Source organism: Mucilaginibacter sp. 14171R-50 (assembly GCF_010093045.1).
In the GTDB taxonomy this organism is placed as follows: domain Bacteria; phylum Bacteroidota; class Bacteroidia; order Sphingobacteriales; family Sphingobacteriaceae; genus Mucilaginibacter.
In genome coordinates this window covers 4377112-4433937 of sequence record NZ_CP048115.1, presented here as the reverse complement: position 1 = coordinate 4433937, position 56826 = coordinate 4377112, and the positions used below count along the sequence as shown (strand labels likewise).

General features: G+C 43.7%; 61 protein-coding genes (2 of these 61 cut by a window edge). 23 read left to right on the top strand and 38 right to left on the bottom strand.

Annotation, left to right across the window (positions count from 1 at the left end; genetic code table 11):
- Positions 1–108, top strand: the 3' end of a protein-coding gene (locus GWR56_RS20060) for a hypothetical protein (protein WP_162432972.1). Its footprint begins 402 nt before the window's first position; only the last 108 of its 510 coding nucleotides appear in the window; its start codon lies beyond the left edge, outside the window; the stop codon is at positions 106–108.
- 133 nt (positions 109–241) lie between these two features.
- Positions 242–532: a hypothetical protein gene (locus tag GWR56_RS20055; protein WP_162432971.1), complete on the top strand. Its 291-nt coding sequence runs from the start codon at positions 242–244 to the stop codon at positions 530–532.
- A 357-nt stretch (positions 533–889) separates the two neighbouring features.
- Here GWR56_RS20055 and accD read toward each other — a convergent pair whose 3' ends face one another.
- Positions 890–1762, bottom strand: coding sequence for an acetyl-CoA carboxylase, carboxyltransferase subunit beta (gene accD, locus GWR56_RS20050; protein ID WP_162433271.1), 873 nt, complete (start codon positions 1760–1762; stop codon positions 890–892).
- Between the two features lie 251 nt (positions 1763–2013).
- Here accD and fbaA point away from each other — a divergent pair, with 251 nt between their 5' ends.
- The 3 genes from fbaA to GWR56_RS20035 all read left to right on the top strand — a co-directional run bounded on the left by fbaA (position 2014) and on the right by GWR56_RS20035 (position 4088).
- Positions 2014–3093, top strand: coding sequence for a class II fructose-bisphosphate aldolase (gene fbaA / locus GWR56_RS20045; RefSeq protein WP_162432970.1), 1080 nt, complete (start codon positions 2014–2016; stop codon positions 3091–3093).
- 88 nt (positions 3094–3181) lie between these two features.
- A complete protein-coding gene (locus tag GWR56_RS20040) occupies positions 3182–3688 on the top strand; it encodes a low affinity iron permease family protein (RefSeq protein ID WP_162432969.1) in 507 nt (168 codons plus the stop codon).
- Complete coding sequence (locus GWR56_RS20035) at positions 3654–4088, top strand: GNAT family N-acetyltransferase (RefSeq protein WP_162432968.1); 435 nt, start codon at positions 3654–3656, stop codon at positions 4086–4088. Before GWR56_RS20040 ends, GWR56_RS20035 begins: the two co-directional genes overlap by 35 nt.
- 339 nt (positions 4089–4427) lie before the next feature.
- On the opposite strand, the gene GWR56_RS20030 is transcribed toward GWR56_RS20035, so the two are convergent.
- The 7 genes from GWR56_RS20030 to GWR56_RS20000 all read right to left on the bottom strand — a co-directional run bounded on the left by GWR56_RS20030 (position 4428) and on the right by GWR56_RS20000 (position 11742).
- Positions 4428–5285 (bottom strand): hydroxymethylglutaryl-CoA lyase, encoded by an 858-nt coding sequence (locus tag GWR56_RS20030; protein WP_162432967.1) that lies wholly within the window; start codon positions 5283–5285, stop codon positions 4428–4430.
- Positions 5286–5288: 3 nt separating this feature from the next.
- Positions 5289–6602, bottom strand: coding sequence for an NAD(P)/FAD-dependent oxidoreductase (locus GWR56_RS20025; protein ID WP_162432966.1), 1314 nt, complete (start codon positions 6600–6602; stop codon positions 5289–5291).
- A 146-nt stretch (positions 6603–6748) separates the two neighbouring features.
- Complete coding sequence (gene secDF, locus GWR56_RS20020; protein ID WP_162432965.1) at positions 6749–9727, bottom strand: protein translocase subunit SecDF; 2979 nt, start codon at positions 9725–9727, stop codon at positions 6749–6751.
- A gap of 114 nt (positions 9728–9841) precedes the next feature.
- Positions 9842–10324, bottom strand: coding sequence for a dihydrofolate reductase (locus GWR56_RS20015; protein WP_162432964.1), 483 nt, complete (start codon positions 10322–10324; stop codon positions 9842–9844).
- 154 nt (positions 10325–10478) lie between these two features.
- Positions 10479–10700 (bottom strand): type II toxin-antitoxin system death-on-curing family toxin, encoded by a 222-nt coding sequence (locus tag GWR56_RS20010; RefSeq protein WP_162432963.1) that lies wholly within the window; start codon positions 10698–10700, stop codon positions 10479–10481.
- Positions 10697–10897: a hypothetical protein gene (locus GWR56_RS20005; protein WP_162432962.1), complete on the bottom strand. Its 201-nt coding sequence runs from the start codon at positions 10895–10897 to the stop codon at positions 10697–10699. Before GWR56_RS20005 ends, GWR56_RS20010 begins: the two co-directional genes overlap by 4 nt.
- Positions 10898–10920: 23 nt before the next feature.
- Positions 10921–11742, bottom strand: coding sequence for a thymidylate synthase (locus GWR56_RS20000; RefSeq protein WP_162432961.1), 822 nt, complete (start codon positions 11740–11742; stop codon positions 10921–10923).
- Positions 11743–11921: 179 nt separating this feature from the next.
- Between GWR56_RS20000 and ispE the strand changes: the two genes are divergently transcribed.
- Positions 11922–12725: a 4-(cytidine 5'-diphospho)-2-C-methyl-D-erythritol kinase gene (ispE, locus tag GWR56_RS19995; RefSeq protein WP_162432960.1), complete on the top strand. Its 804-nt coding sequence runs from the start codon at positions 11922–11924 to the stop codon at positions 12723–12725.
- A 51-nt stretch (positions 12726–12776) separates the two neighbouring features.
- On the opposite strand, the gene GWR56_RS19990 is transcribed toward ispE, so the two are convergent.
- From GWR56_RS19990 to tgt, 4 genes are all read right to left on the bottom strand, one after another.
- Entirely contained in the window at positions 12777–13061 is a 285-nt protein-coding gene (locus GWR56_RS19990; RefSeq protein ID WP_162432959.1) for a hypothetical protein, read from the bottom strand.
- Positions 13062–13887: 826 nt separating this feature from the next.
- Positions 13888–14790 carry a DMT family transporter gene (locus tag GWR56_RS19985; protein WP_162432958.1) on the bottom strand — a complete coding sequence of 301 codons (903 nt, stop codon included), beginning with the start codon at positions 14788–14790 and terminating at the stop codon, positions 13888–13890.
- On the bottom strand, positions 14790–15905 hold the full coding sequence (locus GWR56_RS19980) for an LptF/LptG family permease (RefSeq protein ID WP_162432957.1): 1116 nt from the start codon (positions 15903–15905) through the stop codon (positions 14790–14792). Before GWR56_RS19980 ends, GWR56_RS19985 begins: the two co-directional genes overlap by 1 nt.
- A complete protein-coding gene (tgt, locus tag GWR56_RS19975; RefSeq protein ID WP_162432956.1) occupies positions 15906–17036 on the bottom strand; it encodes a tRNA guanosine(34) transglycosylase Tgt in 1131 nt (376 codons plus the stop codon).
- A gap of 221 nt (positions 17037–17257) precedes the next feature.
- Here tgt and GWR56_RS19970 point away from each other — a divergent pair, with 221 nt between their 5' ends.
- From GWR56_RS19970 to rsmG, 4 genes are all read left to right on the top strand, one after another.
- Positions 17258–17620, top strand: coding sequence for an endonuclease domain-containing protein (locus GWR56_RS19970; protein ID WP_162432955.1), 363 nt, complete (start codon positions 17258–17260; stop codon positions 17618–17620).
- A 203-nt stretch (positions 17621–17823) separates the two neighbouring features.
- Complete coding sequence (locus GWR56_RS19965; protein WP_202925352.1) at positions 17824–18942, top strand: glycosyltransferase; 1119 nt, start codon at positions 17824–17826, stop codon at positions 18940–18942.
- Positions 18933–19538 (top strand): RNA polymerase sigma factor, encoded by a 606-nt coding sequence (locus tag GWR56_RS19960; RefSeq protein ID WP_162432954.1) that lies wholly within the window; start codon positions 18933–18935, stop codon positions 19536–19538. Before GWR56_RS19965 ends, GWR56_RS19960 begins: the two co-directional genes overlap by 10 nt.
- Positions 19528–20154 (top strand): 16S rRNA (guanine(527)-N(7))-methyltransferase RsmG, encoded by a 627-nt coding sequence (gene rsmG / locus GWR56_RS19955; RefSeq protein ID WP_162432953.1) that lies wholly within the window; start codon positions 19528–19530, stop codon positions 20152–20154. The genes GWR56_RS19960 and rsmG overlap by 11 nt, the downstream gene beginning before the upstream one ends.
- A gap of 9 nt (positions 20155–20163) precedes the next feature.
- On the opposite strand, the gene GWR56_RS19950 is transcribed toward rsmG, so the two are convergent.
- Together GWR56_RS19950 and GWR56_RS19945 are read right to left on the bottom strand one after the other, a co-directional pair.
- Complete coding sequence (locus GWR56_RS19950; protein WP_162432952.1) at positions 20164–21816, bottom strand: M56 family metallopeptidase; 1653 nt, start codon at positions 21814–21816, stop codon at positions 20164–20166.
- The gene (locus GWR56_RS19945; protein WP_162432951.1) at positions 21813–22190 is read right to left on the bottom strand and encodes a BlaI/MecI/CopY family transcriptional regulator; all 378 of its coding nucleotides are present in this window, start codon (positions 22188–22190) and stop codon (positions 21813–21815) included. The genes GWR56_RS19950 and GWR56_RS19945 overlap by 4 nt, the downstream gene beginning before the upstream one ends.
- Positions 22191–22346: 156 nt before the next feature.
- On the opposite strand from GWR56_RS19945, the gene dprA reads away from it, so the two are divergent.
- Positions 22347–23447 carry a DNA-processing protein DprA gene (gene dprA, locus GWR56_RS19940; protein ID WP_162432950.1) on the top strand — a complete coding sequence of 367 codons (1101 nt, stop codon included), beginning with the start codon at positions 22347–22349 and terminating at the stop codon, positions 23445–23447.
- A 68-nt stretch (positions 23448–23515) separates the two neighbouring features.
- Here the strand turns inward: dprA and GWR56_RS19935 are convergent, their stop codons facing one another.
- From GWR56_RS19935 to sppA, 9 genes are all read right to left on the bottom strand, one after another.
- Positions 23516–23995, bottom strand: a complete 480-nt coding sequence (locus tag GWR56_RS19935; protein ID WP_162432949.1) for a histidine phosphatase family protein — start codon at positions 23993–23995, stop codon at positions 23516–23518.
- A gap of 63 nt (positions 23996–24058) precedes the next feature.
- Positions 24059–24664: a porin family protein gene (locus GWR56_RS19930; RefSeq protein ID WP_162432948.1), complete on the bottom strand. Its 606-nt coding sequence runs from the start codon at positions 24662–24664 to the stop codon at positions 24059–24061.
- 59 nt (positions 24665–24723) lie between these two features.
- Positions 24724–25692, bottom strand: coding sequence for a glycosyltransferase family 9 protein (locus GWR56_RS19925; RefSeq protein ID WP_162432947.1), 969 nt, complete (start codon positions 25690–25692; stop codon positions 24724–24726).
- 106 nt (positions 25693–25798) lie between these two features.
- Positions 25799–26302 (bottom strand): D-glycero-beta-D-manno-heptose 1-phosphate adenylyltransferase, encoded by a 504-nt coding sequence (gene rfaE2 / locus GWR56_RS19920; protein WP_162432946.1) that lies wholly within the window; start codon positions 26300–26302, stop codon positions 25799–25801.
- A gap of 109 nt (positions 26303–26411) precedes the next feature.
- Complete coding sequence (locus GWR56_RS19915) at positions 26412–26966, bottom strand: D-sedoheptulose 7-phosphate isomerase (protein ID WP_162432945.1); 555 nt, start codon at positions 26964–26966, stop codon at positions 26412–26414.
- Positions 26967–27008: 42 nt separating this feature from the next.
- Positions 27009–28001: a D-glycero-beta-D-manno-heptose-7-phosphate kinase gene (gene rfaE1, locus GWR56_RS19910; RefSeq protein ID WP_162432944.1), complete on the bottom strand. Its 993-nt coding sequence runs from the start codon at positions 27999–28001 to the stop codon at positions 27009–27011.
- Between the two features lie 75 nt (positions 28002–28076).
- The gene (locus GWR56_RS19905) at positions 28077–29756 is read right to left on the bottom strand and encodes a DNA polymerase/3'-5' exonuclease PolX (protein WP_162432943.1); all 1680 of its coding nucleotides are present in this window, start codon (positions 29754–29756) and stop codon (positions 28077–28079) included.
- Between the two features lie 73 nt (positions 29757–29829).
- A complete protein-coding gene (locus GWR56_RS19900; protein ID WP_162432942.1) occupies positions 29830–30339 on the bottom strand; it encodes a hypothetical protein in 510 nt (169 codons plus the stop codon).
- Positions 30340–30353: 14 nt separating this feature from the next.
- Positions 30354–32141, bottom strand: coding sequence for a signal peptide peptidase SppA (sppA, locus tag GWR56_RS19895; protein ID WP_162432941.1), 1788 nt, complete (start codon positions 32139–32141; stop codon positions 30354–30356).
- Between the two features lie 82 nt (positions 32142–32223).
- Between sppA and folK the strand changes: the two genes are divergently transcribed.
- Together folK and GWR56_RS19885 are read left to right on the top strand one after the other, a co-directional pair.
- Positions 32224–32703, top strand: a complete 480-nt coding sequence (gene folK / locus GWR56_RS19890) for a 2-amino-4-hydroxy-6-hydroxymethyldihydropteridine diphosphokinase (RefSeq protein WP_162432940.1) — start codon at positions 32224–32226, stop codon at positions 32701–32703.
- 23 nt (positions 32704–32726) lie between these two features.
- A complete protein-coding gene (locus GWR56_RS19885) occupies positions 32727–33104 on the top strand; it encodes an Hpt domain-containing protein (protein ID WP_162432939.1) in 378 nt (125 codons plus the stop codon).
- 125 nt (positions 33105–33229) lie between these two features.
- Here the strand turns inward: GWR56_RS19885 and purS are convergent, their stop codons facing one another.
- From purS to rho, 3 genes are all read right to left on the bottom strand, one after another.
- Positions 33230–33487, bottom strand: coding sequence for a phosphoribosylformylglycinamidine synthase subunit PurS (gene purS / locus GWR56_RS19880; protein ID WP_162432938.1), 258 nt, complete (start codon positions 33485–33487; stop codon positions 33230–33232).
- A 36-nt stretch (positions 33488–33523) separates the two neighbouring features.
- Positions 33524–34264, bottom strand: coding sequence for a CDP-diacylglycerol--serine O-phosphatidyltransferase (gene pssA, locus GWR56_RS19875; protein ID WP_162432937.1), 741 nt, complete (start codon positions 34262–34264; stop codon positions 33524–33526).
- An 89-nt stretch (positions 34265–34353) separates the two neighbouring features.
- Positions 34354–35979: a transcription termination factor Rho gene (gene rho / locus GWR56_RS19870; protein ID WP_162432936.1), complete on the bottom strand. Its 1626-nt coding sequence runs from the start codon at positions 35977–35979 to the stop codon at positions 34354–34356.
- Between the two features lie 259 nt (positions 35980–36238).
- Between rho and pyrF the strand changes: the two genes are divergently transcribed.
- Positions 36239–37069, top strand: coding sequence for an orotidine-5'-phosphate decarboxylase (pyrF, locus tag GWR56_RS19865; protein WP_162433269.1), 831 nt, complete (start codon positions 36239–36241; stop codon positions 37067–37069).
- A gap of 81 nt (positions 37070–37150) precedes the next feature.
- Here the strand turns inward: pyrF and GWR56_RS19860 are convergent, their stop codons facing one another.
- The 7 genes from GWR56_RS19860 to trpS form a co-directional block, all read right to left on the bottom strand.
- Positions 37151–37684 (bottom strand): pyridoxamine 5'-phosphate oxidase family protein, encoded by a 534-nt coding sequence (locus tag GWR56_RS19860; protein ID WP_162432935.1) that lies wholly within the window; start codon positions 37682–37684, stop codon positions 37151–37153.
- A gap of 249 nt (positions 37685–37933) precedes the next feature.
- A complete protein-coding gene (locus tag GWR56_RS19855; protein ID WP_162432934.1) occupies positions 37934–39301 on the bottom strand; it encodes an exonuclease domain-containing protein in 1368 nt (455 codons plus the stop codon).
- Positions 39302–39459: 158 nt separating this feature from the next.
- Positions 39460–41301 (bottom strand): membrane protein insertase YidC, encoded by a 1842-nt coding sequence (gene yidC / locus GWR56_RS19850; RefSeq protein ID WP_162432933.1) that lies wholly within the window; start codon positions 41299–41301, stop codon positions 39460–39462.
- Between the two features lie 21 nt (positions 41302–41322).
- Complete coding sequence (locus GWR56_RS19845; RefSeq protein WP_162432932.1) at positions 41323–42933, bottom strand: CTP synthase; 1611 nt, start codon at positions 42931–42933, stop codon at positions 41323–41325.
- 426 nt (positions 42934–43359) lie between these two features.
- On the bottom strand, positions 43360–44091 hold the full coding sequence (locus GWR56_RS19840) for a hypothetical protein (protein WP_162432931.1): 732 nt from the start codon (positions 44089–44091) through the stop codon (positions 43360–43362).
- A gap of 9 nt (positions 44092–44100) precedes the next feature.
- On the bottom strand, positions 44101–44715 hold the full coding sequence (locus GWR56_RS19835) for a deoxynucleoside kinase (RefSeq protein WP_162432930.1): 615 nt from the start codon (positions 44713–44715) through the stop codon (positions 44101–44103).
- Between the two features lie 128 nt (positions 44716–44843).
- Complete coding sequence (gene trpS, locus GWR56_RS19830; protein ID WP_162432929.1) at positions 44844–45839, bottom strand: tryptophan--tRNA ligase; 996 nt, start codon at positions 45837–45839, stop codon at positions 44844–44846.
- A gap of 140 nt (positions 45840–45979) precedes the next feature.
- On the opposite strand from trpS, the gene GWR56_RS19825 reads away from it, so the two are divergent.
- From GWR56_RS19825 to GWR56_RS19815, 3 genes are all read left to right on the top strand, one after another.
- Positions 45980–46732 (top strand): 1-acyl-sn-glycerol-3-phosphate acyltransferase, encoded by a 753-nt coding sequence (locus GWR56_RS19825; RefSeq protein ID WP_162432928.1) that lies wholly within the window; start codon positions 45980–45982, stop codon positions 46730–46732.
- Entirely contained in the window at positions 46707–46994 is a 288-nt protein-coding gene (gene gatC, locus GWR56_RS19820) for an Asp-tRNA(Asn)/Glu-tRNA(Gln) amidotransferase subunit GatC (RefSeq protein WP_162432927.1), read from the top strand. The genes GWR56_RS19825 and gatC overlap by 26 nt, the downstream gene beginning before the upstream one ends.
- A 138-nt stretch (positions 46995–47132) precedes the next feature.
- Positions 47133–47894: an ABC transporter ATP-binding protein gene (locus GWR56_RS19815; RefSeq protein ID WP_162432926.1), complete on the top strand. Its 762-nt coding sequence runs from the start codon at positions 47133–47135 to the stop codon at positions 47892–47894.
- A gap of 144 nt (positions 47895–48038) precedes the next feature.
- On the opposite strand, the gene GWR56_RS19810 is transcribed toward GWR56_RS19815, so the two are convergent.
- Positions 48039–48662: a hypothetical protein gene (locus GWR56_RS19810; protein WP_162432925.1), complete on the bottom strand. Its 624-nt coding sequence runs from the start codon at positions 48660–48662 to the stop codon at positions 48039–48041.
- Between the two features lie 131 nt (positions 48663–48793).
- Between GWR56_RS19810 and GWR56_RS19805 the strand changes: the two genes are divergently transcribed.
- On the top strand, positions 48794–50008 hold the full coding sequence (locus tag GWR56_RS19805; protein ID WP_162432924.1) for a penicillin-binding protein activator: 1215 nt from the start codon (positions 48794–48796) through the stop codon (positions 50006–50008).
- Between the two features lie 4 nt (positions 50009–50012).
- Positions 50013–50387: a chorismate mutase gene (locus tag GWR56_RS19800; protein WP_162432923.1), complete on the top strand. Its 375-nt coding sequence runs from the start codon at positions 50013–50015 to the stop codon at positions 50385–50387.
- Between the two features lie 55 nt (positions 50388–50442).
- Here GWR56_RS19800 and GWR56_RS19795 read toward each other — a convergent pair whose 3' ends face one another.
- Complete coding sequence (locus tag GWR56_RS19795) at positions 50443–51231, bottom strand: hypothetical protein (RefSeq protein WP_162432922.1); 789 nt, start codon at positions 51229–51231, stop codon at positions 50443–50445.
- Between the two features lie 67 nt (positions 51232–51298).
- A complete protein-coding gene (locus tag GWR56_RS19790; protein ID WP_162432921.1) occupies positions 51299–52306 on the bottom strand; it encodes a chitinase in 1008 nt (335 codons plus the stop codon).
- A 93-nt stretch (positions 52307–52399) separates the two neighbouring features.
- Here GWR56_RS19790 and GWR56_RS19785 point away from each other — a divergent pair, with 93 nt between their 5' ends.
- Together GWR56_RS19785 and GWR56_RS19780 are read left to right on the top strand one after the other, a co-directional pair.
- A complete protein-coding gene (locus GWR56_RS19785) occupies positions 52400–52948 on the top strand; it encodes a cob(I)yrinic acid a,c-diamide adenosyltransferase (RefSeq protein WP_162432920.1) in 549 nt (182 codons plus the stop codon).
- 85 nt (positions 52949–53033) lie between these two features.
- Entirely contained in the window at positions 53034–53255 is a 222-nt protein-coding gene (locus GWR56_RS19780) for a DUF2795 domain-containing protein (protein ID WP_002996718.1), read from the top strand.
- 61 nt (positions 53256–53316) lie between these two features.
- Here the strand turns inward: GWR56_RS19780 and GWR56_RS19775 are convergent, their stop codons facing one another.
- Positions 53317–55905: an ABC transporter permease gene (locus tag GWR56_RS19775; RefSeq protein WP_202925351.1), complete on the bottom strand. Its 2589-nt coding sequence runs from the start codon at positions 55903–55905 to the stop codon at positions 53317–53319.
- Between the two features lie 40 nt (positions 55906–55945).
- On the opposite strand from GWR56_RS19775, the gene GWR56_RS19770 reads away from it, so the two are divergent.
- Positions 55946–56092, top strand: a complete 147-nt coding sequence (locus GWR56_RS19770) for a lmo0937 family membrane protein (RefSeq protein WP_162432919.1) — start codon at positions 55946–55948, stop codon at positions 56090–56092.
- A 125-nt stretch (positions 56093–56217) separates the two neighbouring features.
- Positions 56218–56364: a lmo0937 family membrane protein gene (locus tag GWR56_RS19765; RefSeq protein WP_162432918.1), complete on the top strand. Its 147-nt coding sequence runs from the start codon at positions 56218–56220 to the stop codon at positions 56362–56364.
- 30 nt (positions 56365–56394) lie between these two features.
- Here the strand turns inward: GWR56_RS19765 and GWR56_RS19760 are convergent, their stop codons facing one another.
- Positions 56395–56826 carry the 3' portion of a 2-C-methyl-D-erythritol 4-phosphate cytidylyltransferase gene (locus tag GWR56_RS19760; RefSeq protein WP_162432917.1) on the bottom strand. Its footprint extends 285 nt past the window's final position, so 432 of the gene's 717 nt are visible here — the last part of the coding sequence; its start codon lies off the right edge, out of view — the gene reads right to left on this strand; it ends in the stop codon at positions 56395–56397.

Here is a 56826-nt window from a genome sequence, read left to right as displayed (position 1 = left end):
GAAATGGAAGGTGACGACGAACTTGATACAGACTCGGAAGATATGGGCCTGGATGAAGGAGAAGATTCGGACACTACGGGCGGCGGCGGCAGCCAGGGTTCTTTTTAAGCAAGCGCTTTATTTTGTTTTAGAAGTACGGGTTGCTGCCTCATGTTCTCGTATTTCTAAAACAAAATGCTGTTTTTGCCAAAACTGGCCTCGTTTTTGATTATTTATCAGTGAACAATTAAAAACTACTATTATGGAAAACGACGAAAGAAATCCGGAATACACTCCAGATATTAACCCGAATGAAAACCCTGAAGAAAGCCAGTCGGATAACGAGGGTACAGGATACAGTCAGCAAACAGAGCGCGACCAGCCACGCGAAGGCGCCGATACATCGTTTAGCGAACAAAATGATGTAACGCCACCCGAAAGGCACGAGTTCCCGTCAACAGGTGCTGCAACAAAAACAGATTTTTCCAGCCGTAACCAGGGCCGTACAACGGGCCGTATGTTAGGGCATGAGCCAGGCACAGAGGGGATATAAGAAGCCCCCCAGCCCCCTGAAGGGGGAGCAGAAAAACAAAAAGGCCATTCGTAAAACTAACGAATGGCCTTTTTATGTAGTTTGCTTTTTTATCTTAGCATATGAATCCGATAATAGCAATTGGATATGTAATCATATTTACCGTCATCCATCAATTTACCAAAAAATGGATGGCCAATGGATTGCCAGCTTCAGTATATTATAGTTTGTTTGTTTTGTTTGCCGCGGTTTTTGTTATTTTAACCCTTATTTTGTTAATGATATTTAGCGGTGTACACTGTTAATTTAGCTTATGACAAAAAAACAAAAGGCCATTCGTAAAACTAACGAATGGCCTTTTTTATATCCAAGTTAAGCTTATTCAGCTCCCCCTTCAGGGGGCTGGGGGGCTTTCAACATTTTTAAGAACGATGCCAGTTTTTCTTTCATCTCCCTGCGGTCGACAATAAAATCAAGGAAGCCGTGTTCCTGTACAAACTCCGCGGTCTGGAAACCTTTTGGCAGGTCTTTTTTAATCGTTTCTTTAATAACCCTTGGGCCTGCAAAACCAATTAATGCACCCGGCTCGGCAATATTGATATCGCCCAGCATAGCGTACGATGCGGTTACACCGCCTGTGGTTGGGTCTGTTAGTAAAGATATGTACGGAACCTTTGCCTGGCTCAATAATGCCAGCTTAGCCGATGTTTTGGCCATTTGCATTAACGAGAACGCCGCTTCCATCATCCTTGCGCCACCAGATTTTGATATCATCAGGAACGGGATCTTATTAGCGATGCTGTGGTCGATAGAACGCGCTATCTTTTCGCCCACAACCGAACCCATCGATCCACCAATAAAGTTAAAATCCATACAGGCGATAACCAGTTCCTGTCCGTTCATTTTACCATGCGCGGCGCGTATGGCGTCGGTTAAACCGGTTTTATTTTTGGTTTCTTTAAGCCTGTCGGTATATTTTTTGGTATCGGTAAAGTGCAGGGGGTCGCCCGAATGCAGGTTTGTAAATAGTTCAGTAAACTGGTTATCGTCAAACAATACCGAAAAATATTCTTTCGAACCAATACGTAAATGATAGCCACAATAATGGCAAACGTATTGGTTTTCAACCTGTTCGGAGTAGTGAAGGGGTTTTTTACAGTTTGGGCATTTGTTCCAGATGCCGTCGGGGGCTTCTTTCTTTTCCTCAGTAGTCGTAATTATCCCTTTAATTTCTCGCTTAAACCACGCCATGTTTATATCTAAGTCTTTCAAGTACTGCAAAGAAACAAAAAATATCACAACAAGTTTGTAAATGTTAGCATAAGTTAAGGTTGTGATGAGCCTGGCCGCGCCAGTAAGTGTAAAAATAACACACTGAATATTGCCTTGTGTGCCTTTTAAGGCCGGTTATAGCTTTCTAACGGGTATTTGTACCTAAAACTTTCACAATCATATAGGTAAAACCCATATTTTTTATAACTTCGAGGCCCAAACATAAGCACATGGATTTAAAAAATATAAAAGGTGTTCTGCACGGCGATCAGGTGCAGGAACTATTTGAAGCAGCTAAAAAGCATCAGTTTGCTTTGCCTGCCGTTAACGTTATCGGCACAAACACTATTAACGCGGTAATGGAAACAGCTGCGGCTGTTAAATCACCTGTTATTATTCAGCTATCCAACGGTGGCGCGCAGTTTTACGCGGGTAAATCGTTAGATAACTCAAAGCTGCAAGCCTGCATTTTAGGTGGTGTATCTGCTGCAAAGCATGTGCATTTATTGGCCGAACATTATGGTGTTGCTGTAATTTTGCATACCGACCACGCTGCGAAGAAATTATTACCCTGGATAGATGGTTTGTTGGAGCACGGCGAGAAATTCTTTGCCGAAACAGGCAAGCCGTTATTCTCGTCGCACATGCTCGACCTTTCTGAGGAGCCTATTGAAGAAAATATAGAAATATCCGCCAAATACTTAGAACGCATGGCCAAAATGGGCATGACCGTTGAAATTGAATTAGGTGTTACCGGTGGCGAAGAAGACGGCGTTGATAACTCTGATGTGGATAGCTCGCGCTTGTATACCCAGCCCGAAGAGGTTGCGTACGCCTACGAAGAACTATCAAAAGTTAGTCACCGCTTTACTATTGCAGCTGCATTTGGCAACGTGCATGGTGTATACAAGCCCGGTAACGTTAAGCTTCAGCCGGTTATTTTGCATAACTCACAAGAGTTTTTAAAGAAGAAACACAACCTTACTGCCGAAAAGCCCATCAATTTTGTGTTCCACGGCGGTTCGGGTTCAAGCCAGGAGGAGATCCGCGAAGCGATATCATACGGCGCTATAAAAATGAACATCGATACCGACATGCAGTTCGCATTTTGGGAGGGTATAAGAGATTACTATCAATCAAAAGAAGGGTACCTGCAAACACAGATAGGTAACCCTGAAGGTGAAGATTCGCCTAACAAAAAGTATTACGACCCGCGCGTTTGGCTGCGTAAGGCAGAAGAAAGCTTTGTAAAAAGGCTGACTGTTGCTTTTGCTGATCTTAATTGTATAGATGTGAACAGCAAATTGTAGCCAGGTACAACGTATAAGCATAAAAGCGCCGGTGTTGGTAAACATTTGGCGCTTTTTTTTAGTTGTAGGTTTATTAAATGTACATGCCATGACCAATCATCGTAAAAAGAAAAATTTATTTGAAAGATTTGCCAACTGGGCTACCATTGCAACCGGCAGCTCCGGAGCGTTTATTACTGCCATTACGGTAATTTTAATTTGGATAGTTACAGGCCCTATCTTTCAATATTCAGATACCTGGCAGCTTATTATCAATACAGGTACAACCATTGTAACTTTTCTGATGGTGTTCCTGATCCAGAAATCGCAGAATAAAGATTCGAAAGCGGTGCACCTCAAACTGAACGAACTACTGGCATCGCACGCGGGTGCAAGTAACCGCATGGTAAATATTGAAGATCTTACAGAGCAGGAGCTTGATCATTTGTATAAATTTTATATCAGATTATCTAATTTAGCCGAGGAAGAAGATGATATCACCTGCACGCATTCGATAGATGCTGCCGATGAAAATCACAGTATAAAGTTATCGGGCTATAAATCTAAAAAGCATTACCAGGATGCCATCAAAAACAGAAGTAAGAAAAGTAAGTGACCCTGCCGACCTTGAAAAAGTATTTGCTATACGCCGGGAAGTATTTGTAGGCGAGCAAAATTGCCCGCCTGAACTGGAGTGGGAATTTGAAGATGAATCGACCCACTTTTTGGCTACTGTTGATGGTGAACCTGCCGGGGCATCGCGCTGGCGCAAAACCGATAAGGGTTACAAGCTGGAACGCTTCGCCGTACTGTCTAAGTTTCGTGGCCACGGTGTAGGGCAAGAGCTTGTAAAAGCCGTTCTGGCGGATCTGCCTGCTGATGCCGGCTATATTTACCTGCATGCACAGATACATGCCGTAACCCTTTACGAACGTTTCGGCTTTGAAAAAACCGGCCCCGAGTTTGAAGAGGCGGGTATAAGGCATTATAAGATGGTACGCCCCCCAGCCCCCTGAAGGGGAAAGTATTTGATCGCTACCGCGAGTTTTCAGGCTTTGGTTTGCATAAGCTGAAAGCTTATAAATGCCGCACCACCAGATATGCTGCACCAACCCCCGCGGCAGCAAAAGCAACAGCCAATTAAGGTTAACACGTATTTTTTATAAATTGTTGATAATCAATGTTTTATTCAAGAAAATAGGCTAATTGTGTTAACCATGTTAACCATGATTTGGGTTGTGAAGAGGTAGTCCGCGCCCAATTGCCCTGCCCGGGCAGCATTTGCCTCCATTCTTTGAACAACCGATAGTTGGAACAACCCGTGCCCCCGTCAACGCAGTAATAACAAAGTAAACCTACCCAAAAACTTTTCCCGAGTAATCCATCGCTTCGCTTAGTTTATCTAAATTAAGCCCCAGGTCGAGGTTTTGGTGCAGCAGGTAAGCTACAAGGTTTTCGGTAGCGATGTTGCCTGTAAGGTCATCTTTGGCCATCGGGCAGCCACCATACCCTTTTAGGGCCGCATCAAATTTATTACAGCCACTTTGGTAAGCAGCGGCTATTTTTTCCTGCCAGGTATCAGGTGTAGAGTGCAGATGTACGCCAAACTCTGTTATCTCTGATAACTTTGTGAGCGCAGGGTACAAAGCGGTGATCTGTTCGGGTGTGGCAACCCCTATGGTATCAGACAGCGCAATATAGCCAATACCCTCGTCTATCATTTTTTGCGCCCAATGCTGAACTATTTCCGTGTTCCACTCATCCCCGTAAGGGTTACCAAAACCCATAGACAGGTAGATCAGCAAACTTTTGTTGTTGGCGCCGCACAACTCGTTTATCCGTTTTACATTATCAAATGCCTGCGCAATGGTGGTATTGGTGTTTCGTAGCTGGAAGGTTTCGGATATGGAAAACGGGTAGCCCAGATAATGGATCTCCGGGTATACAACCGCCTCTTCTGCTCCCCGGTAATTAGCTATAATAGCCAGTAATCTCGACCTCGTGCTACCAAGGTCAAGCCGCCTTAAAACCTCGGCCGTATCACTCATTTGCGGTATGGCCTTGGGCGATACAAAGCTCCCGAAATCTATAGTGTCAAAGCCCACCTGTAAAAGCAGGTTTATGTAGTCGGCTTTAACATCGGTAGGCACAAAATCGTGCAAACCCTGCATAGCGTCGCGGGGGCATTCCGTAATCTTAATATGTTCGGCCATCAGTTAGTCGGGTTTAGAAACTTGTTCGTCTTTTTGAACCAGTTCGTCGCGCTTAAAGTTACGAATTATAAGCCTGCTGCCACCGTTGTAGGTAATATAGCTGGCAACCCAGTTGATGAATACAATAACGCGGTTACGACCCCCCATAAGCGATATCAGGTGAACAAACATCCAAATAAGCCAGGCAAAGAACCCCTGGAATTTCAACTTACCCAGGTCGGCAATGGCTTTGTTGCGGCCAATGGTTGCCAGCGATCCTTTGTCGTTATATTTAAATGGAACGGTAGGTTCGCCTTTTATAAGCCGGTAAATATTTTTACCGGTAGCCTCACCCATTTGTATAGCTACCTGCGCAACGCCGGGGTGCCCTTTGGGGGTTTCGGGCGTTATCATCGCTGCCACATCGCCAATGGCAAATATATTGGCGCTACCCGCAACGCGGCATATGGTATCTACTTTAATACGGTTGCCACGTTCAATCGCCTCTTTAGCAACCCCATCGGGTACAACTCCCATTACGCCCGCGCTCCAGATAACATTTTTCGTTAAAATGCTTTTGCCGCCTTCAAATTTTATTTCGTTACCGTCATAACTTTCTACCTTAACGTTCAACAAAACCTCAACGCCCATGTCGTGCAAAAATTTCTCGGCAGCTTTTGAGCCTTCGTCTGAGAAGGGCCCCAGCACTTTGGGTAAAAAATCTACCAGGTAAACCTTCATCTCTTCCCGGGCAAGTTCCGGATAATCCTTACAAAGCACATGGTTGCGCAACTCGGCCAGGGCCCCTGCAAGCTCTACACCGGTAGGGCCAGCGCCTACCAGTACAAATGACAGGTAGGGCGCGCGTTCTTCAACAGAGGGCTTTAAAATGGCTTCCTCGAGGTTCTGAAGTACCATATAGCGCAGGTTCAAGGCTTCGGGGATAGATTTCATTGGCATGGCAAAATGCTCTATCTCTTTATTGCCAAAGAAATTGGTGGTCGATCCGGTGGCTATAACCAGGTAATCGTAAGGTATCTCGCCAATGGTAGTAATTACAGTATTACGTTCTGTATCTATGCGGGTCACTTCGGTGTGGCGAAAACGCAGGTTTTTTTGCCCGTCAAAATTTTTGCGCAGCGAAAAGGCTATCGACTCGGCTTCTAAACTCCCGGTGGCTACCTGGTATAACAGTGGTTGAAAGGTATGGTAGTTGTGCTTATCAATTAAGATAACCTCTACGGGTTTTTCTGCCAGTTGCTTAGCCACCTGCAAGCCGCCAAAGCCGCCGCCTATAATTACTACCGTTGGAAATTTTGATTGATCAGTAGGGTTCATGAGCGATTGTATTTAAAATTGTTCCCCCTAACCCCACGGAAGGAGACTTTTTAACCCTCCCTTTAAGGGAGTTTAAGCGGGGCTATATGTAAAACAAAAAAGGCTCCAAATGTTCTTTGGAGCCTTTAATTTATATGAGATATTTATTACTTCAGGTCTTTCTTTCCAAAGTCGATGATAACCGGTGAGGCTACGCATATAGACGAATAGGTACCAAAAAGCACACCGATCAGTAAAGCGAACGAGAACCCGCGGATAACATCGCCACCGAAAATGAACAATATCACCAATATCAATATCACGGTAAACGCGGTGATGATAGTACGGCTTAAGGTATTGTTAATGGCATGGTTTATTACCACCTTGGGGTCATCGGTTTTGGCATGGTGCAGTTCAAGGAACTCACGGATACGGTCGAACACTACCACGGTATCGTTAATTGAATAACCTATAACAGTAAGCAGCGCAGCGATGAATGCCTGGTCGATATCCAGCGAGAACGGAAGGATATCCTTGAATAAGGAGAAGAACGACAGCACCAGCAATGAATCGTGCGCGGTAGCCACCATCGCTCCAAGGCTGAACTGCCATTTACGGAACCTGATCAAGATATAGGCCGATATTACAATAATTGCTAGAATAATGGTCCATTTAGCCGAGGCCTTAACCTCGTTTGCTATGGTGGCCTCTACCTTTTGATGGCTTAATATTTGTTTGGCCTCAATTTTGGTTTCCGGGTTTGCAGCAAGCGCCTTTATAAGCGCTGTTTGTACTTTGGCATCAGCATTTGCAGATGTATCATTTATTTGATAGTTGGTATTGATGCTCATTTTGTTATCAGTACCGTAAGTTTTAACCTCGGTACCGCGGCCAAGCGTTGCATCAACTGCATCGTGTATTTGCTCGGTAGTAACGGGGTGGTTAAACTTAATGATATAAGTATGCCCGCCGCCAAAGTCTACACCATAGTTAAAGCCGCGTGTAACCATAGATACCAAACCGGCCGCAATAAATATACCCGAGAAGGCATAAAACTTAAACCTGTTTTTTACAAAAGCGTAATTGGCGTTTTTGAATGTATGCGAACTCCACGGGCGAGAGAAACTGATATCCCAGCCTTTTTCTAGCATAAACTCGAATATAAGCCTTGAGATCAACAGTGAGCAGAAAAGGGTAGTTACGATACCGATCATTAAGGTTGTTGCGAAACCCTGTATTGGGCCGCTACCGAATAGGAACAATATAACCCCTGTTAAGAATGTACTGATGTTGGCATCAAGGATAGAAGGTAAAGCATGTTTAAAACCATCGGCTACAGCTATACGGATAGATTTGCCCAGGGCAAGCTCTTCGCGCACGCGCTCGTAAACCAACACGTTGGCATCAACCGCAACACCCAATATTAAAATGATACCTGCAATACCCGGTAGCGTTAACACTGCGCGCAGGCTCACCAATACCCCCATCAGGAAAAATACGTTGATCAGTACCGCTATAACGGCAACTGTACCCGCGCGTTTGTAATAAGCGATCATGAAAATAAGGATCACCACCAAACCTAATATACAAGATAATAAACCGGCGTTGATGGCTTCCTGACCTAATGACGGGCCTACAACCGCTTCGCCAATGATGCGTGCAGGTGCAGGTAAACGGCCGGCTTTTAATATGTTGGCCAAATCCTTTGTATCCTCAAGAGTAAAGTTACCACCTGATATGGATGATACCCCGCCCGAGATTTCGTTTTGAACGTTAGGGGCCGAGTAAACGTTATCGTCAAGTACGATGGCTATAGCCCTTTTGTTAGCGCCTGAAGAGGCTTCGGCGGTAATGGTTTTCCATTTTGCGGCACCCTGTGAGTTCATATACATGGTAACCTCGTAGCCGCCTTTCATTTGGTCTACATCACTGCGCGCATCGTTTATCACATCGCCCGACAGGACAGGGCCGTTCTCGGCACCCGAAAGTTTGATAGCGTAAAGTTCAAATACTTTTGAGTTTTTGATAGGTTTTACGCTCCATAAGAATTTCATGTTTTGCGGAATAACCGATTTGATATCGGCACTACGCAGGTAGCTGTTTACCTTAGCGGTATCTTTTTGTGCAGTGTAACCAACAATTGGGCCCGGGCTTAATTGCTGCTGGCCCGTTTGATCCTGATAAGTAACAGGCGACATAACCGCGAATAGCGGGTTAGCGGCCAACTGGTTTTTAACCAAACTGGCAGAATCTTTATTGGTGCTGTTTTTTAATTTGTTTACTAACGAATTTGCTGGCTTACCGGCAGCAGATGTATCTTTTGCCGCTGCCAGTGATTTTGCGGTATCGGCTTTTGAAGTATCGACTTTTGAAGTTTTGTTTTTAGCAGCTAACAGGCCGTTAATGTTGTTCAGCAAACCGTAAACCTCGGTATTGTCAAAAGTTTGATAAAACTCCAGTTTGGCCGAACCCTGCAAAAGTTTGCGAACGCGCTCGGGCTCTTTAACGCCAGGTAATTCAATTAATATACGATTAGTGCTTTTTTGCAGCTGAATGTTTGGCTGTGTAACACCAAACTGATCTATACGAGTATGTAGCACCGTGTACGACTGTTGCACAGCCGTGTTTGCCTGATCTTTTAAATACGCCTCAACATCGCTGTTTGACGAGTTGAATTTTAGCTTTTCCTGGTTGTTACTGTTTGCAAATATGGCGGCAAGCTTTGAATTTGGCGCCAGTTTTTCGTACTCGTCAACAAAAAGTGTTATATAATCCTTTTGTTCGGTAATGCTGCGTGCCTGCGCGTTGGCCAGTGCCTGGTTAAAAGCCGGATCGGTATTGTTGTTTGCTAAGGATGTTACCAGCTCGCGCAGCGAGATCTGCATGGTAACGTTCATGCCACCTTTTAGATCCAGGCCCAGGGCAAGTTCCCGTTCTACGCAATATTGGTAGGTGTGGTTAAGTACCGGGTAAACCGGTAATGTGGAAACAGAATCAAGATAAGCCTTCTCCTTTTCAGGATCGCCTTTAGCATACGCCTTAGCATCTTGCTCAACTTTGTGGGCCACCCATGTGAACGAAAACTGGTATAAGCACACCACAGCCAGCAGAATGGCGAAAAATTTAATAACCCCTTTACCTTGCATCGCGAATTAAATATGTAATTAATTAGTTTATAAGCTTTTTAAATAAGACGGCAAATCTAATAAAATTTCACAAGCATGAAATTTTTAATTGAAACAAAATAATCTGTGTTTTTGTTAGCGGCGGTTAAGTGTGATAAATGAGTACGGCAGCGGATTTTTATCATCCGGTTCGTTGTAAACGCGGCTTACCTCGTCCCATTTCAGGTAATCGATCTCTGGGAAAAACGTATCGGCCTCAAAATCCTTGTGGATAATGGTCAAATATATCCGGTCGGTTTTATCCATCGCCTGCCGGTATATCTCGGCGCCACCTCCAATAAAAACTTCATCCTCATGCGCGCAAAGGCTAAACCCTTCGTCAATTGATTTTACCACCTCGCAACCGGGTATTTGTATATCCTGCCGGGTAACTACAATATTGCGGCGGTTGGGCAGCGGCTTACCAACCGACTCATACGTTTTGCGCCCCATGATAATGGTGCGGCCTGATGTTATCTGCTTAAAGTGTTTAAGATCATTTGGCATATGCCAAAGCAACTGGTTGTTTTTGCCAATGGCGTAATTTTGGGCTATAGCTACTATAATGGAGATGGTCATTGAATTTTAATTGAATGCTGAGTGATCTAATCTTTTATTTGATCGAAATTAAATTGGCCCATACTCGCAGCTATGGCCATATCGTACTTTTCTTTTGGCGATGCTACGAGGGTAATATTTTCAATCCTCATGGTAAGGCGAAGTAAAAGATATGCTATACGTTTTTACCATCGATAAAAGGGTGATTGATAATGAGACTTTCAAATACCGCAGCGCCTTTATCAGCAGCTGTCGGATAAAGATCTTGCTGATCGAAGGTCATTGACGGACGCGCTAAAGCGGCTTCCAAACCTGTGATATCTCTAACGCCCTTATTTCCGCCAAACTGATCAATTAAATCGTTGTGATATCGTTCAACCTCCTGTAAGTCAATCATTGCGCAAGTTTCCTAAATACTTCTTCGTCTTCAGCAATTATTTCTTTTACATATTCAGCACGTTTTGCCTTTTCAGTGATTTTATTACTTACATCTTGTATGTAACCTAAAACCTCTTGCAGCAGGTTTTCAGGAGCATTTTCAGGAATTTGCTCAACGGCTTTCTGTATCTCTTCTTTTAACTCTGTAGTGCTCATACCCAAATTTACAAAACATCCGTCTAAACCGCAACAACGCCCTTAATATGCGGGTGTGGGTCGTAGTTCTCCAGTGTGAAATCTTCGTACTTAAAATCGAAGATGTTTTTTACATCCGGGTTGATGCGCATGGTTGGCAATGGCCTTGGTTCGCGGTTTAGCTGCAGGCGGGCCTGCTCTAAATGGTTGTTGTAAATATGGGCATCGCCAAAGGTGTGGATAAAGTCGCCGTAATCCAGGTCGCATACCTGGGCCATCATCATGGTAAGCAAAGCGTACGACGCGATGTTGAAGGGTACGCCTAAAAATATATCCGCGCTGCGCTGATATAATTGACAGGATAATTTTCCTCTTGTTTCACCTTTAGCGGTGTTGGGGGGCTCCACATAAAACTGAAACAAGCTATGGCAGGGTGGCAGGGCCATCTGGTTAACATCGGCAACGTTCCATGCCGATACCATAATACGCCGCGAATCGGGGTTTGTCTTCAATTGGTTTACAACCTGTGTTATCTGGTCTATATGGCCCCCATCGGGTTTTGGCCAGCTGCGCCACTGGTAGCCATACACCGGGCCAAGGTTGCCGTTCTCGTCGGCCCACTCGTCCCAGATGCGTACGCCATTATCTTTAAGATATTTGATATTGGTATCGCCGCTCAGAAACCAGATCAGCTCATGAATGATGGACTTAAGGTGGAGCTTTTTGGTAGTCACCATCGGGAAGCCGTCCTGCAGGTTAAAACGCATTTGGTAACCAAACACGCTAAGGGTGCCTGTACCGGTGCGGTCGTGCTTCTGCGCTCCGTTCTTCATCACATGCTGCATCAGGTCGAGGTACTGTTTCATTTTGTTAAATTTTTATCATTGAGTCATTGGGTCATTGAGTCATTATTTTTTACGCTTGTCCAATGACACAATGACAGCGTAGCGATGACTCAATGACCTTGTCGAAGACAAAGAAAAATAATCTATTTTTGGTATCCTACTGATGTGTATAAATACATGCGGTGTTAATTGAATTTTTGATGATAGTATTCCCGAACGCCAAAATAAATATCGGCTTAAATATTGTTGCCCGCCGGCCTGATGGGTACCACGACCTAGAAACCGTTTTTTACCCGGTGAAAATTAACGACGTACTGGAAGTTACAGAAGCTGACAAATTAAGCTTCGAATCATCGGGACTTGACATTCCCGGGGCAGGGGTTGATAACCTTTGCATCAAGGCATACCACTTGCTAAAAAAAGACCACCACCTGCCGCCTGTAAAAATTCATCTGCACAAAAATATCCCAATAGGAGCGGGGCTTGGCGGAGGCTCGGCCGACGCCGGTTTTTTCGTTAGGTTGATGAACGATAAATTTGAACTAAGGTTGTCGGCTGATAGGATGGAAGATTATGCCCGCAGACTCGGCGCCGACTGTGCTTTCTTTATCCGCAACCAACCGGTGTTCGCGTTTGAGAAGGGGGACGAGTTTGAACCCATCAATCTCGACTTGTCGGCCTATAAAATTGTATTGGTGATGCCTGATGAGCACGTATCAACCGCGGAGGCTTACAGAGGCGTAAAACCGACCCCGGTCCGCGATTCGTTATACGACCTGATAAAAACGCCCCTTACGGCATGGAGAGGGCGCATTAAGAACGATTTTGAAAGCCATATCTTCCGCGATCATCCCGTTATACGTGGCGTAAAAGCAGAACTCTACGAACATGGCGCCATATACGCGAGTATGAGCGGCTCTGGTGCGTCGGTTTTTGGCATTTTCGAAAACGTACCGAACCTTAGCGCGATGGAAGAATTTAACCAGGTTTTTTACAACGTCTAGGCAACGATAAAGAACGTGACCTCGCGGCAATTAGCAATATAACCGCGGCCTCTAATCCCTACTAATATAATCACGGTCCTCGTCACTTAGTGTATTTTTGTCTTCGCCGGCATGCAGTTCGTCGTAGTGCTCGCTGATATTGTATTTTTTATTTTTTGGCCGTCCAACCAATACGCCCAGGATGAAAGCGGCCAACGCTATGGCTGTCATCACCGCAAGTTTTGAAATACTTTTTTTAACAAACAAAATGGTGAACCACGCCTCGTCGGTATTTTGCATAATGACGATAGTGATTAGCACTACAAGTACGAGTGCGAAAATATTTTTAATACTCATGTTGTCTTCCGGTTTTTAGTTTATACAATATGCGCTTTTTAAATCTTTTTTAAAAACGTTGTAACTGATCAGCGGTTTGCAATAAAAAAACATACCAGTAAAAGTCCGCTCATGCTACTCTCTCGAAACGATCGTTTCAAAAAGTTTTAAGCACGTCTTTTCCCCGCGCGGGGCCGCATACATATTGGCCTAATTTTGGTATTTAACCAATGACTGGTCTTGAACAAATAACCGTTGCCTCGAATCGATTTTTAAGCATCAGTTTTAATGTTAAAACGCGCTGCTGTATACAAAGTTAGTGCTCCCCGTATTTTTTTAAAAAGCTGAAAGTTTGAGTTCGGTACACTTTGAAAAGAAACTCGACTTATTTTTCGGACGTAAATTATTTAGTGACTTAAACTATTGTATTTATCTGATTAATAATATTTTATTGCCATATTTTACCGCGTATACTATCAAGTGCTATTTTTTTTAGTATTTGTAAATTTAAAAGGGCAATTTTATTTGAAATTATTGTTCTTATAAAAAGTATAAATATTTGATTTTCACGTTTTTATATTAATACATAAATTGATTAGTTTAATTGTAAATTGCGGAAATAAGCACTTACATCAGCTATGTTTATAACTAAACTTTACTTGGGCAATCAGTACACTAATTGATTTTTAAATTTGCCCCAGTTTCGCACCAAAATGTTTTTACAGCATGGAGGTGGGCAAAAATTAATAATGGCTTAAAACGACTTAAAACGCGCCGTACAACAGGTGCGTTTTATCCCCTACCCCACAAGACAGGATTGGCAAAACAGCAGAATTAGAAGAAGAATTTACAATTTACGGCGTTTAGCAACCTGCTTTTGAGCCACAGGAAAAAGGAAGATAGTAGACAGTATAATAACCGAACCTACCCAAAAACCAAGCGACATTTTGTTCATATCACCGAAAAAAAGGAAGGCCATAATTATTCCATACACCGGTTCGAGATTGGTTATAAGGGCTACGCGAAAGGCCGAAAGCTCGCGCATTACCGATACGCCCGCGACGTACGCAAGCGATGTACACACAGTGCCCAGCAATAATAAATATCCCAGATCAGCAGCTTTCGGTATCAAAAAACCGGCGGTGCCTGCGGTGGTAAAAAGGTAGATAGTGATCCAGAGCAGCGCGCCAGACAGCTCATAAAAAGCGATAACAGGCGCCTGATGATGCTTTACCTGGTGGCTGTTGATGATGGCAAAAAGGCTTGCAAGCACAGCGCTGATTAGCCCGGCAATTATACCCTTAGTGTATTGTGTTTCGAATTTGAAAATTAATATGATACCCGCTATGATCAAAATGCCGGCCAAAATCTCCATTCTTGAGATGCGCTTTTTATTAATTAGCGGCTCAAAAATCGCCGTAAAAAGCGTGATGGAAGAGAGGCATACCAAGGTTACCGGCACCGTTGAAAGCTTAATAGAAGCAAAGAAAAGTATCCAATGCCCGCCCACTAAAGCACCCGTAAGCAGTAATTTTAGCGCGGTTTTGGCGGTAACTTTGAACGCAGTTTTGTTAAATTTGAAGTACAAAAATAACGACAAGCTTGCTATAAGCACCCTGTACCACACCAAATTTACTGCTGAAATAGAAATAAGTTGACCTAAAATTCCGGTAAACCCCCATACAAAAACGGTGAAATGCAGTATTAAAAGGTTCTTGTTTATGCCTGCATTATTGTTTAAAACAGTCATTATTTTGGTGCTTTAGCAAGAAGAATGTAGCCCAGTGTGCCAAATATCAGGTTGGGCATCAGCACTGCCATAAGCGGCGGAAAGCCCCCCTTTATGGCAAATACGAGGGCGAATTTATTCACTACAATATAGGTGAAGCATATAAAAATACCGATGCCTAAAGGCAAACCAACGCCACCGCGCACTTTTCTTGACGCTATGGCGACCCCGATACAGGTGAGTACAAACGAAGATAACGGCTCCACAAAGCGGCGGTATTTTTCAAATTTCATATCGGTAATTACGCCGGTGCCGCGTGTCTTTTCTTTTTCGATACCCTTGTTTAAAGCGGTTAAAGACATAGCGCTGTAGATATTGCTGGCTACATTATCATGCGCTTCAAAATCAATCGGGCGCATGTCTAAAACGGTATCGATAGAGGGCAGGTTTTGCTTAAAAACTTCTTTTAAACCGTTTACATATCGTATGGTTGGCATGATGATGGTCCATCGGTTTTTAAGCGAATCGTACTTGATACTGGTAGCGGTTAGCTTCTCTTTTAGTTCGTCGCCATCAAATTTTTCAAGTGTAAAGTTATAACCAGTTTGCACATCCGGGTCATACGTTTGCAGGTAAACAAAGGTGCGTTTATCAAGCTGAATGTGTACTTCTTGTTTTGAGGGGTCGTCGTTTTTAAAGAAATGAGCGCCTTCAAACGTGATCTTTAGCTTATTGGTAAAGGGCAGCAGGTAAACATTTGCGAACAAGGAAACGGTAAATATTAGCCCGGCAGATAACACATAGGGCCGCAAAAAGCGATAAAAGCTGGCTTTGCTTGTTAAAATAGGCACGATCTCTGTTTGATTGGCCATTTTAGCAGTAAAAAAAATAACCGCTAAAAAGTTAATGAGCGGCGAAAGCAGCATCAAATAAAAGGGGATAAACCCGGCGTAATAAGTAAAAACAATATCGTTTACCGATACGTCGTCGCCCAAAAAATTATCAAGATGCTCGGATATATCAAACACAACCGATATCACCATAAAAATCCCCAATGTAAACACAAAGGTGCCCAGGTATTTTTTGATGATATACCTGTCAATTACAGTTAAATATCGGTGTAAGAATGCTCTCATTTATAATCTTTGGCCTAAACGGTTCACCATAACTTTCTTCCACTCGTAAAACTCGCCGTTAATAATTTTATTGCGTGCTTCGGTTACCAGCCACATGTAAAAGTGCAGGTTATGCAATGTAGCTATTTGCGCCCCCAGCATCTCGCCGCTATGTATCAAGTGGCGTAAATAAGCTTTAGTATAACATGTGTCCGCGTAAAGATCGCTATCAACCTCAATAGGGCTAAAATCGTTCTTCCACTTTTCGTTTTTAATATTAATGATGCCGTCCTTGGTAAACAACATGCCATTGCGGGCGTTTCGGGTAGGCATTACACAATCAAACATATCAATACCCAAAGCAATGTTTTCTAATATATTAACCGGTGTACCCACACCCATCAGGTAACGGGGTTTATGCTGGGGTAAAATATCGCAAACAACCTCTGTCATGGCGTACATTTCTTCGGCAGGTTCACCTACCGATAAGCCCCCAATAGCATTGCCTTCTCGTTCAAAAGAGGCGATAACCTCAGCCGAGCGCACCCGCAGGTCCTTATATACCGATCCCTGCACTATCGGGAAAAGCGTTTGGCTGTAACCATATTTGGGTTCGGTAGTATCAAAGCGGTCGCAGCAGCGTTTAAGCCAGCGGTGCGTCATCTCTATAGAACGTTTTGCGTAGTTGTAATCGCACGGATAGGGGGTGCATTCGTCAAATGCCATAATGATATCGGCACCTATAACGCGCTGAATATCCATTACGTTTTCGGGCGTGAACAGGTGTTTTGAGCCGTCAACATGCGAGCGGAACGTAACGCCTTCTTCCTTTATCTTTCGCACATCGGTAAGCGAATACACCTGGTAGCCGCCGCTATCTGTTAAAATAGGGCCCTGCCAGCCGTTAAATTTATGCAAGCCGCCGGCCAATTCTATGGTATTTAGCCCGGGCCTTAAGTATAAATGGTAAGTATTGCCTAATATAATCTGCGCCTTAATATCGTTTTTCAGTTCGCGCTGGTGTACTGCTTTTACCGTGCCGGCTGTGCCAACAGGCATAAAAATAGGCGTTTGTATAACCCCGTGATCTGTAGTAAGCTCGCCCGCGCGGGCTTTAGATAGCGGGTCTTGTGCGGTTAAATTAAATTTCATTTAGTGTTGCAAAATTAGCAAAAGTTTGCGGGTTTACCCACCCCGGCATCGCTGCGCTTGCCGACCCTCTCTGGTGCGCAAAGAGGGTGAAGAAAAAGAGGCTTACGCTCTTTCCGCCGCAGGCGAAGAGAGGGTCGCGCACGAAGTGCCGCGGGGTGAGTAAATAGCCGCGCAGTGATTTATGATTAGCAATTCAGGGTGAAATATTTGTAACTTTCACTATGCCGTCCATAATACAACTGTGCCGCGAACTAAGACAAAGGCAAACTCCTGCCGAATCAATACTTTGGAATATCCTGAGAAACCGAAATTTTACAGGTAAAAAATTTTTACGTCAACACCCCATTTGTGTGCGATCTGTTATGGGAAGATACGATTATTATATCCCCGATTTTTACTGTGATGAATCGAAATTGGTTATTGAAGCTGATGGGCCGGTTCATTTATATAAAAAGAAGTATGACAAGAATAGAGATATAATATTGTCGAGCTTGGGGCTAACAATTCTGAGATTCAAAAATGTCGATATCGAGGAGGATTTAGAGAGCGTTTTAGAGAAGATCAAGCAAAGTTTGCGAAGTTAACTCACCCCGGCATCGCTGCGCTTGCCGACCCTCTCTGCTGCGCAAAGAGGGTGAAGAAAAAGAGGCTTACCCTCTTTCCGCCGCAGGCGAAGAGAGGGTCGCGCACGAAGTGCCGCGGGGTGAGTAAATAGCCGCTTTGTTAAGAAATTTTGCCTCAAAGTCTCACCTATTTTTATCAAATTTGCACCTTATTATCAAGGGGTTTGGAAGTTTATATTCACGAGGCGCTATTTGTTCTGTTTCAGCTATGTTTTATTGTTCAGCTGTATTACCTGCTAAGTAACCACAGCCGGCTTACCCGCTATGCACCTGCGCAGCAACTTCCGCCGCCAACTGTACCCGTTTCGGTTATCATCAGCGCACGTAACGAGGCCCGTAATTTGACGGAAAACCTGCCTTATATTTTGCAGCAAAACTATCCGGATTATGAAGTGGTAGTTATAAACGATTGCTCTACCGACGATTCGGACATGATACTGCTGGAGATAAAACAGGAGTTCCCCCATCTTAAAATTGTAACGATCACGGAGCATGAGCGGTATAAAACCGGTAAAAAGTTTGCCCTTACACTGGGTATAAAAGCCGCCAAAAACGAACATCTTTTGTTCACCGATGCCGATTGCAAGCCGGCTACCCTTAATTGGATAACCCTTATGGCGGCCGGTTTTACGGGTTCAACACAAATTGTTTTAGGTTATTCGCCATACACCCGCACCGGTAACTTCCTGAATCCTTTCATCAGGTTCGAAACCGTAAAAACCGCTATAAGTTACCTTTCGGCAGCGCTTAACGGCGATGCTTATATGGGTATAGGCCGCAACCTGGCGTATACCAAATCGTTGTTTTTTAAGGCGAAGGGATTCGCGTCCCACATGCACGTCATATCCGGCGATGACGATCTGTTTGTGAATCAAAACGCCACGCCCGGGAACACCAGTATACAAATACACCCGGATACCTTTACCTATACCGATGCTAAAACCACATTGAGCGGCTGGTTCAGGCAAAAAAAGCGGCATATGGGCGTAGGCAAATTATATAAGAACAGCCACAGGCGAATGCTAAGTTTTGATGCCGTTAGCGGGTTTTTATTTTATGTTTTATTTATATTGTGCCTGGTATTTAAATTTGAACCCCTTTTAATTATAGGCGTTTTTGTTTTCAGGTGGATGCTGCAACTGTTGGTTTATAGCAAAGTATTTAAAAAGCTGGATAACGGCGACCTGGTATGGGCGCTGCCATTTTTTGATATGATATATTATATATACTTAAACGTGTTTGGATTGATAGGTACTTTTATTAAAACAACGCGATGGAAATAAATAAACATTTCACCGAAAATGCTAAAAACGATTTCCATCTGGTTGTAAAGGCAAAGGGAGGTAACCAAAAAGCTTATGCCGACCTAATGCACCGGTATAAAGATTCGATATATTTTATGGTGTTAAAAATGGTTAACAACAAAGAGGACGCCATGGACCTTACCGTTGAAACCTTTGCTAAAGCTTTTGAAAAACTGGAAAAGTACCAGCCCGAATATGCGTTTAGCACATGGCTTTTCCGCGTAGCAACCAACAATTGTATCGATTTTATACGCAAGAAGAAGCTTAGCACGCAATCCATACATAGCATGATGGATGAAGAAGGTGACGAAAAACCGCTTCAAATAAAATCAGACGGCTTGAACCCCGAAGAAACATCCATCAAAAAACAACAAACCGAAGAACTAAAAGTATTGATAGATAGTTTACCCATACGCTACCGTAACCTGATAACCCTGCGCTACTTTGACGAACTTTCGTACGAGGAAATAGCTCAACAGCTTGATCTGCCCCTGGGTACGGTTAAGGCGCAGTTATTCAGGGCCAGGTATTTGTTAGGTAATATCATTAACCGTTATAATAAGGATGACATCTGATATCCTGCTTAAATATTTCCCGGATATTACGGCCCACCAGCAGGCCCAGTTTGCACAACTGCAGCAACTGTACACCTTTTGGAACAGCCAGATCAACGTAATATCCCGAAAGGATATCGACCTGCTTTATGAGCGCCATGTGCTGCACTCGCTCGGGATAACCAAAGTAATGACCTTTTTACCCGGCGAAAACGTACTGGATGTTGGCACGGGTGGGGGTTTCCCGGGCATCCCGCTGGCTATACTTTTTCCCGAAACTAATTTTCACCTCGTAGATTCTATCGGGAAAAAAATTAAGGTGGTTACAGAAGTAGCCGCTGCGTTGGGGCTCAAAAATGTAAGGGCGACACATGCCCGTGCGGAAGAAATTAAAGAGCAATTCAACTTTGTGGTATCGCGCGCAGTTACGCAGCTAAAGGATTTTTACCCCTGGGTGAAAGGCAAATTCAAAAAGCAGTCGGTTAATAAATTTCCAAACGGAATACTGTATTTGAAGGGAGGCGACTTAACGCAAGAAATTGCCGACGCGGGTTTAGCCGTGCAGCAATTCTACCTCAGGGATTATTTTGAGGAGGAGTTTTTTGAAACCAAGCAGGTTATCTATATAAAGGGGTAACCATTACCGCTACTTTAAATATCCTGCCAGGGTTACTTGTCCCATAAAGTTTTTGGCATCTACCACATGGTCAGTTAAGGCTGGCGGTGCGTAAAACTGACGCGCCTTCTCATTTATCAACATAAATGTTGCTACCATTGTATAGGTGCCCGGTGCCTTATCTATAGTGCCGTTAAATGCTTTTAACGCCCTGATGGCTTCTTCGTCGCAACCGTATCCTATTCCCTTTGCAACTTTAACATCAGTTATTTTATGTTCGTTATTAATAACAAGCGAAAGTATCACATCTCCGTTTATCCTTTTATCGAATGCTGCGGTGGGATAGCGTGTGTATTTAGCCATATAAGTGAACAATTGATCATAAGCAGAATCGTAAGGTGGCGGTGGCGGCGGTGGTGTGCCGTTAAACTTGTCTCTGGTTACAACCGGCGGCGGAAATTTTACATGGCTAACCTTTAACTTTTTTGGAGGCGCGGGTGGTGGTGGCGGTGATTTAAGCTTAACTTTAGGCGGTGCAGGCGGCGGTGGCGGCGGTATAGTATCTTTTTTTTCGCGCGCAACAACAGATACATCAAACCCTTTTTCCTTTAGGGTTATTTTGTCTTTTTCTGTTAAGCTGTTTACTGTGTAAACGGATTCAACATTGGTTTTAGGGTTAGTGAACACCATTTTATCTGATATTACCGTAACCTTATCTGCCTTATTAACTATTTTCAAGGTATACTTGGTGCTATCAATAACAGGATCGGGTATCTCCACAGTTTTTTGTGGCGCCAGGTCTATCACGGCGTAATCCTTACTAAACAATAATGTTGATGTGCAGAGCATGCCGGCACAAAGCGGCACCGCTGCCAGGTACTTTAGCCTTGCTAACTTACCCGATCGTTTTTGATTTAACATAATGATCCTCTTTTTTAATAGGTTATAATTGAAAAATGAATGCGAAATAGGCGCGCCCTGTATGCCATAGGCGTTGTTAAGTAAAAAGGAGGAATAAGCGAGTGTGTCCCGCTCGTACGCGGCGGTTTGCTCGTCGGCTATGTATTCGTGCACGGTTTTAAGGCTGCGCTGCATAAGGTATATGAACGGATTGAACCAGTTGATAACCTTTAATATTTCTAAAAAAATAATATCGGCCGAATGCTTTTGGCGTATGTGCACCAGCTCATGGGCTATAATAGTTTCGGCCTGCGGAATATTACTACCTACGTATAAATAATTGAAGAAAGAAAAGGCGGTGTTTTGGTCATTAAGTTTAACCAGCTTATACTGATCCTGGTATAAAGAATGATTATTACGAGTAAGTACATATAATTTGCGCAGACGGAATAAAAATATCAAGCATGCTATAATAGTGCCTGTTACATAAACATATAACACAACATCTTGCAATGTAAAACTATGGGTAGCAACAGCGATTGGGGCAGGCGTAAATTTAACCTGGTTCACCGTACTGGGTACAGGTTCCTCAATTATTATTTGTTCAACCGGTTTTAGTATGCCTAACCTGGTAACCGGCAGCACAAAAGAAACAATGCAGCTAAAGATGAGGTAGGCCCTGCTTAAATTGTAGTGGGTATCGCGGTTTAAAAGCAGGGAATAACACAAATAAAATACACCCAGGTAAATATTTGCTTCGACCAGGTAATGCAGCCAGCTCATTTTTTTTGAGATTTTAGTTTGTTGATCAGTTCTGTAAGTTCATCAAGTTCTTTAAGGCCCAGGTTTTTTTCGTCGGCTATGAACGATACCAGGCTTTTGTAGGAGTTATCAAAATAATTGCTCATCAGTTTATCAAACGTAAATTTTTTATAATCATCCTCGCTGATGAGCGGGAAATAAACGTGCGAGTTGCCGTAGGCTTTATGATCTACAAACCCTTTTCCTTCCAGCACGCGCACAACCGTTGATACCGTGTTATAAGCGGGCTTGGGCTCGGGGATCTTTTCCAGGATATCCTTCACTATCGCTTCGTTCAATTGCCACAGTATCTGCATGATCTGTTCTTCAGCTTTGGTCAGTTCTTTAAGTTTCATAGCAAACTATTTTTATAGTTAGACTAAGGTAGAACTATTTTTATAGTTTGCAAACTATTTTTATAGTTTTTTTTTCCATGAAAAGTATTTACTTGTTTTAACCGTAAAAAATGCTAATTATTTTAGGAAATTTTATATTTTAGACGACCGAAGCTTATGTCGTTACAACACCAGGTTGCCTTAACATTTATTAAAAGTATTGGCTGTACCCATGCCAAAAGCCTTGTAGCGCATGCGGGCAGTGCGGAAAATGTGTTTAAAACGCCAAAGGCTAAATTTCTTAAGATATCCGGCATAGGCGAAAAAATTATCAAGCAGATAGATTTTGACGATGCCTTGCGCAAAGCCGAACAGGAGTTAAAATTCCTCGACAAGAATAACATCGACGTAATATTTTATACAGATAGCCGCTATCCGCGGCGGCTAAAGGGCTGTCATGATTCGCCGGTTTTACTATATAGCAGGGGCAATGCTAACCTAAACCCATACCATTGCGTAAGCATTGTTGGTACGCGCAACGCTACCGATTATGGCAGGCAGCTTTGCAGGCAACTGGTTGAAGAATTGCAGCAATACAACGTGTTGGTAGTAAGTGGCCTTGCCCTGGGCATTGATGTCGCCGCCCACAAAGAATGCCTTAAACAGGGTGTACCTACGGTTGGCGTGTTAGGTCACGGGCTTGATAAATTATACCCGCATCAAAACAAAGGCACCGCCGAAAAGATGCTGGAGAATGGCGGTTTGTTGAGCGAATATCCATCGGGCACTATCCCCGACAGGGAAAATTTTCCGCAGCGTAACCGTATAGTGGCAGGTATGGCCGATGCTACCATTGTGGTAGAGGCAGGGCTAAAAGGTGGCGCGCTAATAACCGCCGAAATAGCTAACAGCTATAATCGCGACGTGTTCGCGTTTCCGGGAAGGCTGGGGGATGAGTATTCTGAAGGCTGCAACTTTCTGATTCGCAATAATAAAGCGGCTTTGCTTACCTGCGTTGCGGACCTGGCTTACAGCCTAGGTTGGGAAAAGAACACTGACATTAAAGCTGCACCCGAGCAATTATTGTTACCAATAGACCTATCGGCTGAGGAACGGGCGGTGTACGAAATTATCAGGCAGCATAACCAGGCACTTGCAATTGACGATTTGGCCATTAAGGCAAATATGCCCATGAGCCAGCTGGCTATGACGTTGCTGGATATGGAGTTGCAAGGCTTTATCCGCTCGCTTCCGGGTAAGATGTATAAGGTGAATTAAGTCTCGAGTTTTTAGTCTTAAGTCTCAAGTCGGTTTATACTACAGACTAAAAACTTAGAACTTTCGACTTAAGCCTTGTTCGGCGTATCGTAATGAACAAGTTTGCCGCTTCCTTCAAAAAGTTCTTGCCAGCTATCTGCATCAAATTCAATTAGCGCTACCGCGCAAGGCGGTACCTCTTTTATAGCACCGCTTAAATAATAAAGTACCTGGCTTATACCGGGGTTATGGCCCACAATGGCGACGTAGTCTTTATCATTGGGCAGTTCGCTTATCACCTTTAACAGTGTGTTTTCGCTGGCATCATAAATATCTTTGTTGGTGATGGCTTGCTGCAAGCCTAACACCTGGCTAAAAACATTTGCTGTTGATAAAGTACGCAGGGCGGGGCTTGCCATCATCATCCCGGGTTTTATACCCGCGGCAATTAACCTGGCAGCCATCAATTCGCATTGCTTAAAGCCCTTGTCGGTGAGGGGCCTCTCAAAGTCGCTATACCCGCTTTCGTGTGTGGCTTTGGCATGGCGAATCAACAATAGTTTTTTCATTTCCTCTAAAATAAAAAAAGAGGAACGCATGTCCCTCTTTTTTATAAATATTGTTTTTTCTGATTAGAATTTAAATCCTACAGAAACACCGAATACACGGTTTTTTGTTGAAAATGAACTTTCATTGGTTACGTTAGATAAGCCAAGATCGTAGTTAACGCCAAGAATAAAACCGTTGCTAAATTCAAAGCCGGCAATACCATCCAAGCCAAAATCGGTTCTTTTGATATCGTCAGGACCATCGCCAAAAGTAACGTCTGCGTTAACATTTAAACCGGTGCTTGTTACTTTTCCTGATAAGCCATAACCTACATATGGGCCTGCACCAAAATAAACTTGGCCAAATGTAGCGGGTATATGATAAACCACATTTACAGGAACCTGCAGATAATAGGTTTTAATTTTGGTTACGCCGCCGTTACCGTCATCACCTTCACCACCTTTACCCATATAGTTTAAAGCTGGTTGCAATGATACGCTACCGAATTTAAAGTCGGCAAACACGCCTGCAGCAAATGTGGTGGTTGAATTGGATGTAGCGGTTATGTTACCGTCTGAAGCAGAAAGTTTAGCGAAGTTTACACCGCCCCTGATACCGAAACTTGGTGCTTGAGCAAACGCTGTCGAAGCTGCAAATCCGCAGCAAATGAATAGTAAAAATTTTTTCATGAAATAATAAGATTTATGTTTCGGCAAAAATAATCTTTTTCCTGAGAAAAAATTCTCCGCTAAATAATATTTACAAAGGTTGCAATGGGTTTTTCCGGTATATTGTACATGCATTTGAAATGACCAAGCGGGCATTTTTCTAACCCGAACTTTGAACAGGGGCGGCAGCTAAGCTCTATACCGGCAACCATCGCGTTTTTCACCATATAAGGCTGAACTCCAAGCAGCTCAGGTACGGTACCGCCCCATATGGATACAATTGGCCTATCAAAAGCTTCGGCAATGTGGGTAAGGCCCGTATCAAAACCGATAATACTTTGCGCTTTTGATACCAGGAAAACCGATTCGTCCAACGTTGTTATCCCGCAGGCGTTATGCACATTGTTTCCAACCGCCGCGGCTATTTCATCGCCATTTACCTTAACATCCATACCCCCTAATAATACTATAGGATAGTTAAGCTGTTTGCAAAGGCTGATGATCTTTTTATTGGGCATACGTTTGGTAAAGTGCGTAGCGCCTATAACAAAGGCTACATAATTGTTTTGGTGCGATGCTGGCAGCAGCGCCTGCAGCTGGTGATCTTGTTTAATATAATAATCTATCGGGCGGCCATCATTGGTAACCCCTAAAAAGGCTACAGCCTTTAAATAACGGTCGACAAGGTGTACCGGTGGCACAAGCTTTATATTAAGCTTTAAGCTCAGCCATTTACGTATGGTTTGTTTTTTATAGGTAGACGATTTTATACCGGTGCGTAGTTTGATAATGGCGGTACGCAGGTTATTGTGCAGGTCGATAATGTAGTCGTAACGCTCCGATTTGATATCGGCGATCGTATCTGATAGGTTTGGTTTTAATAACAGTAGCTTATCAACATAGGGGTTATTATCGTAAATGTATTTAAATGCGGGTTTGGTAATAAAGTGTATCTCGGCATCGGGCAGTTGCGTTTTAAGGCAACGCACAACGGGGGTGGTATAAATAATATCGCCCATTGAGCTGAAACGGATTACCAGTATCTTCATTAAGAATAATTAGTGATTTAGTGAGTATCGAGGGTTAAGTGGTGAGTGGTTGAATAATTGACTACTAAGTAGCGTATACAAATGGTAACCACTAACTATTCACCATTTAACCACTCACCATCCTTATTTTGTTGATGATATTAGTGGATGAATACCCCTCAACCAATGTAATGGTTTTAACCTCGCCGCCATTGGCCAACACTTCTTTCGCGCCGGCAATATTGTCAACCGTATAATCTGCCCCCTTTACCAGCACATCAGGCGATAGTTGTGTTATTAACTCTCGGGGGGTATCCTCTTCAAATAAAACAACTGCATCTACAAAAAACAAAGCGGCTAACAGGGCTGCGCGGTTGTTTTGATCATTAACCGGGCGATTTTCGCCTTTTAACCGTTTGACTGATGCATCGGCATTTAAACCAATAACCAGTTTATCGCCCAGTTCGGCAGCTTTGGAAAGATAAGTAATATGCCCCAGGTGCAGCAGATCAAATACGCCGTTTGTGAAAACAACTTTTTTACCCTCGCTTTTCCAGGTGATAATACGCTCCTTTAGTAGCGGCAGGGTGGTTATTTTATCAAGAAGTGTTTTTTCAAGATTGTGGCGCATGGTATAATGATTATCTCAACCCGAATTAAACGAATTTGATAAAATTACAGAATAAGTGACGAAAGTATATCTTGAAATTCGTTAATTCCTAAACCCATATTCGGGCCGATTAATACGCATCATCCACAGCCTTACACATAATGTGGCCGATAAGGATGTGCATTTCCTGGATACGTGCGGTAACATCAGATGGGACAACGATGTTCAGGTTGCATACGCTATTCATTTTACCACCATCCCGACCTGATAAACCAAGTGTTTTGCAACCTATTTTACCTGCGGTTTCAAAGGCGTTTAAAATACCCTGGCTGTTGCCGCTCGTTGATATACCGATAAACAGATCGCCGGGTTGGGCCAGCGCTTCAACCTGGCGCGAGAATACATGATGGTACCCATAATCGTTAGCTATGGCCGTAAGCGCAGATGTATCAACCGTTAAAGCTATGCCGGGCAGGGCTTTACGCTCTTTTACAAACCGACCGCTAAGCTCGGCGGCAATATGCTGTGCATCCGCGGCGCTGCCGCCGTTACCGGCAATTAAAACCTTTTTACCATCTTTTAATACCGAAACCATAGTACGACAGGCCAATTCAATATCGCCAGACAGGTCCTCTATAACCTTTTGTATTAAATTACGATGTTCATATAATTCTTCAAGTACCATCTCTTTATTTCGGATTTCGGATTTTTAATTTCGGATCTAAAATTAGTGTTTAGAATTTCTAACCTCTATATCTTCCAGTATTTCATCAACCGTTGTTACGGCGCTGCCGGTTTGCCTTATTACGATGGCCGCGGCATGGTTTGCCAGTTCGCAGGCTTCTTCTACATTTAGGCCCTGCGCCATAAAATAAGCCATTGCCGCCAGCACGGTATCGCCCGCACCGGTAACATCAAAAACCGAAGTGGCCTTTACAGGCAGCAGTTTATAAGCCAGTTCGCTGATAATAACCATGCCTTGTTCTGATAGGGTTACCACTATATATTCGGCCCCGGTTTGTTTAATAATAATACGGGCGGCCTGCTGCAACTCATCTATATTGGTAATTTTTTCTGTTTTTGCCGCCTCGGCAAGTTCTTTACGGTTGGGCTTTATAATATAAGCACCTTTATACTTGCCATAGTTAAGCCCTTTAGGGTCAATAACTACTTTTTTGCCCATGCGCCCGGCTTCTTCAATAAGTTGTTGGGCAAGCGCTTCAGAAAAAAGGCCTTTGTTGTAATCTGACAAAACCACAATATCCGCCTGGCCTATGTTGGTTTTTATACGCTCTAAAAAACGGCCTTGCAAATCCTCATTTAACGGATTAGTTACTTCCCTGTCTACGCGGACCAACTGGTGGCTGCCCGCCATTACGCGTGTTTTTATAGTGGTAGGGCGGGTGCTGTCTTTAAAAATGCCCTCAGCGTTAATGCCTTCAGCCGTTAAAATGGTTGTCAGGCGTTCGGCATCCGCATCGTCGCCGGTAATACCTGCCAGCGATACTTTTGCGCCAAGCGCTAATAAATTTTGTCCGACATTAGCAGCGCCGCCGGGCGTGGTAAACTCGTTTTTTACGTTTACTATAGGAACGGGGGCTTCGGGCGACAGCCTAGTAGCATCGCCTATAATATAGTGGTCTATCATCAGGTCGCCTATTACCAAAATGTTTGGCACCGTGCCCGACTGCTGAAGCTTGCGTACTTTATCTGTTAACATTCTGTTGTGTCATTGAGTCATAAGGTCATCGCCTTGTTCAGTCTTTGACTGACTTTCGGACTTTCCGACTTTCGGTTACCGACCTTCTCTTTTCTTTTTAAACACCTCGGTTACCTCTGTTATAGATAACGCGTTTAAGCACATATCTTTTGTTAAACCACCTTTACGGGCAACATTTATGCCATAGTACATGTCGTGGAACCCGGCATTACGGTGCGCATCGGGGTTGATGGATAACATTACACCTTTATCAAGCGCGTATTGGTGCCAGCGCCAGTCAAGATCAAGCCTTAACGGGTTGGAGTTTATTTCTATCACCACATTATTGGCAGCGCAAGCATCAATAACTTTTTTATGGTCGATATCGTATCCTTTGCGGCTAAGCAAAAGCCTGCCTGTTGGGTGGCCCAAAATGGTAGTGTAACGGTTTTCGATAGCTTTTATTAATCGGGCGGTAGCCTTATCCGCCTGCATCTTCAGGTTAGCGTGTATAGATGCCACAATAAAATCAAAGCGTTTTAATATTTCATCCGGGTAATCCAACGATCCATCGTTCAATATATCCGATTCGATGCCCTTAAATATGTGAAAGCCCTCCAGTTTTTTGTTTAGGTGATCTATCTCTTCATGCTGCTGTAAAACCCGCTCGATACTTAAACCCTTGGCATAAAACGCGCTTTTGCTATGGTCGCTGATGCCTAAGTATTCCAGCTTAAGCTCGTCGCGGCAGTATAAGGCAATTTCTTCCAGCGTATTTACGCCGTCGCTCCAGGTGCTGTGATTATGCAAAGTGCCTTTCAGGTCGTGGTAACTTATCAGCGTCGGCAGGTTGTCCGCTGCAGCTTTCTCTATAAAAGACTTGCCTTCGCGCAGTTCAGCAGGCATCCACGCCAAGCCGGCTTTTTGATATATAAGCTCTTCTGTTTCAGGCAATTCAAGCGGGGTATTTATCCGCGCTAACACAGCATCTACGTGTTCCGTATCGCCTGTATTTATAAACAGTTCGTAGTAATAATTTGCTTTGTCAACGCATATAATATCAACCAGCAAACCGTTATTTAACTCGGCCGAAATATGGGTGCCACTAAGGGTTACATTTTTTAGGGTATCTAATTCAGCAAGTGCCTGGTAGGCTATTTCCTGGTTCAGGCTGCCCACTACAATAACCACCTCGCTTATTATCGGGCTGCGGCGGCGAAACTCTCCTGCAATGTGTTTTAACGCATCCGGAAAGATACCGCGTATCTCTTCCATCAGCGCCTTCACCTCTTTCACTACCTGGGCATACAGAAACTTACCGTTTCCTGCCATCCTGAACTCCAAAACCTTTATGATCTCTTCCTGTGTTTTTAAACCGAATCCTTTGGCTTCGATAAGGCGGTTCTCGTTACAGGCGTAATAAAGTTCGCCAACGTTCTCAATCCCCAACTCTTTCCAGATGATGGCAACTTTTTTTGGGCCTATGCCTTTTATGCCCATCATTTCTATGACACCATCAGGCGTTTGGGCAAGCATTTCCTGGAGTTCGGTCATGGTGCCGGTCGCTAACAGTTCGGCTATCTTGGCAGCAAGGCTTTTTCCTATACCATCTATCTTCTCTAATTCGCTTACAGTTTTGCCTGCCAGCGGAAATGGCAATTTATCAACCTTAAAAGCAGCATTAGCTATCGATTTTATTTTGAAGGGGTTAACCTCGTGCAATTCCATCAATTGCGATAGTAAGCGAAGCGCGCGCGCGATGGGTTTGTTCTCCATAATTTAGTTGTGGCGTAAAAATACAAAAGCCGCCCGTAATAGTTGGTTTTATAATTGCTATTCTGTTAATACCTTAAACGGAGTACTGTTTCAATACTTTTCTTTCCATTTTGGCATCCGGCCAAATTTCTATTTTATAATAATCTTCACCTTCATCGCCATCAACAGAAGCTAAGTTACAGGAATATATCCTTACGCGATAAAGCCCTATTTCAACGCGTAGTTCTAATTCGACGTTTGAGTTGGGGCAATCCATTATTTGAATAACGCCTGATTTTATCTCAATCCCTGCTTCAACTATATGATCGTATTCATCCAAAATAGTTGTATCGTTTGACGAGTTTAAAAGGTATACTTCTCCTTTAACAGGCCCATAGCATTCAACGCCTACACCTAAAATTCCATCCTCAACTGCAAGCCTTTCGGTAAATGCTTCAGTTGTCCAAAATTTGTCAGAATTGGTGGCGCCCCCAGCATCTTTGTCGGTTATGTAAAATTGGTTATACGAGGTATAAAAATCAATCTGATGTTTCATGGTTTCTAAAATAACAAAAGCCGCCCCAAAGGCAGCTTTCTCAATCAATATTTTTAATAATCTTATCTTATCACCACATCATAAGGCATACGCATTTGCGGGGTGCGCATCATTTTGGTAACGCCTTTTATTTGTTCGTAATAACGGTAGTTATCGCCAAGCTCGGCTTTTACAAAATGGGCTTTCACTTCGGCTGTTAAGCCTTCGCCAAATCTGTTCAAGAAGCTTTTTTGCTCGGGGTAGCTTACTATTTTATATTCTTTAACACCGGCTTTTTTAGCTGCAGATTGTATAGCGTCGTTAATATTGCCCAACCTGTCAACCAAGCCATTTTGCAGGGCTTGCGTACCAGTCCATACACGGCCCTGGCCAATGCTGTTTATATAAGCCTGCGTTTTACCGCGGCCGGCCGCCACTGCTTTTGTAAAATCATCATAACCGCGGTTAACGCTGTTTTGCAGTATAAGTCTTTCTTCGGGGGTTAGGGGGCGGCTTACATCGCCAAGGTCGGCGAATTTGCCCGTCTTTACACCATCAAAGGTAATACCCAGCTTATCATTAAACAGTTTTTGCATATTGGGCAGCACGGCAAAAATGCCTATCGACCCGGTGATGGTATTAGGCTCGGCTATAATAGAATCGGCCGCGCAGGCTATATAATAGCCGCCTGATGCAGCCACATCGCCCATAGATACAATAATAGGTTTCACTTTTTTAGTAAGCATTACCTCGCGCCATATCACGTCAGATGCCAGCGAACTGCCTCCGGGCGAATTTACGCGCAGCACCACGGCTTTTACATTGTTGTCCATCCGTACTTTTCGCAAAGCCTTTGATATGGTTTCAGATCCGATGCTGTTATCATCGCCGTTTCCACCCGAAATTTCACCCGATGCATACACAATAGCTATCCGGTTTTTGTAGCTTACATCCTTAGGGTCGGTATCTGCCCTGGTGCCGCTTTTCACATAATCGTTAAGGTCAACGCTCGCCATATTATTTTTTTCCTGGAGGCCGGTACGTTTTTTCAGGTCAGATAGTATTTCGTCCTTATACTTTAAGCCATCAACCAACTTATATTTCAAAGCGTCTTCGGGTTGTTGTATACGGCCGCTATTGGCATAATTAAACAACGAATCTTTGTTGATATTGCGGCTTTTGCCTATTCCTGTAAGGAAATGATCATACATCGAGCCTAAATATGAAGTTACCTGTAAACGGTTGGCATCGCTCATTTTAGTTAACACCAATGGCTCAACGGCGCTTTTGTAAGTACCAACCTTGATGATCTGAGCCTGGATCCCTAGCTTATCAAGAGCGCCTTTCAGGAAGGTGATCTCTGAACTGAAACCCCTGAATTCGAAGATCCCCTTTGGATTAATGTAGACCTTATCCGCCACCGACGCCAGGTAATAGAAGCCTTGGGTGTAAATTTCTGAGTAGGCGATAACAAATTTCTTAGATTTTTTGAAGTCGATAAGCGCGTTACGTATTTCTTCGGTAGTGGCCTGGCCACTCATCATATAGCTCTCGTCCAAAAAGATGCCTTTAATATTAGCGTCCTTTTTGGCTTTTTTGATGCACGCCAAAATATCGTTCAAGCCGATAGCTTTTTCGCCGTCAAAGCCTAAAAAGCTCAGGTTAGCAAGCGGGTTATTTGGTGTGCGTTCGCTTATAGGGTAATCAAGCTTGATATGCAGTACAGAATTAGCGTCAACGTCTACCGCTTTATCACTCCCGGCTGATAGGATAAGCCCCGATAACAGTATAAAAAACAAAAAGAAAAGGATAATTGAGGAAATAATGACGCCCAAAACACTGGCCAATACAAATTTGAAGAATTGTTTCATTAACTGTTATAAATGATCTATATATGCAAACTTAGCGATTCGCATATTATTAAGAGCCTTAAGCGCGATATTTGTTACAACAATGATTAATGTTTTTTTATTACTGGGCAGCAATCTTGGAGATCGTAATGTGTTTTTGCACAAGGCAATAGCATGCATTGAGCAGGGTATAGCGCCGGTGGTTGATAAGTCGGCAGTTTACGAAACACAATCGTGGGGCAAAACCAACCAGCCCGACTATTTAAACCAAGTGATTATGCTGCAAACCAATTTACCGGCACAACAGGTTTTAGCAAAAATATTGCACATCGAAACCGTGCTGGGGCGCAGCAGGGAAGAAAAATGGGGTTCGCGCACTATTGATATTGATATTTTGTTTTATGGTGACGAAGTTATCAACCAGCCCAATCTTATCGTTCCGCATCCGCAATTGCACAATCGCAGGTTTACCTTAGAGCCTTTAGGAGTGCTGGCGCCTGGTTTAATACACCCCGTATTAAATAAAACAATTTTGGAGCTGAAAAGTGATCTAAAAGACGACTTGATTGTAAAAAAATTATAATTTTGATTTGATAAACCTTTATAATGTCTGATAATTTACCAACTCAAGACCTCGATCTTTCTTTCCTCTATGAGATAGCCGATGGCAGCGATGAATTTATTGTTGATTCGATAGGCATGTTTTTAGAGCAAACACCGCAGCTGCTGGATGCCATAAGCATGGCTATAAACACAGGCGATTGGGTAGTTGCGGCGCAATCGGCCCATAAACTAAAGCCAAACCTGGGCTTTTTTGGAATGCCGTTAAGCCAGGCCAATATACAGGAAGTTGAACTTGCCTGTAAAGCCGGCGGTGCAAACCCTGCAGAGATAACTGCTAAATTTAACACAGTTAAACAGGTTGTAGAAAACAATCTTATAGCACTTGAAAAAATAAAAAGAGAAAAGGAAGCGAATTTATAGAAGTCTGGAGCCGAAAGTCTGAAGTCGGAAAGTATAGAAAAAGGGAAAGGCAAAATCATATGTGATTGCCTTTCCCTTTTATGTTTATAGATATTAGCCCGTTAAACAGACTTTCGACTTATAACTTAAGCAACTTCCACCAGCTTAAAGCTGTAGCTTTCCATGATTAGGTTGGCTAAAAGGTTTTTACAGGCCTGGTCAACTTTTGCACTGGCAGTTTCGGCGCTCTCGGCATCAATCTCAAGCGAAATATGTTTACCAATACGTACATTTTGTATCTCAGATAAGCCCAGGTTTTTCATGCTGCCGGTAACTGCCTTTCCCTGTGGGTCAAGTATCTCTTTTTTGGGCATTACATCAATTTCGGCCAGGAATTTTTTCATCAGGTGTTTTTGTTAAAGAACGGTAATAATAAGGGCTTAATAATTTTTTTTGTGGCCGCTCATTAGGGTACCGTCTGCAAATTTTAGTTGAATTAACGATAGGGTGATATACATTACTATAACCACCGGAACTGCGGCAAATTTAAAAAATAGTATGAGTATTGCCGAAAACAGCAGCAATAAATAACGATAAAAGTTTTTGTTAAAATCGCGGTTCTTAAATTTAAGCGACATCAACGGAATTTCGGCAACCAGAAGTGTACACATCACCACAATAAACAGCGACAGTCCATATGGGTTTAGGATATAGCGCGAGAGGCCATTGTATTGTGCAAGTATCAATGGTATAGAGCCTATCAGTATTGCATTTGCAGGGGTAGGCAGGCCAATAAAGCTTTCGGCCTGGCGGGTATCGGTATTAAATTTAGCCAGGCGTAATGCCGAGAATACCGGGATCAGAAATGCTATAAAATTAAGGTACTCGCTTACATGATCAATTTGCGGCGCGCGCAAAAGCAACTCATACATTATGGCTGACGGTAGCACGCCAAAACTCACCATATCTGCCAGCGAATCAAGGTCTTTACCGATTCCCGAAAAGGATTGCAGCACACGCGAGGCGAAGCCATCAAAAAAATCGAAAATAGCTGCCAGGAAAATGGCATAGGCGGCAAAAACAAGGTTATCCTGAAAAGTAAAAACAATGCCAATGCAGCCACTGAACAGGTTTGCACATGTAATAGCGTTTGGAAGATGTTTTTTAACCCGTCGCCTCATAATGTCATGAAGGTATCATAAATTTTACAAAAACCAAAGGAGTTATAATTAACCTTACGTTATTTATAACTCCTTTTGATGTAAATATATTATGAATTCATGGATATCAAAAATTCTTCGTTGGTACGGGTACCTTTTATCTGCGCCTGTAAAAACTCCATTGATTCCTGCGAGTTCATATCGGCAAGGTGGTTGCGCAGTATCCAGATGCGCTGCAACGTGTCGCGGTCAAGCAACAGGTCATCGCGGCGGGTGCTTGACGCGGTAATGTCAATAGCCGGGAATATACGTTTGTTTGAAAGTTTACGATCCAGTTGTAACTCCATGTTACCCGTACCCTTAAACTCTTCAAATATAACCTCGTCCATTTTAGACCCGGTTTCAGTAAGGGCCGTAGCTATAATGGTTAGCGAGCCGCCATCCTCAATGTTACGGGCCGCGCCAAAAAAGCGTTTCGGCTTGTGCAATGCGTTGGCATCAACACCACCCGATAATATTTTGCCCGATGCAGGCGCCACCGTATTATAGGCACGCGCCAAACGAGTGATGGAGTCTAACAGGATAACTACATCGTGGCCACACTCTACCATACGTTTTGCTTTTTCTAACACGATATTAGCAATTTTTACATGTCGCTCCGCAGGTTCATCAAAGGTTGACGACACTACTTCTGCACGCACGCTGCGGGCCATATCAGTAACCTCCTCGGGGCGTTCATCTATCAATAATATGATCAGGTACACCTCTGGGTGATTTTTGGCTATCGCGTTGGCAACATCCTTCAGCAACATGGTTTTTCCCGTTTTTGGCTGCGCCACAATTAAACCGCGCTGGCCCTTCCCAATAGGCGAAAACAGGTCCATAATACGGGTGGAGTAGTTGCCCGCATCAGTAAACAAGCTCAGCTTTTCAGAGGGGAAAAGTGGCGTTAAGTGGTCAAAAGGTACCCGATCGCGCACTTCGGCAGGTATGCGGCCGTTTATAGCCTCAACCCGTACCAGCGGGAAATATTTTTCGCCCTCTTTTGGCGGGCGTATACTGCCGCGCACCGTATCGCCGGTTTTTAACCCGAACAATTTAATCTGCGATTGCGATACATATATATCATCGGGCGAGGTAAGGTAGTTATAATCTGACGAGCGCAGGAAGCCGTAACCATCGGGCATTATTTCTAACACGCCCTCGTTAACAATTACGTTATCAAAATCAAGATTAACCGCTGGTTCCTGGTTTTTAGGCTGGTTTTGATTAGCGCGGCGATCAAATTTTTGCGGGCGGCTTTCTGCAGCAGGTTGTTCCGGCTGTCCGGCCTGCTCCGTTATTTCGCCTGTTTCTGCTACTTCTGCAACACGGGTTGCTTCGGGGGTAGCGGCATTTTCGTTATCGTCGGTTAACGGCTCGTCATCCTCCTGGTTAAAAAGGTTAGTGTCATCCAAAGGTACTTCTACGCGTGGTTGGTCTTTAGTTTTCACAGAGCGTACACGTTTCCGTGTTTTCTCGATATTTTCGGCGGCTGCAACAGCCGGTTTTTCTGCATAATTATTTTCAACAGTGGCTTGCTGGTTTCTTGCGGCTTCTATCAATTGCTGCTGCTCAACAATTTTACCTATCAGCTGTGCTTTTCTAAGCTCATCTGCCTCTGCAATACCTAAACTTTTAGCAATTTCGCGCAACTCAGATACGAGTTTGTCGTTCAATTCGATTGTATCAGACATGATATGAATTATAGTTCAAAAGGATTTTTTATATGAAAGTTGTTTTGTGAAGCCCTGATTATGCAATTACTAAGCCCAGGTAATGTATTAGCTAATAAATAACGTGGAGATCAAAATTGTTTCTTTAGTGCAAGAAATAATGCAGGAAAACACTGCAATTTTAACGAAATTAAATTACAATGCAAATTTATTAAAAAAATAAGCTGTTAAGTTTAATTTTTTAGTTTTGCTGCACCATAACAAATTCAAAATCTACATGATATCACGTGCCCAGCTAATTGAACAGATCAAACAAAAAAAGTCGTTTTTATGCGTTGGGCTTGATACGGATATCGACAAGATCCCGGAGTTTTTGAAGCAATACCCCGACCCGGTATTTGAGTTTAACAAACGCATTATTGATGCTACAAAAGATCTGTGCATTGCCTATAAACCCAACGCTGCCTTTTACGAAAGTCGCGGTTTAAAGGGCCTGCAAAGCCTTATCAGCACGGCACAATACCTGCCAAAGGATATTTTAAGTATTATTGATGCCAAACGGGGCGATATCGGCAACACATCGGATAATTACGCCAAAGCCTTTTTTAACGAGGAAACGTCGGGTATGGGCTTTGATGCTATTACTGTAACCCCTTATATGGGCAATGATAGCGTTACCCCTTATTTGAAGTACGACGGTAAATGGGTGATCATCCTGGCGCTAACTTCGTCGGTAGGGAGCAAGGATTTTCAGTACCTTAACACAGGCGACGGCTACCTTTACGAAACCGTAATAAAAAAGGCAAATACCTGGGCCGGTGCCGACAGACTGATGTTTGTTGTTGGCGCTACAAAAAGCACGGAGTTTACCGATATACGCAAGCATGCGCCCGATAACTTTTTACTGGTTCCCGGCGTTGGTGCGCAGGGTGGCAGCCTGGAGGATGTTTGTAAGTATGGTATGACTAAAGACTGCGGCCTTATTGTAAACTCATCGCGCGGCATCATTTATGCAAGTAACGGCGAAGATTTTGCCGATGCTGCCCGTGCCGAAGCATTAAAACTGCAGCAACAGATGCAGATAGAGTTACAAAAAGCGGGGGTAATATAAGAGAATCAAGATCGTAAGAATCAAGAGTCAAGATTTGCTTATAGTCCTGACTCTTGACTTCTTGATTCCTGCTTCCATTAATTACACTTCCAATTTCCCTTCTATCGAATCATCAAGCGTTTTGCCGATAGCGGCCCCTACCAGTTGTTTTACGAATGCTACGGCATTGCCGTGTTTGTTATCCCAATAGTAGCCTTGTGTTGGCGATACCTTTATCACCGATATCCTCGGGTCGTCCTCGCCTTCGGTAAACCAGGTTTTTAGGATAGGTTCCCATAGTTCTTTAATTTTTTCTTTATCCTCGGTTATTTCGGCAATGCCGTAAACGGTCAAAAAGTCGGAGTACTTAGATCCCTGGAACAATAACTGCACCATTGGGTCCTGCGCTATTTCGGCGTTTTTGTGGCTGTCGTTTGCGCTCAGAAACCACATATCGCCATTGTCGTCAACCTTTTGCGGCGACATAGGGCGGGTAGAAAAAGGCAGCCCGGTTTTAATATTGCTGCAAAAAAAGCAGCTTACACCTTCGGTCATTTCCTTTAGTTTTTTCCAGGCCTCGTTTCCTTGTAAATTCTCAAAATTATCTTCGGGTTGGTTTTTGTTAATGCTGTCCATAGTTATTATACGTTATGAATTATTAACCTGAGAGCAATTTATTTGTTTTGAGTTTATTAGTTGAAAAAGTTGTATGAGGTGGAAGACTTGTACAGGTTATACAGTAATCTTGCGCTCGTCTGCGACGAGTGCTTAATATGGTAAGGCGATTTTATCGCCACCACCAATTGCGTCGCAGACGCTGAACAATTTTAAGCACTCGTCACAGACGAGCGCAAGTGATAGCGAGCAAGTATAATGACAAAGGATTTACACCGAAAAACTCACCTTACGCTGCGGGAACCTGTCGGCGTAACCGGTTACAATATTGCGGATATAATCGTTACCCGGGTAGGGGGTTAAGTAATTTTTAAGCGCCTGGATATTATCGGCGTCATAGTAATGAGATATATAGCCCATGCCATAAAAGCGGCCGTCTTCGATGAGTATGCAGCTATGCTCGTCATCGGTACGGCCTTCGTCGCGTATAGCAAAGGTTGGCAATGCTTTCTTCAGCTCGTTAAGCGCGCCTTGTATACGCTCGTTATATACGTTGGGTAGTTCGTGGCCCTCGCAGGCGCATGCCCCCACGTTGGCACCGTTACATGGCTGATCGTTTTTTTGGATAAAGCACAGCTTAGGGCAAAGGCCATAAGTATCAATCAGGTTTAAGAGCAGGTTTCGCCCCTCGTACAGCGAATTGCAGGCATAAACTGCCGGCATATACTTGCGGTGTTTATCAACGACCAGGCGCATGTATCCGCGCTGATCTTCAAAAACGTACAGCCCGTAGGTGTTTTCAAACCGCTTTAACGACCGGTTATATTTTGGCCAAAGGCGTTTTATTTCCACCGCTTCTAACACAAAGGCAACCAGTTCGGTGCCGCATACCTGGTGGCTGATATGGTAAATATTTTTCAGGAACTCCTGCCGCTGTGCATTAGGGTTGTTGCCGGTAAAATGGCTGCATACCCTTTTGCGGATGTTTTTTGCCTTCCCTACATAGATCACCTTACCCTTTTGATCGTGAAAATAATATACGCCGGGAGTATTCGGCAACGCTTCTATATCGGCTTTGGGCAGATTGGCAGGCAGCACCTGCTCTTTGCTGTTTTGTTTTAAAGCCTGGGCAATATGGTTGTTGGTATCGCTTTTTAGGTACAAACCGAACAATTGCGCGGTAGCCTCGGCATCCCCCATGGCACGGTGGCGGCTATTGTTTTGGATACCCAGGTGCGTACAAAGCTTACCCAAGCTGTATGACATCAGCCCAGGCATAATTTTACGACCCAAACGTACGGTACAAAGTTTATTGGCGTTTAAATCGTAACCCGCAGCGTTAAGGTGATAACGCAGAAAAGAGTAATCGAAATTTACGTTATGGGCCACAAATATCTGGCCTTTCAGCAAATGATATATTTCATGTGCCACATCCTCAAAAACAGGGGCGGTTTGCACCATTTCGTTAGTGATACCTGTTAACGCGCGGATATACACCGGGATATCACGCTGGGGGTTTACCAGCGTTTCAAAGCGGCGGGTAACCTTTTTGCCGTCATGTATACAAATAGCAATCTCTGTAATGCCATTAGCGCTGGCATGCCCGCCCGTCGTCTCGATATCTACAATTGCATACATGGTTTCAAATATAAAACATTTTTGCTAATAATATTAGTCGGAAGTCCGAAAGTCCGGAAGTCCGAAAAGTTTGGAAGAAAATGAGCAGCAAAAAAAATCCTGATAGTATTACACTACCAGGATATATCTTTCGGACTTTCGGACTTCCAACTTTCGGACTATTTTCCTTTCTTCGCCTGTATTTGTTGCTGCTGGCGCATCATTTCTTCCATTTTAGCAGCGAAGCCTGATTTTTTCTTTTTAGGATCATCGGGTTTCTTCTTGTTCTCCTGTATCTGGGCATGTATCTTTTTATCATCAACCATCAGCCTGATCATATATTGCTGTGCAAATGTCAGCATGTTGGCCAAAAAGTAGTAGTAGTTTAAGCCTGATGGATAGCTGTTTAACGTGGCCAGGAAAATGATAGGGGTTATATACCCTATATATTTCATTTGCCCGGTAGCGCCAGATATCTGATTATTAAAATAAGTGTATATCAATGTAGATATGGTCATCAGCAAACACATTAAGCTGATGTGGTTACCAATAAAAGGGATCTTTCCAAAAGTAATTACCGCATCGTAGGTCGAAAGATCATGCATCCACAAAAAGCTTTCGCCCCTAAGCTCAAACAAGCTTGGAAAAAAGCGGAAGAAGGCGATCACTATCGGCATTTGTATCAGCAGCGGCAAGCAGCCTCCCAGCGGGTTTACCCCTGCTTTTTTGTAAAGCTTTAAATATTCCTGTTGTAAAAGGGTGGGGTTATCCTCGCCAACCTTACCTTTTATCTCGTCCATTTCCGGTTTAAGCACACGCATTTTAGCCATGCTCAGGTACGATTTATAGGTAAGCGGCGCTAACACCAGCTTAAGTACAATGGTTAATATCAAAATGATGATACCATAGTTCCAGTTAAACTTATTTAAAAAGTTAAACAGTGGTAATACAGCAAACTGGTTGATGTATTTTAACGGCCCCCAGCCCAGGTTAACCAGCTTTTGCAGGTCGTAGCCCTGATCTTTAAGCGTATTAAAGCGGTTAGGGCCAAAGTAAAATTCAAGCGGGGCCGAGCCATCGGCGTTGCGGTTAAGCGTAAGGTCGGCCTTCATTTGTTTTACGTCGGCGGTGTCGGCCACGTCGGTAGCAACGTTTAGGTCAGATTTTGTTATGCCGCCCTTGGCGATGAGCACATTCGAAAAGAAATGCTGTTTAAAGGCAACCCACTGTAGCTTTTTATCTGTAATCGATTTCTGATCGTCCTTAGCCTCGCTTAAGTAATCTACTTCGTTTTCGGTGTTTTTGAAATAAACAGTACTGTACTGGCGCTCCTGGGCAATGTCTTTTTCCTGCTTAGGCAGGCTTGCAGCCCAGTTAAGGTTATAAACGTTGCTGTTAGCAACAACCTGGTCTAACCCGGTTGACTTTATATTAAGGCCCAGTTTAAAGCCCGTGCCTTTAAGCGTATATATATAATCTATATACTGGGTAGGGCTATAGCTTAAGCGCATGGTAACCGATCCCGAATCCTGTTCTGCAACCTTTAATGATGTTGCGGTAGGGGTAAAGTACAGGTCATTTGTATTCAGGTTCCTGTCGCCGGCCTTAAGGGTTATACCAAACTTATTTGTATTGCCTTCAAACAGTATCAGGGGTTTTTTATCAAAAGTTTTGTAATTTTTTAGCTCGGCGCTAAAAATACGACCGCCTTTTGTCGATAATTTTAAGCGCAGCTCTTTATTTTCGATGGTTACAAATTGCTCGGTGCCTATGGTAGCCGCGCCGAAAGGTGTTTTTAAAACAGCAGAATCAATACCTGTTTTTTTAACGGTATCGGCTTTAACAGCCGCAGTAGTAGACGCTGCTGCAGCCTGTGTTTTGATCAGGCCTTTTTTTATCGAATCCTGGTGAACAGTAAGCTGCTCTTTTTTGATGTCGGCTTCCGAGGGTTTCATAACCCATATGCCAACACCCATGATGATCATGATCAGGAATAACCCTGTAAAAGTATTTTTATCCATTATGTGTGTATCGTACTAAAATTAGTTCTTGCGGGCGTAAGCCAGCGAAGCGGCGACAAAGTTAATAAAAAGTGGGTGCGGATTAGCAACCGTTGATTTTAATTCGGGGTGAAACTGTGCGCCTACAAAAAACGGGTGATTTTTAAGCTCTACAACTTCAACAAGGCCGTTATCAGGATTGATACCCGATGGTACCAGGCCGGCCTGCTCGTAATCTTTCAAATATTTGTTGTTAAACTCAAAACGATGCCTGTGGCGCTCGCTGATATGTGTTTTACCGTAAGCAAGGGCTGCTTTGCTGTTCTTTTTCAGATCGCATGGGTATGCGCCCAAACGCATGGTTCCGCCCTTATTTACAATTCCTTTTTGCTCTTCCATCATATCAATTACCGGATGAGGCGTATCGGGGTTCATTTCGGTGCTGCTGGCGTCCTTTAACCCTAAAACATTGCGCCCAAACTCAACTACCGAACATTGCATGCCCAGGCAAATGCCAAAGAACGGGATATTGTTTTCGCGCACATAGCGTATAGCCTCTATCTTACCTTCAAAGCCACGCTCGCCAAAGCCCGGTGCAACCAATACGCCATGCAGGCCGCGCAACTTTTCGATAGCGTTAACCGGCGTTAACTGTTCCGACGGGATGTATTGTACACGTACCTTGCACTCGTTTTTTGCACCGGCATGTATAAACGCCTCTATAATTGATTTATAAGCATCCGGCAGCTCTACATATTTACCTACCAACCCAATTTTCACTTCGGAAGTAGGGTTTTTCAAACGGCCCAAAAAATCCTTCCAGTTTTCCAGGTTTGGCTCGTTTTTGTGCGATAGCTTTAACTTTGTTAAAACCGTTTTGTCCAATTGTTCTTTCAGCATCAGCAACGGCACATCATAAATCGTCGACGCGTCCATGGATTCGACAACGGCGTTGATGTTAACGTTACAAAACAATGCTATTTTTTTTCTGATATCGGCGTTTATGTGGTGCTCGGTACGGCACACCAATATATCAGGCTGTATACCATACTCAAGCAGCATTTTAACAGAGTGCTGGGTAGGTTTGGTCTTTAACTCGCCGGCAGCGGCTAAAAACGGTATAAGCGTAAGGTGTATCACCAGCGCGTTGCCAGAGCCCGCTTCCCATTTAAACTGCCTCACGGCTTCCACAAACGGTAACGACTCGATATCGCCTACGGTACCGCCTATCTCGGTAATTACAATATCGTAATCGCCGGTTTCGCCCAGTATGCGCATGTTGCGTTTTATCTCGTCGGTAATATGGGGTACAACCTGTACGGTTTTACCAAGGAATGCGCCTTCGCGTTCGCGGTTAATAACGTTTTGGTAAATGCGGCCGGTGGTAATATTATTGGCCTTTGAGGTAGGCGTGTTTAAAAAACGCTCGTAGTGGCCAAGGTCAAGGTCGGTTTCGGCGCCATCCTCGGTAACATAGCATTCGCCATGCTCGTAAGGGTTTAAGGTACCCGGATCAATGTTAATGTAAGGATCGAATTTTTGGATGGTGACGCGGTAGCCGCGCGCCTGTAAAAGTTTAGCTAATGAGGCCGAAATAATGCCTTTTCCTAACGATGAGGTAACTCCACCCGTAACAAAAATGTATTTAGTCATGATTTTTTGAAATCCGGTAAGCGGTTTTTATGCCGAAACCAATTGTTTGTGTACGGGATACAAAAGTAGTAATTTTTGCGGTATTTGCAGGCTTAAGTTATAAATGTTGAAAAGGTTTTGGTTATTGAAAGTTAAAGCGGCTTACTGTCAGAAGGCTGTATATAAGTATAAATGAAGTGTTCACGTTCGCGCCACGTGAACACCGTGAACAAACGTGAACGCTTGATAATCAGCATTATGAGAATATTGGTGACACAACAACGTCACTACGTTTATTATCTGTGATTATTACATTGACAATATTTCCGCCGTTGTTGGTGTTGTCACCGACAACCTTTAGGACAGTTTTGAAACGCAAAGCCTTAATGCATGGCGGGTTGTTGGTGACAACACCAACAACGGCGAAAGGGTGAATTTATACCTGCGTTATTCTTTAATCCGGATGGTTTTAAAGGCTTTTAGAGCCAACTCTTGATCGGCGGCAGATAAACCAAAACCAACCAGGTTAAACGTTACGTTTGAGTTGCGGCCTTTAATGTATATCCCTGTAATGCCTTTAACTGGGGTTTTAGGCCAAATTGTTTTGATAATGTATTTATCAGTAGTATCTATAAGTATACTATGCATCTTTATTTTGGCCGGTATTTCAATCGGAATGTAAACGATACTGTCTTTGTAAATTACTTCGGCAACGTAATCTGCTTTTGGATATTTAACTTTTTCTGATTCGTTTGACTTTCTGACGAATTTGACTTTATATACAGGAAATGGTTCCAGCTTTACTTTGGAGGAATCGGTTTCGCCAAGCGTTTTCATTATATCAATTTTCGCTTGCTTTAAATTACTCTCAGTTGTATAATTTATTCCAAGTTTGCAAAAGTAACATTCTCGCATCCATTCTTTTTTGAGGATGTATTCTTGTTCCGCATCTAAAATGTTACTTGCGTATCCACGATCGCTAAAGTCAAATGAAAGCGAAGTTTTTTGTGAAATAACTAACCTTCCTATAAAAGAATCTAAGCCTCGTTCTTCTTTATAAATCCATTTTTTTGGGATGGAAATCTTAAACGCATTTAAATCAAGTTCTTTCCAGTCATCATTTAAGAGAGTACAGGCGAGTAAAAATGGTATCAAAGCAAAGGCGAACCACTTTTTCATAATTTCTCCTTAAAACAACCCGTTTATTTCGCGCTCTATCAGGTTTACAATGGTGGCCATGTCTTCGGTGTTGTTGGCAAAGTCAAGGTTGTCCTTATCAAGCACCAGCAGTTTGCCCAGGTTGTAGCCCTTTATCCACTTGTCGTATTTCTCGTTGAGTTTAGACAGGTAATCTATCCTGATGCCTATTTCATATTCGCGGCCGCGGCGCTGTATGTTGTTAACCAGGGTAGGCACGCTGGCCTTTAGATAAACAAGCAGGTCGGGTGGTTTGATAAATTCGGTGATATTATCAAACATGCTTTGATAATTCTCGTAATCGCGGGTGGTCATCAGGCCCATATCGTGCAGGTTCTCGGCAAAAATGTGGGCATCCTCGTAAATGGTGCGGTCCTGTATAATATTACGGCCGCCTTTCTGAATATCCACTATCTGGCGGTAACGGCTGTTCAGAAAATATATCTGCAGGTTAAAGCTCCAGCGCTTCATTTCGTTATAAAAATCTTCCAGGTAGGGGTTATTGTCAACCGCCTCAAAAAGGGGTTCCCATCCGTAATTTTTCGCTAACATTTCGGTAAGGGTGGTTTTACCGGCGCCAATATTTCCTACAATAGCTATGTGCATATTCTTTTATTGCGATTATTTGTTCATGGTTAACAGATCATAGTTCATGGTCAGGAGGCCACCGCTCAAACACATTAGCTACATCGCTAATATACACTATGAACTATGAACCATCAACTATCAACCATCTAAAAACTTCTGAAACCGATAATTTCACGTACTTCCTTAATGGTTTTTGAAGCACTTTCGCGGGCTTTGGCCGCACCGTACCGGGCAACCTGCCTTAATAAAGGTGCATCGTTGGCAATGTCGTTTATTTTTTCGCGGATGGGTGTCGTCGCGACGATCATATCCTCGGCAAGCTGCTTTTTAAGGTCGCCGTAGCGGATAGCGCAGGTGTTATACAGGTTATCAAAATGTGCCAGTGTATCAGGTGCCGATACTACCTTCATCAGGTCAAAAAGGTTTTGTATCTCCTGAGGTTTGGGTTGGTTTTCCTGTGTGGGACCACCATCGGTAACCGCGCGCATTACCTTTTTGCGGATGGCTTCGGGTGTATCCGAAAGGAAAATGGCATTGCCTTCTCCTTCGCTTTTACCCATTTTGCCTTTACCGTCAAGTCCGGGTATTTTTACAAGGCTCTCGCTAAAGTTAAATGCGTAAGGCTCGGTAAAATAGTCATTTTTATATAGCCTGTTAAAGCGGTTGCCAAATGTGCGGGTCATTTCCAGGTGTTGTTCCTGGTCTTTACCAACGGGCACTTTAGTGGCATGATGTATCAATATATCGGCAGCCATCAAAACAGGGTATGTTAACAGGCCTGCGTTAACATTATCCGGATTGGCGCGTACTTTATCTTTAAACGATGTGCTGCGTTCCAGTTCGCCCTGGTATGCGTTCATATTCAGGTACAAATAAAGTTCAATCACCTCGGGTACATCGCTCTGTAAATATATGGTTGCTTTTTCCGGGTCAATACCGGCCGCCAGGTACTCTACCAAAACCTGTTTGGCAGCGCCATGCAGGTTGGCGGGCGTGGGGTGCGTGGTTAACGAGTGAAGGTCGGCTATAAAAAAGTAGCACTTATACTCGTTTTGCATTTTTACAAAGTTTTGTATCGCCCCGTAGTAATTGCCCAGGTGTAAATTCCCGGTAGATCGAATGCCGCTAACAACAGTTTCCATATAAGGGGCGAAAGTAAGTATTTTTAGCCTCAACCCAAACCCCTCGCCGGGCGGAGAGGCGCTTTTTTTAAAATTCGCACCTGTGGGGCGGGATTCAGAGGGCGGCTAAAACGTCACTATTTTTTCTAATTTTGACGGCGATGAATATGATATTGAAAAAAGTGCACCTTTACCTTTACCAGGGTAGCGTGGCATTTTTTTATTTTCTGTTATGGCCCTTTATGTACTATTTTTCGCGCAAGCCGGAAAGGTATAAGCACCTTAACAGGCTGCGCCGCGTGTGGGGCGTAGTAAGTTCGTTTTGTGTGGGCATCAGGTACCAATATCATTTCGAGGAAAGTATCGATTGGACCCAAACTTATATTGTTTGCCCCAACCACACCTCTAACCTGGATATTACCGCCATGAGTGTGCTGGTAAAAAGCAACTGCTGTTTTATGGGGAAAGAAGAACTGGTAGACGGGGTGGTTACGCGCCTGTTCTTCCGCACGGTAGATATACCGGTGAACCGCGAAAGTAAGATAGCATCTTTCCGGGCATTTAAAACCGCGATGGAGAGGCTCGGAAATGGCATTACGGTTATTATATTTCCGGAAGCAACGATTCCTGACACCTACCCGCCTCATCTGCACCAGTTTAAGAACGGGCCGTTCCGTATGGCTATCGAGCTTAAAGTGCCTATTATCCCGGTTACGTCGGTAAATACATGGAAAATATTATGGGACGACGGTGATAAATATGGCTCGAAGCCGGGTGTATGTGATATATTTGTACATAAGCCTGTTGAAACGGCGCATTTAACAATTAATGATGCTGATGCCCTGCGCGACCAGGTGCACGCAATTATCAGTAAAAAGATCAAGGAACATGACCATAGACGAACAAACGGTTGATAAAATTGCCCATCTAGCCAGGCTGCAACTCGCCGCCGATGAAAAGCAGGCCATGATAAAGGATATGAATAAGATACTGGGCTTTATGGACAAACTGAACGAGGTTGATACAACAGGCATAGAGCCCCTTGTTTACATGACCGAAGGGCCAAACATACTGCGCGAGGATGTGGTAAAGCAGGAAATTACTACTGCCGAGGCGCTGCAAAACGCTCCCGATCATGACGGAAGCCATTTTTTGGTAGCGAAAGTTATTAAGTAGAGTCAAGATATTAGAGGCAAGAATCAAGAAAAAACATTGCTTATATTAGTCTTGGCTCTTGATTCTTAACTCTTGATTCTTTTTTTAAAACGTGTAACATTTTGTACCACTATACTGTCAAAGTAACAAAAACGGAACATGCCCACAGCTACAAAAAAGGAAGAGCCCCTTATAATCATTAAGGATATCGGTAGAAAATACGTTATTGGATCCGAAATTATCCATGCGATAAAATCGGTAAGCCTAACTATTAATAAGGGGGAATTTGTTGCGCTGATGGGCCCTTCGGGTTCCGGTAAATCAACCCTGATGAATATTTTAGGGTGTTTAGATACGCCAACCAAAGGCGAATATATACTTAACGGCATAAATGTTAGCCACATGACTGATAACGACCTTGCCGAGGTGCGTAACTCTGAGATTGGCTTTGTTTTTCAAACATTTAACCTTTTACCACGCAACAGCGCCCGGGATAATGTTGCCCTGCCGCTGGTGTATGCCGGTATAAGCAAAGAGAAAAGGAACGAACGCGCCCGCATAGCCCTGGAGAATGTCGGGCTGGGCAACCGTACCGATCACCGCCCTAACGAACTTTCGGGTGGGCAGCGCCAGCGCGTAGCTGTAGCCCGCGCGCTGATAAACAACCCATCTATTATCCTTGCCGATGAGCCTACCGGTAACCTGGATACCAAAACATCCATAGAAATTATGGGGCTGATGGAGGATATCCACGCAAAAGGCAACACCATTATACTGGTTACCCACGAAGAGGATATTGCCATGCACGCCCACCGCATTGTGCGCATGCGCGACGGTTTGGTTGAGAACGATTATAAGAACGAGAACATTATAACGGTTAGCAAACGCGAACCCGAGGCAATTAATTTAGAAAAGGAATAGTTTTTCATTTTTATATAGACGAAGCCCTTTATGCAAATGCATAGAGGGCTTCATTGTTTACTGTCCCCGCATGCCTTTACCTTTTAGCCGGGTTTGTCGGGCGTTTACGCGCGGCGATATTTGTCGAATCATGTCTGTGACCGATCAGCACTTCAACGCTGCCAGCCTGGCAACAAAATCGGCCAGGTATAAAGTGTGTTCGGGCGTTAGGGGTTTAGGATTACTGATGATGAGCGTATGCTCAAATATCTCCACCACAAAATCAGTTTCCTTTATGGCCATCATTGCGTCTCTAAAGTCCTGTTGCATGGCCAGGGCTGTTTTATACTTATCATCGGTTAATACGTAAAAACGTTTGCTAAAAGGCCTGTCCTCGCTAAAATCAAGCTCTATCGGGAATATCAGTTCCCTCATTTTGTCTATATAGGTTTCGGTACGTATAAATACTCGGCCAAAATCGCGTTTTAAATAAACAAGCCCTACCGGTTGCTGCTCCGTTTGATACTTGATTTTACTTTTAGCCGGATTAGCCAAAGCTTCTATCTCCACAAATAACAGGTAGCTATCGCCACAAATATTTTTAATCGCGAAGGCATCTCTTACGGTGGTTTTATGGTGGTGGTTCAACGCCTCGAACTGCTCCAGTTTAAAATCGATATAACCAGGTACCTCAATCCTGAAATTTTCTTTCAATGCCTTGCAGGTGGCCTCAAAATCATTGATTTGTGCTGCCGAAAGCCCCGTAGTGTCGAATAAAAGTTTACCCATTCCGTATAAATAAAAATCAGACTAAATTTACTAACAGATGTTACAACTACGCAGATTTTGATTATTAACCGCGCGGCGCAAAAAATCTGTAAAATAAACGTATTTTGGGCAATAAATCTCTTATACTAAAAATGAAAAAAATATTACTCCCCGTTATTACCCTTTTGGCTGCCGCACTCGCATTTCAGTCATGTAAAAAAACAAAAAAAGTAGAGGTGGTAAGGGCCATAAACATCAGGGGCTTGTTTACACTAACCGGTAGCGGAAGCACGTTGGGCAAAACCTCCAGCGCGGCCATACAACTTGCGGCCGAAGATGTAAATAAGTATCTGGCCGCTAAGGGCGTGCCATACAGCATAGGGGTAAACGTAAACGATACAAGGCATACTGCCGACCTTGCCGTAGCACATTTTAAACAGGCAAAGGCCGACGGAATCAGCTTTATTATAGGGCCGCAAAGCAGTTCGGAACTCGCCGCATTAAAGCCCCTTGCCGATCAATCTAAAATTATTGTAATAAGCCAGAGCAGTACCGCAGGCAGCCTGGCAATTGCCGGTGACGCGATATTCCGTTTTTGCCCTTCAGACAAAATTGAAGGTGCGGCCAGCGCTAACACCATTTATAAAAGCGGTAAAAAGGGCCTGGTAACCGTTGCGCTTGACGATGCCGGCAACAAAGGCCTGCAAACCTCGGTAGGGAACGCTTTTACAGCCAAAGGCGGCGTGGTTAGCGCTGTAACACCTTACGCTGTTACTACCACAGATTACAGCGCGGTTGTTGCTGATATTAAAGCGAAGGTAGCAGATCTTTCTGCAACTTACGGCGCCGATAAGGTGGCCGTGTACCTGGCATCATTTGATGAAGGCGTGGAGATATTTAAACTGGCCGCAAATGAGCCTTCTTTAGCTGGGGTTAAATGGTATGGTGGCGATGGGTCTGTATTGAGCGCTGCTTTTACCGGCAACGCCGCAGCTGCCGATTTTGCAATAGCCACCGGCTTTTCGTCTCCGTCATTGGGATTACCTGCCTCGTTTGCCGCCAAGTATCAACCGATTATAGATAAAATTAAAGAAAAAACAGGCTTAGAAGCTGATGCTTTCGCGTTAGCCGCTTATGATGCTGTATGGGCCATTGCATATACAATTGAAGCCAATAATGGCGATATCAGCGATTTTGAAAAGCTGAAGTCATCGTTTGTAGAACAGGCTAATTCGCACCAGGGCATTAGCGGCAGCGATGCGCTTGACGAAGCAGGCGACCGCGCAACCGGTACCTTTGATTACTTTGGAATTGTTAAATCAGGCGCTACCTACAACTGGGTTAAAGTTGGCACATCTGAAGATTAAAACAATGGCTGCCGGATATTTTAAATATACACTGCTTTTAACCTGGTTATGTTTAATTGGTTATTCATCCGCATGGGCACAGGATAAAAGCATCGAGGTTGTAAACCGGGAGCTTAGTCAAAGCCGCAAGAAGATAGACTCACTTGACAGGTTGCTGATTGAGGTGCTGGGCAGCAGGCAGCGCGTGGTTCAGGAAATTGGTGTTTATAAAAAGAAGAACAATGTGCCGCCGCTACAGCCGGCGCGGTTTAAACAGGTTGTTGATAAAGCAATTGCAGCCGGTGCTAAAGAGGGCTTATCTGCCGAATTTGTTACCGAATTAATGAACGCCATACATAAAGAAAGCCTGCGCATGGAGGGGGATACCACCAGGCATTAGTAACAGGAACAGGTAAAAGAGGGCCGCTTTAAATCCGGTTCTCTTTTTTAATTTTTTATTCCCACCATTTAGCGTTTTCTACCTGTTTTGCTTTGGCAGACGAAGCGGTGTTGTTATAAGCATCACGCACAGTTTGCCAGCCTGCCGAAAGGTATTTATCAGTTGGGGAAAATTCGCCCGCGCCTATATCAAGCGCCTCGGCGTTGGGAATACGGTAATCACCCCAGTTACATTTTTTAATCAGTTTTTTATTATGGCTTATCCATTGGCCAACAAACTGATTATTTGAATAACCATCCGCATTCTTATCAATATCATCGTAATGCACGGCGTTGTTTTTATCAAGATAAAAGCCAGAACGGAATGTCCCTTTAAATACCCCAGCGTGTTCCTGTGTAGCCGCTTCTCCCAAATTATAGGTTCCGATCAACAGATATTGACCTTTAATGCCTTTGCCTTTTAACTCGTCATCCACTCCGTACGATGTTTGTTTGTATTTGCGGATGTTCGTTATCGTAATGATGCCCTTAAAATCATCAATGTTATTCTTAACCATCGATTTGCCGTAAACCTGGTAAGTATAAGGCGACCCGGGGTCTTTTGTTATAGAGATGATCTTTAACCTGATGCGCTGAAAATTATCGCCAATAAAACCATATACAAAAGCATTATTTGTTACCGTAAACAGCTTTGAATAATCGTAACGGATAAGTTTGCTTTTCAGTTCCGTTGGCGACAGGCGCGTGTCACTCAAATTTTCCTTACTAAATTTTTCCGCTTCGGTTTGCGCGAAAACAACTGTCAGCTGGCACGCTATTAAAATGGTGAGCAGGACTTTTTTCATTGTGATGGTTTGTATGATAAAGATATACAATTTCCAACCGGTTTAAGTGCCCACGATTTAACTGCTTTTAATACTTATATGGCTCCATTTTGCCGCAGCTGCAGGCGCAGTTAGGGTCTGCTGCACCCAATTTTTTCAGGAAGAACTGGTAAAAACCAATACGGTCTTTCATACTGTAGTTATCGTCGCCTTTGTTGCATTCCAGGTCGCCGTTTATGATATTTATGGTCATGCCAAAGCCGGGGGTGCGGCCTTTGGCTTTATCAATGGCATTTGGCTGCCACTTGCCCGTCATAACATCATGGGCCGACGGTTTGTGGGTTTCGGGCGTCATCCAAAAGTATATAGCTGTTTTAAAGGCCACAACAGGGTCGGTTTCTACCAGTCCCGGGTTATTCAGCAGTACCTTTTTGTCGCCGAAGATACAATCAGAAGCGTAACCATAGTTGCCATTGTAGCTTATCTGCATCGGGCCGCGGCCATAATACTTTTGCCCTTTAACCGGTGGGTACTCATCACTATCGCTGATATAAACATTATTGGTGTTATCCTCGTGCAGCAGCATCAGTCCATCAGTATAGCTTTCGTTGCGGCCGTGGCGGGTTTCGTGTGCTATTTGCGCAAAAAAAGCCGCCAGTTCGCGTTTGTTGCCAACAGCATCTTTTTCGGTACAAAAGTTACCATAGTCAACCGTGTAGGTGCTGTCGGGCTTGGCTTTAGCCCATTCCTCGTTCCAGTCGGCATCCTGCCTAACGGTGGTTGCCTTTCCGATAGTTTTATCGGTACGGATGAATTGGTAAACAGATACGGCCCTGCGCGTTACCTGCACCTTTATTTGAGCCAGGTCGTTAACGGCCTGTATAAAGGCCCGGTAAGTGTAAAACTTATCACGCTCAGGGAATAATGCGTTAAACTGCTGCTCGGTCAAAAATGCCGAAAAGTCTGCCTTGGGCGCCGCGGCCTTTGCAACTGGCTGCCTGGCGTTACCGTTACCGTTGCTGCATTTAAAACTGAGTAGCGCCAAAGTAAATAAACATATAAGGGCGGCCCTGCCCGATGATATTATGGGTTTCATAGCTGTAAATTATATATTTGAACAAAACAACGCGACACAAGTTTAGTACAATATGCTGAAACGCTGATACTTTTGTTAAATTGCCGCCATACCATGAAAATATATACTAAAACCGGCGATAAGGGTTATACATCGTTAATTGGCGGTACCCGTGTGCCGAAGCATCATTTAAGAATTGAAAGTTACGGCACGGTTGATGAGCTGAACTCTTATATCGGCCTTATCCGCGATCAGGATATCAGCACGCATGATAAAGACCTGCTTAAGCAGATACAGGACAGGCTGTTTACCATTGGCTCGTCGCTGGCGGCCGACCCGGGGAAATCAAAAATGGTTATACCCGACCTGCACCCAGAGGATATTGAGTTGCTGGAAAAAGAGATGGACAGGATGAACGAAACCCTGCCCGAGCTACGGCACTTTATATTACCGGGCGGGAGCAACACCGTATCGTACTGCCACATAGCGCGCTGTGTGTGCCGCCGGGCCGAGCGGTTATGTGTACACCTTGCCGGCGAAAGCACGGTTGATGAAAAGGTGAATATTTATCTTAACCGCTTAAGTGATTATCTTTTTACCCTGGCACGAATGGTAGGTTATCAACACAAAATACCTGAAAATCAATGGATACCAAGGGTTTGAAAATTTTACAAAAAAATATTGATAATCAATTTAAAAATATTATACTTTTGCGAAAAAGTAAAATTTACCAATTTAATATAAAAACATGTATTGGACACTTGAATTAGCATCGCACCTTGAAGATGCCCCCTGGCCGGCAACTAAAGATGAATTAATTGATTACGCCATACGTTCCGGAGCACCGGTTGAGGTTATCGAGAACCTGCAGGCGCTTGAAGATGATGGTGAGCCTTATGAAAATATCGAGGAGATATGGCCGGATTATCCAACCAAAGACGATTTCTTTTTTAATGAAGACGAGTATTAACACCCTTGTTTCTTCCCGAAAATAATTGAAGGCCCTGCATGCAGGGCCTTATTTGTTTGCGCTACTCGGTACGTAAACTTTTAATGGGATTAACAAGGGCGGTTTTAATTGCCTGTATACCTATGGTAACCGCTGCCACGCTGATTGCGGCCAGACCTGCAAACGCAAACACCACCCAGCTAACCCGGGTATGGTAAGCAAAATCCTGCAGCCACACCTTCATTAGCCACCAGGCGATGGGCATAGCAATAACAATGGCTACAAAAACCAGTTTAACAAAGTTAAAAGATAAGGCAACCGCTATATTGCCTACGCCTGCGCCTAAAATTTTACGTACGCCTATCTCCTTGGTACGCTGTTTTGCGGCATAGGCGGATAAACCCAGCAAGCCCAGGCACGCTAACGCGATCGCCATGCCTGCAAAAATGTTAAGCACCTTGCCCAAGCGGTTCTCAGACCGGTAAAGCCGGTTAAAATCATCATCCAGAAAACGGTATTCAAACGGGCGGTATGGTACTATGGTTTTCCATTTACTTTGCAGCGCGGTAACAGTTTCGGCAATATTATGGCCGCTAAGCTTTACCAGCAGTGTGCCGCCGCGATTTTGCGGAAACAGCACTAATGGTTTTATAGCAGTATGCAGCGATTCGAAATGGAAGTTTTTGACCACCCCGGTTACAAAGCCCGGCCGCGACGCATCCAGGAACATACGCTTGCCAATGGCCTGCTCGGGTGTCCAACCTAATTCGCGGGCAGCTGCTTCATTCAAAATAAAGTGAAACACGTTTTTCTCAAGGTCGTCATTCATTACATCCTTTACGTCCTGCCGGGTAAAATCCCTGCCAGCAATAAGCTGCAGGCCGGTGGTTTTTATAAACTCTTCATCAACATTGTTGGCGGTTACTGCTATTTGTTGATTTTCGGGCATAGTGGCTGACCGCATGTTATACCCGCTGCCTATATTTACAGGGGTATTATTACAAAGCGATACGCTTAATACGTTCTTATTTGCCTTTAGCTGTTCTTTAATGTAAGCCAGGTCGTTAAACATACGCTTCTCCATCGGCAACACCATTACATGTTCGCGGCTATAGCCAAGCTTTTTGTTTTGAATATAGCTTAACTGCTTTTGGATAATTACCGTTGCTACTACCAACACTACCGAAATTGAGAACTGGAATACAATTAACGATTTACGAACCCACTGCCCCGAGCCGGAGTTTTTGAATGAGCCTTTTAAAACCTTAACCGGCTGAAAGTTTGACAGTATCAGCGCCGGGTAGCTGCCCGCCAGCAGGCTGACTACCGCAATTAAACCTAAACAAGCCAGTATAAATGACGGCGACGCCAAAGTGCTTACCTGCAGATGCTTATCTGTTAACTGGTTAAATACCGGCATAAGCAGGGCTGCGGCAACAATGCTCAGGATGGTTGCTATGATGCAAAACAAAACAGATTCGCCCATAAATTGCCAAAAAAGCTGCTTTTTACCTGCGCCTATAACCTTGCGCACGCCAACCTCGCGGGCACGTTCCATTGAGCGCGCTGTGCTTAAATTAACATAGGTAAAGCAGGCAATAGCCAATATCATTAAGACCACCACCTCCAGTATACGTATATAAGTAATACTGCTGTTTGGCTCAAAGCCATCAAACTGCGAGTACAGATGTATGCGGTTAAACGGCTCTAATGTAAAATTAACAGTTGCGCCCTGGCCTGCCATCTCCTTTTGCATAAAGGGCGTAATTTTTTGTTGTAACGGCGCAAATGAATGTTCGTTTTTGAGTAGCAAAAAAGTAGTGTAATTGGCATTCCAGTACGTTTTTTCTTTATCCGGGTTTAACGAGGAAAATGAAGCCAGCAGGTCAAATTTAATTTGCGAGTTTGACGGGCAGTCCTTCATCAGGCCGGTAACCTGGTACAAGCTGCTATCAGACCCAACCTGCAATGTTTTACCAACCGGGTCGGCATCGCCGAAATATCTTTTAGCTGTAGATTGGGTGAGCACCACCTTTTTAGGGCCTTCAAGCGCGGTTGCTTTATCGCCCTTCAGCAGATCAAACGAGAACATATTAAAAAAGCCGCCGTCGGCAAACATAAAGTTCTTCTCGTTTATCAGCTTATTGTTGTACTGTACCAGTATCGGGTAGCTCGCCATCCTAACCGCCTCGCTTATCTCCGGGAAGGTTTGCTTAAATACCGGCGCTACGCTGGAGCTGGTAAAGTTCCCTTTTTTTGATTCGCTGCCGCCGTCAAACTTATACTCCATTATAACGCGGGCAATGCGCTTGCCGTTAAGTTGAAAGTTATCATAGTTTAACTCGTGCTGTATGTACAGGCCAATAAGCAGGCAGCACGTTAGCCCTATGGTTAACCCAAATATATTGATACCCGCAAATGCTTTATTTTTCCAGATATTGCGAAAGGCGATCTTAAAGTAATTTTTAATCATAGCGTATATTGTAGTTATTATTAAACACAAACCGGCAATTACCGTATATTTTACGCTAAGTAAATGCCAAATATGTAAATATTTAATATCCAGTAATTTGCGGATGTTATAGCTAAAAAAACGTTCGGTTTTGATACAAACGGATGTACGTTTATAGCTGTGCCGCACACCAACTCCTTTTTGGAATGATTTTAGCATAATACCTGGTAACATTTACTTAAAAATAAAAACATTAATAATGAGAGGCTTATTGTACATTATTGCAGTTATCCTGGTAATAGGATGGGCATTCGGATTTTTCTACGCAGGTTCTACAGGTATTATTCACATCCTGCTGGTAATAGCTATCATAGCGTTGCTTTTAGGGTTGATAAGAAGAGCGTAAGGACGTTGCAGATATTTGTCAAAAAACATCCCGGGCAACCGGGATTTTTTTATGCGAAAACTTTTTTTACCAACGGTGGTTTATTATTAAACATCTATTTAAACATTAACTAAACACACAACATTATGAGAGGCTTATTGTACATCATCGCGGTAATTTTGGTAATAGGATGGATCTTCGGGTTCTTTGTTAACCATGCCGGCGGTTTAATTCACATTTTATTGGTAATAGCGGTTATCGCTTTACTGTTAGGCGTTATAAGAAGAGCCTGATAATTTTTTGTGACATATTACAGCCATCAGCTAAAACTGATGGCTTTTTTTGTTTATAAGGGCTTCGGCAGTAACGATATCCTCGGGGAAGGTGATCTTGATATTGCTGTAGCTGCCCGGTATCAGCTTAATGGCAACACCGCTTTGTTCTACTACTGAAGCATCATCTGTAAACGCAGCTTGATAAGGCTGTTGATAAGCCTTCTTAAGTAAATTTGACTGAAACGTTTGAGGGGTTTGCACGAGGTATATATGCTCCCGATCTAAAGCGATAGATATCCCGGCGTTTATCTGCCGTATGGAGTCGCGGCTTTTAACGGCCGTTACCGCGGTGCCATTTTCGGCGGCGCATTGGTAAGCCTCATTTATGATATCGCTACTTACAAGCGGGCGTACGGCATCATGTACAGCAATTAAAGTATCATGATCGCTGATGGTATCAACCGCGTTCTTAACGGAATC

Bases quoted from the DNA above. Each gene is read 5' to 3' on its own strand.
- GWR56_RS19925 (WP_162432947.1), bottom strand. From the start codon at position 25,692: ATGAAGATACTGGTAATCCGTTTCAGCTCAATGGGCGATATTATTTAT.
- GWR56_RS20015 (WP_162432964.1), bottom strand. From the start codon at position 10,324: ATGACCATCTCCATTATAGTAGCTATAGCCCAAAATTACGCCATTGGC.
- GWR56_RS19790 (WP_162432921.1), bottom strand. From the start codon at position 52,306: ATGAAACCCATAATATCATCGGGCAGGGCCGCCCTTATATGTTTATTT.
- GWR56_RS19990 (WP_162432959.1), bottom strand. From the start codon at position 13,061: ATGAGTATTAAAAATATTTTCGCACTCGTACTTGTAGTGCTAATCACT.
- fbaA (WP_162432970.1), top strand. From the start codon at position 2,014: ATGGATTTAAAAAATATAAAAGGTGTTCTGCACGGCGATCAGGTGCAG.
- purS (WP_162432938.1), bottom strand. From the start codon at position 33,487: ATGAAAAAATTCCTGGCCGAAATTGATGTAATGCCCAAAAAAGAGATA.
- GWR56_RS19980 (WP_162432957.1), bottom strand. From the start codon at position 15,905: ATGAGAGCATTCTTACACCGATATTTAACTGTAATTGACAGGTATATC.
- GWR56_RS19780 (WP_002996718.1), top strand. From the start codon at position 53,034: ATGTATTGGACACTTGAATTAGCATCGCACCTTGAAGATGCCCCCTGG.
- trpS (WP_162432929.1), bottom strand. From the start codon at position 45,839: ATGGAAACTGTTGTTAGCGGCATTCGATCTACCGGGAATTTACACCTG.
- folK (WP_162432940.1), top strand. From the start codon at position 32,224: ATGATTAATGTTTTTTTATTACTGGGCAGCAATCTTGGAGATCGTAAT.
- GWR56_RS19860 (WP_162432935.1), bottom strand. From the start codon at position 37,684: ATGGACAGCATTAACAAAAACCAACCCGAAGATAATTTTGAGAATTTA.
- GWR56_RS20005 (WP_162432962.1), bottom strand. From the start codon at position 10,897: ATGAGCACTACAGAGTTAAAAGAAGAGATACAGAAAGCCGTTGAGCAA.
- GWR56_RS19785 (WP_162432920.1), top strand. From the start codon at position 52,400: ATGAAAATATATACTAAAACCGGCGATAAGGGTTATACATCGTTAATT.
- GWR56_RS19800 (WP_162432923.1), top strand. From the start codon at position 50,013: ATGGCTGCCGGATATTTTAAATATACACTGCTTTTAACCTGGTTATGT.
- GWR56_RS20035 (WP_162432968.1), top strand. From the start codon at position 3,654: ATGCCATCAAAAACAGAAGTAAGAAAAGTAAGTGACCCTGCCGACCTT.
- secDF (WP_162432965.1), bottom strand. From the start codon at position 9,727: ATGCAAGGTAAAGGGGTTATTAAATTTTTCGCCATTCTGCTGGCTGTG.
- GWR56_RS19905 (WP_162432943.1), bottom strand. From the start codon at position 29,756: ATGGAGAACAAACCCATCGCGCGCGCGCTTCGCTTACTATCGCAATTG.
- GWR56_RS19885 (WP_162432939.1), top strand. From the start codon at position 32,727: ATGTCTGATAATTTACCAACTCAAGACCTCGATCTTTCTTTCCTCTAT.
- GWR56_RS20055 (WP_162432971.1), top strand. From the start codon at position 242: ATGGAAAACGACGAAAGAAATCCGGAATACACTCCAGATATTAACCCG.
- tgt (WP_162432956.1), bottom strand. From the start codon at position 17,036: ATGAAATTTAATTTAACCGCACAAGACCCGCTATCTAAAGCCCGCGCG.
- GWR56_RS19765 (WP_162432918.1), top strand. From the start codon at position 56,218: ATGAGAGGCTTATTGTACATCATCGCGGTAATTTTGGTAATAGGATGG.
- GWR56_RS19970 (WP_162432955.1), top strand. From the start codon at position 17,258: ATGCCGTCCATAATACAACTGTGCCGCGAACTAAGACAAAGGCAAACT.
- GWR56_RS19805 (WP_162432924.1), top strand. From the start codon at position 48,794: ATGAAAAAAATATTACTCCCCGTTATTACCCTTTTGGCTGCCGCACTC.
- GWR56_RS19815 (WP_162432926.1), top strand. From the start codon at position 47,133: ATGCCCACAGCTACAAAAAAGGAAGAGCCCCTTATAATCATTAAGGAT.
- rfaE1 (WP_162432944.1), bottom strand. From the start codon at position 28,001: ATGTTAACAGATAAAGTACGCAAGCTTCAGCAGTCGGGCACGGTGCCA.
- GWR56_RS20040 (WP_162432969.1), top strand. From the start codon at position 3,182: ATGACCAATCATCGTAAAAAGAAAAATTTATTTGAAAGATTTGCCAAC.
- GWR56_RS19775 (WP_202925351.1), bottom strand. From the start codon at position 55,905: ATGCTAAAATCATTCCAAAAAGGAGTTGGTGTGCGGCACAGCTATAAA.
- GWR56_RS19835 (WP_162432930.1), bottom strand. From the start codon at position 44,715: ATGCACATAGCTATTGTAGGAAATATTGGCGCCGGTAAAACCACCCTT.
- accD (WP_162433271.1), bottom strand. From the start codon at position 1,762: ATGGCGTGGTTTAAGCGAGAAATTAAAGGGATAATTACGACTACTGAG.
- ispE (WP_162432960.1), top strand. From the start codon at position 11,922: ATGATAGTATTCCCGAACGCCAAAATAAATATCGGCTTAAATATTGTT.
- dprA (WP_162432950.1), top strand. From the start codon at position 22,347: ATGTCGTTACAACACCAGGTTGCCTTAACATTTATTAAAAGTATTGGC.
- GWR56_RS19810 (WP_162432925.1), bottom strand. From the start codon at position 48,662: ATGGGTAAACTTTTATTCGACACTACGGGGCTTTCGGCAGCACAAATC.
- GWR56_RS20000 (WP_162432961.1), bottom strand. From the start codon at position 11,742: ATGAAACAGTACCTCGACCTGATGCAGCATGTGATGAAGAACGGAGCG.
- rsmG (WP_162432953.1), top strand. From the start codon at position 19,528: ATGACATCTGATATCCTGCTTAAATATTTCCCGGATATTACGGCCCAC.
- GWR56_RS20010 (WP_162432963.1), bottom strand. From the start codon at position 10,700: ATGATTGACTTACAGGAGGTTGAACGATATCACAACGATTTAATTGAT.
- GWR56_RS19840 (WP_162432931.1), bottom strand. From the start codon at position 44,091: ATGAAAAAGTGGTTCGCCTTTGCTTTGATACCATTTTTACTCGCCTGT.
- GWR56_RS20025 (WP_162432966.1), bottom strand. From the start codon at position 6,602: ATGAACCCTACTGATCAATCAAAATTTCCAACGGTAGTAATTATAGGC.
- GWR56_RS19770 (WP_162432919.1), top strand. From the start codon at position 55,946: ATGAGAGGCTTATTGTACATTATTGCAGTTATCCTGGTAATAGGATGG.
- GWR56_RS19985 (WP_162432958.1), bottom strand. From the start codon at position 14,790: ATGACTGTTTTAAACAATAATGCAGGCATAAACAAGAACCTTTTAATA.
- GWR56_RS19825 (WP_162432928.1), top strand. From the start codon at position 45,980: ATGAATATGATATTGAAAAAAGTGCACCTTTACCTTTACCAGGGTAGC.
- sppA (WP_162432941.1), bottom strand. From the start codon at position 32,141: ATGAAACAATTCTTCAAATTTGTATTGGCCAGTGTTTTGGGCGTCATT.
- GWR56_RS19915 (WP_162432945.1), bottom strand. From the start codon at position 26,966: ATGGTACTTGAAGAATTATATGAACATCGTAATTTAATACAAAAGGTT.
- GWR56_RS19795 (WP_162432922.1), bottom strand. From the start codon at position 51,231: ATGAAAAAAGTCCTGCTCACCATTTTAATAGCGTGCCAGCTGACAGTT.
- GWR56_RS19960 (WP_162432954.1), top strand. From the start codon at position 18,933: ATGGAAATAAATAAACATTTCACCGAAAATGCTAAAAACGATTTCCAT.
- GWR56_RS19935 (WP_162432949.1), bottom strand. From the start codon at position 23,995: ATGAAAAAACTATTGTTGATTCGCCATGCCAAAGCCACACACGAAAGC.
- GWR56_RS19845 (WP_162432932.1), bottom strand. From the start codon at position 42,933: ATGACTAAATACATTTTTGTTACGGGTGGAGTTACCTCATCGTTAGGA.
- rho (WP_162432936.1), bottom strand. From the start codon at position 35,979: ATGTCTGATACAATCGAATTGAACGACAAACTCGTATCTGAGTTGCGC.
- pssA (WP_162432937.1), bottom strand. From the start codon at position 34,264: ATGAGGCGACGGGTTAAAAAACATCTTCCAAACGCTATTACATGTGCA.
- GWR56_RS20030 (WP_162432967.1), bottom strand. From the start codon at position 5,285: ATGGCCGAACATATTAAGATTACGGAATGCCCCCGCGACGCTATGCAG.
- GWR56_RS19855 (WP_162432934.1), bottom strand. From the start codon at position 39,301: ATGTATGCAATTGTAGATATCGAGACGACGGGCGGGCATGCCAGCGCT.
- GWR56_RS19930 (WP_162432948.1), bottom strand. From the start codon at position 24,664: ATGAAAAAATTTTTACTATTCATTTGCTGCGGATTTGCAGCTTCGACA.
- yidC (WP_162432933.1), bottom strand. From the start codon at position 41,301: ATGGATAAAAATACTTTTACAGGGTTATTCCTGATCATGATCATCATG.
- GWR56_RS19945 (WP_162432951.1), bottom strand. From the start codon at position 22,190: ATGAAACTTAAAGAACTGACCAAAGCTGAAGAACAGATCATGCAGATA.
- rfaE2 (WP_162432946.1), bottom strand. From the start codon at position 26,302: ATGCGCCACAATCTTGAAAAAACACTTCTTGATAAAATAACCACCCTG.
- gatC (WP_162432927.1), top strand. From the start codon at position 46,707: ATGACCATAGACGAACAAACGGTTGATAAAATTGCCCATCTAGCCAGG.
- GWR56_RS19950 (WP_162432952.1), bottom strand. From the start codon at position 21,816: ATGAGCTGGCTGCATTACCTGGTCGAAGCAAATATTTACCTGGGTGTA.